This is a genomic window from Kitasatospora sp. NPDC049285 (assembly GCF_040678815.1).
GTDB lineage: Bacteria > Actinomycetota > Actinomycetes > Streptomycetales > Streptomycetaceae > Kitasatospora.
In genome coordinates this window covers 55,311-109,572 of the sequence record NZ_JBFAQR010000014.1, presented here as the reverse complement: position 1 = coordinate 109,572, position 54,262 = coordinate 55,311, and the positions used below count along the sequence as shown (strand labels likewise).

General features: G+C 73.3%; 64 protein-coding genes (2 of these 64 only partly in view). 46 read left to right on the top strand and 18 right to left on the bottom strand.

The features are described from left to right. On the bottom strand, positions 1-259 hold the 5' end (the start) of the coding sequence (locus tag AB0K51_RS12665; RefSeq protein ID WP_363453607.1) for an MFS transporter. It extends 722 nt beyond the left edge of the window; the window shows 259 of its 981 coding nt (coding positions 1-259); it begins with the start codon at positions 257-259; its stop codon lies off the left edge, out of view. Positions 260-705: 446 nt separating this feature from the next. On the opposite strand from AB0K51_RS12665, the gene AB0K51_RS12660 reads away from it, so the two are divergent. Beyond that, positions 706-1,296, top strand: coding sequence for a MarR family transcriptional regulator (locus AB0K51_RS12660; RefSeq protein ID WP_363453574.1), 591 nt, complete (start codon positions 706-708; stop codon positions 1,294-1,296). Positions 1,297-1,388: 92 nt separating this feature from the next. On the opposite strand, the gene AB0K51_RS12655 is transcribed toward AB0K51_RS12660, so the two are convergent. Further along, positions 1,389-2,426 (bottom strand): LacI family DNA-binding transcriptional regulator, encoded by a 1,038-nt coding sequence (locus tag AB0K51_RS12655; RefSeq protein ID WP_363453572.1) that lies wholly within the window; start codon positions 2,424-2,426, stop codon positions 1,389-1,391. A gap of 380 nt (positions 2,427-2,806) precedes the next feature. Here AB0K51_RS12655 and AB0K51_RS12650 point away from each other — a divergent pair, with 380 nt between their 5' ends. The 4 genes from AB0K51_RS12650 to AB0K51_RS12635 all read left to right on the top strand — a co-directional run bounded on the left by AB0K51_RS12650 (position 2,807) and on the right by AB0K51_RS12635 (position 7,508). Beyond that, positions 2,807-3,958 carry a Gfo/Idh/MocA family oxidoreductase gene (locus AB0K51_RS12650; protein WP_363453570.1) on the top strand — a complete coding sequence of 384 codons (1,152 nt, stop codon included), beginning with the start codon at positions 2,807-2,809 and terminating at the stop codon, positions 3,956-3,958. 149 nt (positions 3,959-4,107) lie between these two features. Next, positions 4,108-5,256: a dihydrodipicolinate synthase family protein gene (locus AB0K51_RS12645; protein ID WP_363453568.1), complete on the top strand. Its 1,149-nt coding sequence runs from the start codon at positions 4,108-4,110 to the stop codon at positions 5,254-5,256. Then, positions 5,253-6,110, top strand: coding sequence for a sugar phosphate isomerase/epimerase family protein (locus AB0K51_RS12640; protein WP_363453566.1), 858 nt, complete (start codon positions 5,253-5,255; stop codon positions 6,108-6,110). Before AB0K51_RS12645 ends, AB0K51_RS12640 begins: the two co-directional genes overlap by 4 nt. Before the next feature lie 273 nt (positions 6,111-6,383). Next, entirely contained in the window at positions 6,384-7,508 is a 1,125-nt protein-coding gene (locus AB0K51_RS12635) for a glycerate kinase (protein ID WP_363453564.1), read from the top strand. Positions 7,509-7,591: 83 nt separating this feature from the next. Here AB0K51_RS12635 and AB0K51_RS12630 read toward each other — a convergent pair whose 3' ends face one another. Together AB0K51_RS12630 and mptB are read right to left on the bottom strand one after the other, a co-directional pair. Continuing rightward, positions 7,592-8,851: a glycosyltransferase 87 family protein gene (locus AB0K51_RS12630; RefSeq protein WP_363453562.1), complete on the bottom strand. Its 1,260-nt coding sequence runs from the start codon at positions 8,849-8,851 to the stop codon at positions 7,592-7,594. Beyond that, the gene (gene mptB / locus AB0K51_RS12625; protein WP_363453560.1) at positions 8,845-10,263 is read right to left on the bottom strand and encodes a polyprenol phosphomannose-dependent alpha 1,6 mannosyltransferase MptB; all 1,419 of its coding nucleotides are present in this window, start codon (positions 10,261-10,263) and stop codon (positions 8,845-8,847) included. The genes AB0K51_RS12630 and mptB overlap by 7 nt, the downstream gene beginning before the upstream one ends. A gap of 332 nt (positions 10,264-10,595) precedes the next feature. On the opposite strand from mptB, the gene AB0K51_RS12620 reads away from it, so the two are divergent. From AB0K51_RS12620 to AB0K51_RS12610, 3 genes are all read left to right on the top strand, one after another. Continuing rightward, positions 10,596-11,465 (top strand): GNAT family N-acyltransferase, encoded by an 870-nt coding sequence (locus AB0K51_RS12620; RefSeq protein ID WP_363453558.1) that lies wholly within the window; start codon positions 10,596-10,598, stop codon positions 11,463-11,465. After that, positions 11,462-12,361: a lysophospholipid acyltransferase family protein gene (locus tag AB0K51_RS12615; RefSeq protein ID WP_363453556.1), complete on the top strand. Its 900-nt coding sequence runs from the start codon at positions 11,462-11,464 to the stop codon at positions 12,359-12,361. Before AB0K51_RS12620 ends, AB0K51_RS12615 begins: the two co-directional genes overlap by 4 nt. Positions 12,362-12,606: 245 nt before the next feature. Continuing rightward, the gene (locus AB0K51_RS12610; protein WP_363453554.1) at positions 12,607-12,870 is read left to right on the top strand and encodes a metal-sensitive transcriptional regulator; all 264 of its coding nucleotides are present in this window, start codon (positions 12,607-12,609) and stop codon (positions 12,868-12,870) included. Between the two features lie 156 nt (positions 12,871-13,026). On the opposite strand, the gene AB0K51_RS12605 is transcribed toward AB0K51_RS12610, so the two are convergent. Together AB0K51_RS12605 and AB0K51_RS12600 are read right to left on the bottom strand one after the other, a co-directional pair. Continuing rightward, positions 13,027-13,293: a metal-sensitive transcriptional regulator gene (locus AB0K51_RS12605; protein ID WP_363453552.1), complete on the bottom strand. Its 267-nt coding sequence runs from the start codon at positions 13,291-13,293 to the stop codon at positions 13,027-13,029. A gap of 226 nt (positions 13,294-13,519) precedes the next feature. Further along, complete coding sequence (locus AB0K51_RS12600) at positions 13,520-14,890, bottom strand: rhodanese-like domain-containing protein (protein WP_363453550.1); 1,371 nt, start codon at positions 14,888-14,890, stop codon at positions 13,520-13,522. Positions 14,891-15,250: 360 nt separating this feature from the next. Here AB0K51_RS12600 and AB0K51_RS12595 point away from each other — a divergent pair, with 360 nt between their 5' ends. From AB0K51_RS12595 to AB0K51_RS12585, 3 genes are all read left to right on the top strand, one after another. Continuing rightward, on the top strand, positions 15,251-15,613 hold the full coding sequence (locus tag AB0K51_RS12595; RefSeq protein WP_363453548.1) for a rhodanese-like domain-containing protein: 363 nt from the start codon (positions 15,251-15,253) through the stop codon (positions 15,611-15,613). Next, a complete protein-coding gene (locus AB0K51_RS12590) occupies positions 15,610-16,617 on the top strand; it encodes a sulfite exporter TauE/SafE family protein (RefSeq protein WP_363453546.1) in 1,008 nt (335 codons plus the stop codon). The genes AB0K51_RS12595 and AB0K51_RS12590 overlap by 4 nt, the downstream gene beginning before the upstream one ends. A 192-nt stretch (positions 16,618-16,809) precedes the next feature. After that, positions 16,810-17,382, top strand: coding sequence for a rhodanese-like domain-containing protein (locus tag AB0K51_RS12585; protein WP_363453544.1), 573 nt, complete (start codon positions 16,810-16,812; stop codon positions 17,380-17,382). An 85-nt stretch (positions 17,383-17,467) separates the two neighbouring features. On the opposite strand, the gene AB0K51_RS12580 is transcribed toward AB0K51_RS12585, so the two are convergent. Continuing rightward, entirely contained in the window at positions 17,468-17,746 is a 279-nt protein-coding gene (locus AB0K51_RS12580) for a hypothetical protein (protein WP_363453542.1), read from the bottom strand. A gap of 179 nt (positions 17,747-17,925) precedes the next feature. On the opposite strand from AB0K51_RS12580, the gene AB0K51_RS12575 reads away from it, so the two are divergent. Next, the gene (locus tag AB0K51_RS12575) at positions 17,926-18,624 is read left to right on the top strand and encodes a hypothetical protein (RefSeq protein WP_363453540.1); all 699 of its coding nucleotides are present in this window, start codon (positions 17,926-17,928) and stop codon (positions 18,622-18,624) included. Positions 18,625-18,772: 148 nt separating this feature from the next. On the opposite strand, the gene AB0K51_RS12570 is transcribed toward AB0K51_RS12575, so the two are convergent. Next, the gene (locus AB0K51_RS12570; protein ID WP_363453538.1) at positions 18,773-19,603 is read right to left on the bottom strand and encodes a pentapeptide repeat-containing protein; all 831 of its coding nucleotides are present in this window, start codon (positions 19,601-19,603) and stop codon (positions 18,773-18,775) included. Between the two features lie 341 nt (positions 19,604-19,944). Between AB0K51_RS12570 and AB0K51_RS12565 the strand changes: the two genes are divergently transcribed. Further along, positions 19,945-20,367, top strand: coding sequence for an avidin/streptavidin family protein (locus tag AB0K51_RS12565; RefSeq protein WP_363453536.1), 423 nt, complete (start codon positions 19,945-19,947; stop codon positions 20,365-20,367). Between the two features lie 331 nt (positions 20,368-20,698). Then, positions 20,699-22,354 carry a SpoIIE family protein phosphatase gene (locus tag AB0K51_RS12560; protein ID WP_363453534.1) on the top strand — a complete coding sequence of 552 codons (1,656 nt, stop codon included), beginning with the start codon at positions 20,699-20,701 and terminating at the stop codon, positions 22,352-22,354. Between the two features lie 49 nt (positions 22,355-22,403). Here AB0K51_RS12560 and AB0K51_RS12555 read toward each other — a convergent pair whose 3' ends face one another. The 3 genes from AB0K51_RS12555 to AB0K51_RS12545 all read right to left on the bottom strand — a co-directional run bounded on the left by AB0K51_RS12555 (position 22,404) and on the right by AB0K51_RS12545 (position 27,182). Further along, the gene (locus AB0K51_RS12555; protein ID WP_363453532.1) at positions 22,404-23,144 is read right to left on the bottom strand and encodes a nucleotidyltransferase domain-containing protein; all 741 of its coding nucleotides are present in this window, start codon (positions 23,142-23,144) and stop codon (positions 22,404-22,406) included. Between the two features lie 99 nt (positions 23,145-23,243). After that, the gene (locus AB0K51_RS12550) at positions 23,244-24,251 is read right to left on the bottom strand and encodes a hypothetical protein (RefSeq protein ID WP_363453530.1); all 1,008 of its coding nucleotides are present in this window, start codon (positions 24,249-24,251) and stop codon (positions 23,244-23,246) included. Between the two features lie 120 nt (positions 24,252-24,371). Further along, positions 24,372-27,182 carry a TIM-barrel domain-containing protein gene (locus tag AB0K51_RS12545; protein ID WP_363453528.1) on the bottom strand — a complete coding sequence of 937 codons (2,811 nt, stop codon included), beginning with the start codon at positions 27,180-27,182 and terminating at the stop codon, positions 24,372-24,374. Positions 27,183-27,528: 346 nt separating this feature from the next. On the opposite strand from AB0K51_RS12545, the gene AB0K51_RS12540 reads away from it, so the two are divergent. The 3 genes from AB0K51_RS12540 (at position 27,529) to AB0K51_RS12530 (ending at position 31,158) form a co-directional block, all read left to right on the top strand. Further along, entirely contained in the window at positions 27,529-28,932 is a 1,404-nt protein-coding gene (locus tag AB0K51_RS12540) for a glycosyltransferase (RefSeq protein WP_363453526.1), read from the top strand. Continuing rightward, positions 28,929-30,185, top strand: coding sequence for a glycosyltransferase (locus tag AB0K51_RS12535; RefSeq protein WP_363453524.1), 1,257 nt, complete (start codon positions 28,929-28,931; stop codon positions 30,183-30,185). Before AB0K51_RS12540 ends, AB0K51_RS12535 begins: the two co-directional genes overlap by 4 nt. A 100-nt stretch (positions 30,186-30,285) precedes the next feature. Beyond that, positions 30,286-31,158 carry an SGNH/GDSL hydrolase family protein gene (locus tag AB0K51_RS12530; protein WP_363453522.1) on the top strand — a complete coding sequence of 291 codons (873 nt, stop codon included), beginning with the start codon at positions 30,286-30,288 and terminating at the stop codon, positions 31,156-31,158. A gap of 167 nt (positions 31,159-31,325) precedes the next feature. Here the strand turns inward: AB0K51_RS12530 and AB0K51_RS12525 are convergent, their stop codons facing one another. Beyond that, positions 31,326-31,856: a GNAT family N-acetyltransferase gene (locus AB0K51_RS12525; RefSeq protein WP_363453520.1), complete on the bottom strand. Its 531-nt coding sequence runs from the start codon at positions 31,854-31,856 to the stop codon at positions 31,326-31,328. A gap of 40 nt (positions 31,857-31,896) precedes the next feature. On the opposite strand from AB0K51_RS12525, the gene AB0K51_RS12520 reads away from it, so the two are divergent. Both AB0K51_RS12520 and AB0K51_RS12515 read left to right on the top strand, forming a co-directional pair. Then, positions 31,897-33,342, top strand: a complete 1,446-nt coding sequence (locus tag AB0K51_RS12520; protein WP_363453605.1) for an NAD(P)-dependent oxidoreductase — start codon at positions 31,897-31,899, stop codon at positions 33,340-33,342. Further along, on the top strand, positions 33,339-33,737 hold the full coding sequence (locus AB0K51_RS12515) for a DUF3592 domain-containing protein (protein WP_363453518.1): 399 nt from the start codon (positions 33,339-33,341) through the stop codon (positions 33,735-33,737). The genes AB0K51_RS12520 and AB0K51_RS12515 overlap by 4 nt, the downstream gene beginning before the upstream one ends. Before the next feature lie 33 nt (positions 33,738-33,770). On the opposite strand, the gene AB0K51_RS12510 is transcribed toward AB0K51_RS12515, so the two are convergent. Beyond that, complete coding sequence (locus AB0K51_RS12510) at positions 33,771-34,544, bottom strand: crotonase/enoyl-CoA hydratase family protein (RefSeq protein ID WP_363453516.1); 774 nt, start codon at positions 34,542-34,544, stop codon at positions 33,771-33,773. A 187-nt stretch (positions 34,545-34,731) separates the two neighbouring features. On the opposite strand from AB0K51_RS12510, the gene AB0K51_RS12505 reads away from it, so the two are divergent. The 3 genes from AB0K51_RS12505 to AB0K51_RS12495 all read left to right on the top strand — a co-directional run bounded on the left by AB0K51_RS12505 (position 34,732) and on the right by AB0K51_RS12495 (position 37,159). Next, positions 34,732-35,817, top strand: a complete 1,086-nt coding sequence (locus AB0K51_RS12505; protein WP_363453514.1) for an SPFH domain-containing protein — start codon at positions 34,732-34,734, stop codon at positions 35,815-35,817. Next, positions 35,814-36,713: a hypothetical protein gene (locus tag AB0K51_RS12500; protein ID WP_363453512.1), complete on the top strand. Its 900-nt coding sequence runs from the start codon at positions 35,814-35,816 to the stop codon at positions 36,711-36,713. The genes AB0K51_RS12505 and AB0K51_RS12500 overlap by 4 nt, the downstream gene beginning before the upstream one ends. Before the next feature lie 215 nt (positions 36,714-36,928). Then, complete coding sequence (locus AB0K51_RS12495; protein WP_363453510.1) at positions 36,929-37,159, top strand: DUF6296 family protein; 231 nt, start codon at positions 36,929-36,931, stop codon at positions 37,157-37,159. A gap of 116 nt (positions 37,160-37,275) precedes the next feature. On the opposite strand, the gene AB0K51_RS12490 is transcribed toward AB0K51_RS12495, so the two are convergent. Further along, entirely contained in the window at positions 37,276-38,259 is a 984-nt protein-coding gene (locus AB0K51_RS12490) for an aldo/keto reductase (protein WP_363453508.1), read from the bottom strand. A gap of 134 nt (positions 38,260-38,393) precedes the next feature. Then, complete coding sequence (locus AB0K51_RS12485; protein ID WP_363453506.1) at positions 38,394-38,969, bottom strand: TerD family protein; 576 nt, start codon at positions 38,967-38,969, stop codon at positions 38,394-38,396. A gap of 399 nt (positions 38,970-39,368) precedes the next feature. Between AB0K51_RS12485 and AB0K51_RS12480 the strand changes: the two genes are divergently transcribed. Beyond that, positions 39,369-39,728 carry a UBP-type zinc finger domain-containing protein gene (locus AB0K51_RS12480; RefSeq protein ID WP_363453504.1) on the top strand — a complete coding sequence of 120 codons (360 nt, stop codon included), beginning with the start codon at positions 39,369-39,371 and terminating at the stop codon, positions 39,726-39,728. A gap of 89 nt (positions 39,729-39,817) precedes the next feature. After that, complete coding sequence (locus tag AB0K51_RS12475; RefSeq protein ID WP_363453502.1) at positions 39,818-40,141, top strand: MazG-like family protein; 324 nt, start codon at positions 39,818-39,820, stop codon at positions 40,139-40,141. 30 nt (positions 40,142-40,171) lie between these two features. Here AB0K51_RS12475 and AB0K51_RS12470 read toward each other — a convergent pair whose 3' ends face one another. Together AB0K51_RS12470 and AB0K51_RS12465 are read right to left on the bottom strand one after the other, a co-directional pair. After that, entirely contained in the window at positions 40,172-40,306 is a 135-nt protein-coding gene (locus AB0K51_RS12470) for a DUF6126 family protein (protein WP_363453500.1), read from the bottom strand. An 89-nt stretch (positions 40,307-40,395) separates the two neighbouring features. After that, positions 40,396-40,653, bottom strand: coding sequence for a helix-turn-helix transcriptional regulator (locus tag AB0K51_RS12465; RefSeq protein ID WP_363453498.1), 258 nt, complete (start codon positions 40,651-40,653; stop codon positions 40,396-40,398). 284 nt (positions 40,654-40,937) lie between these two features. Between AB0K51_RS12465 and AB0K51_RS12460 the strand changes: the two genes are divergently transcribed. Then, positions 40,938-41,873, top strand: coding sequence for a bifunctional DNA primase/polymerase (locus AB0K51_RS12460; protein WP_363453496.1), 936 nt, complete (start codon positions 40,938-40,940; stop codon positions 41,871-41,873). After that, positions 41,870-43,432, top strand: a complete 1,563-nt coding sequence (locus AB0K51_RS12455; RefSeq protein WP_363453495.1) for a phage/plasmid primase, P4 family — start codon at positions 41,870-41,872, stop codon at positions 43,430-43,432. The genes AB0K51_RS12460 and AB0K51_RS12455 overlap by 4 nt, the downstream gene beginning before the upstream one ends. Before the next feature lie 660 nt (positions 43,433-44,092). Here the strand turns inward: AB0K51_RS12455 and AB0K51_RS12450 are convergent. Next, positions 44,093-44,326 (bottom strand): hypothetical protein, encoded by a 234-nt coding sequence (locus tag AB0K51_RS12450; protein ID WP_363453494.1) that lies wholly within the window; start codon positions 44,324-44,326, stop codon positions 44,093-44,095. A 305-nt stretch (positions 44,327-44,631) separates the two neighbouring features. Between AB0K51_RS12450 and AB0K51_RS12445 the strand changes: the two genes are divergently transcribed. The 20 genes from AB0K51_RS12445 to AB0K51_RS12350 form a co-directional block, all read left to right on the top strand. Continuing rightward, the gene (locus AB0K51_RS12445; RefSeq protein ID WP_363453492.1) at positions 44,632-45,228 is read left to right on the top strand and encodes a hypothetical protein; all 597 of its coding nucleotides are present in this window, start codon (positions 44,632-44,634) and stop codon (positions 45,226-45,228) included. After that, positions 45,225-45,911, top strand: a complete 687-nt coding sequence (locus tag AB0K51_RS12440; protein ID WP_363453490.1) for a hypothetical protein — start codon at positions 45,225-45,227, stop codon at positions 45,909-45,911. The genes AB0K51_RS12445 and AB0K51_RS12440 overlap by 4 nt, the downstream gene beginning before the upstream one ends. A gap of 12 nt (positions 45,912-45,923) precedes the next feature. Continuing rightward, entirely contained in the window at positions 45,924-46,184 is a 261-nt protein-coding gene (locus tag AB0K51_RS12435; RefSeq protein ID WP_363453488.1) for a hypothetical protein, read from the top strand. A gap of 33 nt (positions 46,185-46,217) precedes the next feature. Beyond that, entirely contained in the window at positions 46,218-46,517 is a 300-nt protein-coding gene (locus tag AB0K51_RS12430; RefSeq protein WP_363453486.1) for a hypothetical protein, read from the top strand. After that, a complete protein-coding gene (locus AB0K51_RS12425; protein WP_363453484.1) occupies positions 46,517-47,050 on the top strand; it encodes a hypothetical protein in 534 nt (177 codons plus the stop codon). Before AB0K51_RS12430 ends, AB0K51_RS12425 begins: the two co-directional genes overlap by 1 nt. 323 nt (positions 47,051-47,373) lie before the next feature. Further along, a complete protein-coding gene (locus AB0K51_RS12420; RefSeq protein WP_363453482.1) occupies positions 47,374-48,561 on the top strand; it encodes a hypothetical protein in 1,188 nt (395 codons plus the stop codon). Between the two features lies 1 nt (position 48,562). Continuing rightward, positions 48,563-48,826, top strand: a complete 264-nt coding sequence (locus AB0K51_RS12415; RefSeq protein ID WP_363453480.1) for a hypothetical protein — start codon at positions 48,563-48,565, stop codon at positions 48,824-48,826. After that, positions 48,819-49,319 carry a hypothetical protein gene (locus AB0K51_RS12410; RefSeq protein WP_363453478.1) on the top strand — a complete coding sequence of 167 codons (501 nt, stop codon included), beginning with the start codon at positions 48,819-48,821 and terminating at the stop codon, positions 49,317-49,319. The genes AB0K51_RS12415 and AB0K51_RS12410 overlap by 8 nt, the downstream gene beginning before the upstream one ends. An 88-nt stretch (positions 49,320-49,407) precedes the next feature. Further along, positions 49,408-49,677 (top strand): hypothetical protein, encoded by a 270-nt coding sequence (locus tag AB0K51_RS12405; protein ID WP_363453476.1) that lies wholly within the window; start codon positions 49,408-49,410, stop codon positions 49,675-49,677. A gap of 9 nt (positions 49,678-49,686) precedes the next feature. Beyond that, positions 49,687-49,836: a hypothetical protein gene (locus tag AB0K51_RS12400; protein WP_363453474.1), complete on the top strand. Its 150-nt coding sequence runs from the start codon at positions 49,687-49,689 to the stop codon at positions 49,834-49,836. Next, on the top strand, positions 49,836-50,183 hold the full coding sequence (locus AB0K51_RS12395; RefSeq protein ID WP_363453472.1) for a hypothetical protein: 348 nt from the start codon (positions 49,836-49,838) through the stop codon (positions 50,181-50,183). Before AB0K51_RS12400 ends, AB0K51_RS12395 begins: the two co-directional genes overlap by 1 nt. Continuing rightward, on the top strand, positions 50,183-50,818 hold the full coding sequence (locus tag AB0K51_RS12390; RefSeq protein ID WP_363453470.1) for a LysM domain-containing protein: 636 nt from the start codon (positions 50,183-50,185) through the stop codon (positions 50,816-50,818). Before AB0K51_RS12395 ends, AB0K51_RS12390 begins: the two co-directional genes overlap by 1 nt. Continuing rightward, entirely contained in the window at positions 50,815-51,534 is a 720-nt protein-coding gene (locus tag AB0K51_RS12385; RefSeq protein WP_363453468.1) for a C40 family peptidase, read from the top strand. The genes AB0K51_RS12390 and AB0K51_RS12385 overlap by 4 nt, the downstream gene beginning before the upstream one ends. 9 nt (positions 51,535-51,543) lie before the next feature. After that, on the top strand, positions 51,544-52,005 hold the full coding sequence (locus AB0K51_RS12380; protein ID WP_363453466.1) for a hypothetical protein: 462 nt from the start codon (positions 51,544-51,546) through the stop codon (positions 52,003-52,005). Beyond that, entirely contained in the window at positions 52,005-52,265 is a 261-nt protein-coding gene (locus AB0K51_RS12375) for a hypothetical protein (RefSeq protein ID WP_363453464.1), read from the top strand. The genes AB0K51_RS12380 and AB0K51_RS12375 overlap by 1 nt, the downstream gene beginning before the upstream one ends. Next, a complete protein-coding gene (locus tag AB0K51_RS12370) occupies positions 52,262-52,459 on the top strand; it encodes a hypothetical protein (RefSeq protein WP_363453462.1) in 198 nt (65 codons plus the stop codon). The genes AB0K51_RS12375 and AB0K51_RS12370 overlap by 4 nt, the downstream gene beginning before the upstream one ends. Positions 52,460-52,473: 14 nt before the next feature. Beyond that, positions 52,474-52,608, top strand: a complete 135-nt coding sequence (locus tag AB0K51_RS12365) for a hypothetical protein (protein WP_363453460.1) — start codon at positions 52,474-52,476, stop codon at positions 52,606-52,608. Position 52,609: 1 nt separating this feature from the next. Beyond that, positions 52,610-53,029, top strand: a complete 420-nt coding sequence (locus tag AB0K51_RS12360) for a hypothetical protein (protein ID WP_363453459.1) — start codon at positions 52,610-52,612, stop codon at positions 53,027-53,029. A gap of 2 nt (positions 53,030-53,031) precedes the next feature. Beyond that, positions 53,032-53,895 carry a hypothetical protein gene (locus AB0K51_RS12355; RefSeq protein ID WP_363453457.1) on the top strand — a complete coding sequence of 288 codons (864 nt, stop codon included), beginning with the start codon at positions 53,032-53,034 and terminating at the stop codon, positions 53,893-53,895. A gap of 10 nt (positions 53,896-53,905) precedes the next feature. Beyond that, positions 53,906-54,262: the beginning of a peptidoglycan-binding domain-containing protein gene (locus AB0K51_RS12350; RefSeq protein ID WP_363453455.1), read on the top strand. 459 nt of this gene lie beyond the right edge of the window; 357 of the gene's 816 nt are visible here — the first part of the coding sequence; the start codon lies at positions 53,906-53,908; its stop codon lies off the right edge, out of view.

The window sequence follows — 54,262 nt, the reverse complement described above, 5'->3', positions numbered from 1 at the left end:
AGCGCGCCCCGAGGAACTTCTGGAAGCCGAGGTAGGTCGCGATCATCCTGGGCAGCGCGGTCGGCGAACGCTTCAGGTTCTGCCAGGACAGCGCCGCCTTCCACCCCTGCGTGAACAACCGCCGCGCGGCAGGGGCGGACACCCACACCACGTAGCGGTACACCACCCCGAAGGTCAGGAAGATGCTGGCCACCGCGTACGGCACCAGCGCCGAGTCGAAGTCCCGCAGGCCCCGACTCCCCAACACGATCGCCACCATGAGCAGCACACTCGCGGCAGCGGCCACCACCGATGCCCGCCACTCCGGCGGTCTGCCCTCGCGGGGCGGCGGCGTCCCGGCCACGCGCATTCTCCTGCCGCTCGATTGCCCAGCAACCCGAGGGTGCCCGGTGCCCCGAGGGCCCGGAGCCGCGGACGCGGCCGACCTGACACCTCCTCAGCCCGGAACGTAACGATCACCGCCGCGCCGCGCCCGCCGGATGAGCCGTCAGCGGCGCGTCGCTGCAGCGAACGGGTGAACGGGTGAACGCCGGGGCGCCTCGCTCTCCCTCGCACTCCCTCGCGCCCCCTCGTTCTCCCTCGTTCTCCCTCGTTCTCTCTCGCTCTCGAAGCACCGATCGGTATGCAGGGAACGCCACCTGACGATCAATCGGACCGGTCCGAATCCCTGGCGCCGAGCACGCACCACAATTAGAGTAGGACTTCATGATGAAGGACGTACATAACTCAGCCCTGGCCGAGGACCACGCCGGCCTGCTCTACGACTCCGGCGTGCGCGCCTCGATGACCGCGTTCGCCCTCGACGACAACACCCTCGCTCTGGAAGCGGCCGCCGCGGTCCGCTCCGCCTCCCAGGCCATCGACAAGCTGCGCACCCACGGCGCCGGCGGGCGCGGCCTCAGTGCCGGAGCGCTCGACGTGCTCGCCCGGCTCGGCAACGCCGACCAGGACGGCCTGAGCATCGGCGACCTCGCCCGCGGCGCCGGCGTCAGCTCCCGCAACGTCACCGGCCTGGTCGACACCCTGGAACGCGACGGCCTGGTGCAGCGCGCCCAGGACCCGCAGGACCGCCGCTCCGTCCGCGCCCGGATCACCCCCGCCGGCCGCGACTGGCTCGACTCCTTCCGCGAACCCACCCGGCGCGCCATGGACGCCGTCTTCCGCGGCTTCACGCCCGAGGAACTCGCCCAGTTCCGGCACTTGTGCCTACGACTGGTCGACAACCAGCAACGGCTGGAGCAGTACCTGAACGGGAGCACGCAGAGCCGACGGAGCTCCGGCGCGGACGACGCCTGACGCCCCCTCAGCCCACGGTCCCCGGCGGGCGGTCCCCGGCCACGGCCCTCGCGCTCCCGCCGGCCCCCGCTCGTGCGCGATCGGGCGGACCGTCAGTCCTCCGCCGGCGCCGCGGTGCTGGCGCGCAGGACCACCTCGGCGAAGGCATGGACCCGATCCGGCTCCCGGGACGGGGCGGCGAGGGCCAGCCGGACCGCGTCGGCGCCCATCCTGCCGAGCGGGAGGCGGACGGTGCTCAGCGCGGGCGCCAGGTCGGTGGCCAGCGGGATGTCGTCGAACCCCGCCACCGAGATCTCACCGGGGACGGAGATCGACCGTTCGCGGAGCTCGGCCAGGACGCCCGCGGCACAGATGTCGGACAGTGCGATGACGGCGGTCGGGCGCGGAGCGCCACTCGCCCGGGTGACGTCCAGGATCCTGGCCATTGCGGCCCGGCCGCCCTCCCGGGTGAACTCGGTGCGCTGCAACGACGTTTCAGGCAGCGTCAGGTCGAAGTCGGCGAGCCCGTCGAGCACTCCGGCCAGCCGGTCCTCGGCGACCCGCATCCGCTCCGGACCGGTGATCACCGCGAACCGGCGGTGGCCGAGCCTCGCCAGCTCCCGGGTCAGCGAGGCCGCACCCCCGCGGTTCTCGACGTCCACCGTGTCGTACCAGGGGCCGTGGTCGGAGATCGCGGTCACCCGGCCGCCCTGCTCCTGGTACGCCGACAGCGCGTCGTCCAACTGCCGCACCACCGACGCCTCGTTGTACGCCGAGCCGGCCAGGATGATGGCCCGCACCCGCTGGGCGTGCAGCATCCGGATCGCCTGCAGCTCGCGCTGCGGATCACCGTCGGTGCTGGTCACCATCGACAGCAGCCCCTCCCGGGCCGCCGCGTCGCCGACGCCCCGGGCGATCGCACCGAAGTACGGGTCCGCCACGTCGTGCAGCAGCACCCCGACCGTCGCACCGGTCGAGCGCGCCAGCGCCTGCGCCGGGGCGTTCGGCAGGTAGCCCAGCACATCGGCGCTGGCCCGGACCTTCGCGGAGAGCTCCTCCGTCACCGACCGCGCGGAACCGTTCAGGGCCCGCGAGGCGGTGGCGAGCGAGACGCCCGCGTGCCGCGCCACATCGCCGAGAGTGACAGCCACCGAATCTCCTCGTTCCGTCGCACTGCTCGCGGATGATCGAGGGAACAGGTTACCGCTCGGCCGTCCGCCCTTGACCGGCGCGATCCGGGGGCCTAGCCTCGGCGCATGGAAAGCGCTTTCCGCAGGCTCGCCGCCAAGTAAGTAGAAAGCGTTTTCCGTCAGTCGCCACTTGGCTTCGCCACACCACCTCGAGCCGCACTACCGCGACGGCGGCAAGCGCTTTCCCAAGGCCTCCCCGGGTCCGTGCGGCAAGCGCTTTCCCGCCCCCCGCGGGGACCGCACCTCGTGCATCCAGTCTCCAGTCTCCAAGTCCGACCTCCCACCTCCCACCTCCCACCTCCCACCTCCCACCTCCCCCGACCAGAAAGAAGGACCCACCCATGTCCCGCAGGGTCATCGGCATCGTCATGAACGGCGTCACCGGCCGGATGGGCTACCGCCAGCACCTGGTGCGCTCGATCCTGGCCATCCGCGAGCAGGGCGGCCTGCCGCTCGGCGACGGCGAGGTGCTGTGGCCCGAGCCGATCCTGGTCGGCCGTAGTGCCGCCAAGCTCCAGGAGCTGGCGGACCGTCACGGGCTCACCCACTGGACCACCTCGCTCGACGAGGCGCTGGCCCACCCGCTCGCCGAGATCTACTTCGACGCGCAGGTCACCCAGGCCCGGGAGGGCGCCATCAAGGCGGCGATCGCCGCCGGGAAGCACATCTACACCGAGAAGCCGACCGCCGAGTCCCTCGACGCGGCCCTGGAGCTGGCGCGACTGGCCCGGGAGGCCGGGGTGTGCAACGGCGCGGTGCAGGACAAGCTGTTCCTGCCCGGCCTGTTGAAGCTGAAGCGGCTGGTCGACAGCGGCTTCTTCGGCCGGATCCTCTCCGTGCGCGGCGAGTTCGGCTACTGGGTGTTCGAGGGCGACTGGCAGAGCGCCCAGCGCCCGTCCTGGAACTACCGGGCCGAGGACGGCGGCGGGATGATCCTCGACATGTTCCCGCACTGGCGTTACGTGCTGGACGGGATCATCGCGCCGGTCCGCTCGGTGTACGCGCAGGCGGTCACCCACATTCCGCAGCGGGTGGACGAGCAGGGCCGCCCGTACCCGGCGACCGCGGACGACGCGGCGTACGGCGTGTTCGAGCTGGAGGGCGGGATCGTCGCCCAGGTCAACTCGTCGTGGGCGGTGCGGGTGGACCGTGACGAGCTGGTGGAGTTCCAGGTCGACGGCACCGAGGGCAGCGCGGTCGCCGGCCTGCGCAACTGCCGGATCCAGCACCGGGCCACCACCCCCAAGCCGGTCTGGAACCCCGACCTGCCGGCCACCGAGCGGTTCCGTGAGCAGTGGCAGCAGGTCCCGGACAACGGGGAGTTCGACAACGGGTTCAAGGTGCAGTGGGAGCTGTTCCTGCGTCACGTGGTGAGCGGCGCTCCGTACGAGTGGGACCTGCTGGAGGGCGCGAAGGGCGTTCAGCTCGCCGAGCTGGGTCTGCGCTCCGCCCGCGAGGGCCGCCGCCTGGCCGTGCCCGACCTCAGCCTCTGAGCCTCTGAGCCCCCGGGGTCCCGCCTCGCGCCTCGCGGCACCCGGTGCCCGATGCCAAGCGGCAGCCACCGGCGATGGCCCCGGCTCGGTCGTCGCCCACTCCCCCGCTCCCACCCCTCCCCACCTCCTCGACTGCAAGGTCTGACACCATGACGCATCTCGATCTGCCCGGCATCGGCCGGTACCAGCTGCGCGATCCCGAGCCGGTCACGGTCTCGGCAGGGCGCTCCACCTCGCGGGTGGTGTACGCCGCCGCCCACGTGGTGGCCGATCCGCTCGGCGGCAACGCGCCGGGGGCGCCGGCCGCCGTGGACTGGGACGCCACGCTCGCCTTTCGCCACCGGCTGTGGTCGCTGGGTCTCGGGGTGGCGGACGCGATGGACACCGCGCAGCGCGGGATGGGCCTGGACTGGGCGGCCACGCGGGAGCTGATCACCCGTTCCGGTGCCGAGGCGCAAGCCGTCGGCGGACGCCTGGCCTGCGGCGTCGGGACCGACCAACTCGCTTCCTCGGACGTCTCGTTGGCGCAGGTGATCGCCGCGTACGAGGAGCAGCTCGCGGTGGTGGAGGCGGCGGGTGCGCAGCCGATCCTGATGGCGAGTCGGGCGCTGGCGGCCTCGGCGAGCGGTCCGGAGGAGTATCTGGCGGCGTACGGGAAGCTGGTCGGGCAGTCCGGACGGCCGGTGATTCTGCACTGGTTGGGCGAGATGTTCGATCCGGCGCTGGCGGGTTACTGGGGTTCGGGTGATCTGGACGCGGCGACTGAGACGGTGCTGGAGCTGATCCGCAGCCACCCGGGGCGGATCGACGGGATCAAGGTGTCGCTGCTGGACGCGGACCGCGAGGTCGCGCTGCGGCGCCGGCTGCCGGAGGGGGTACGGCTGTACACGGGTGACGACTTCCACTACCCGGAGCTGATCCGGGGTGACGAACTCGGCTACAGCGACGCCCTGTTGGGTGTCTTCGATCCGATCGCGGGCGTGGCGGCGGCAGCCTTGCGGGCGCTCGACGAGGGTGATCTGGCGCGCTACGACGCGCTGTTCGCGCCGACGGTGCCGCTGGCCCGGCACCTGTTCGCGGCGCCGACCTTCCACTACAAGACCGGGATCGTCTTCCTGGCGTGGCTGTGCGGGTTCCAGGAGCACTTCACGATGGTGGCGGGCGCGCAGAGCGGGCGGTCGGTGAGCCACCTGGTGGAGTTGTTCCGACTGGCGGACGCGGCCGGGGTGTTGACCGATCCGGAGCTGGCCGCGGGCCGGATGCGGAGCTTCCTGGCGGTGGCGGGGGTGCGGGCGTGAGTGGGCTCGTGAAGGTCGCCGAGGGGTGTGAGCGCCTGTCGTTGAACCAGATCACCACCAAGGGGTGGAGTCTGGAGGAGGCGGTGCGCGGCTGTGTGGAGGCCGGGATTCCGGCGATCGGGCTGTGGCGGGACAAGGTCGCCGAGGCGGGTCTGGCCCGGGCGGCCAGGTTGTGCCGGGATGCGGGGTTGGCGGTCAGCAGCCTGTGCCGGGGCGGGTTCCTGACCGCGGGGGATGCCGCGAGCCGTCAGGCGGCGTTGGCGGACAACCTCTCGGCGATCGAGGAGGCTGCCGAACTGGGCACCGACACGCTGGTGTTGGTGGTGGGCGGCCTGCCGATGGGCAGCCGGGACCTGATCGGCGCGCGCCGGCAGGTGGCCGACATGATCGCCGAACTCGCGCCGCATGCCGGCGACTTCGGGGTCAGGTTGGCGATCGAGCCGCTGCACCCGATGTTCTGCGCGGACCGGGCGGTGGTCTCCACCCTCGGCCAGGCGCTGGATCTCGCCGAACCGCACCCGTCCGCGCAGGTGGGTGTGGTGGTGGACAGCTACCACGTGTGGTGGGACCCGCAGTTGGCGCAGCAGGTGGCACGTGCGGGCGCCGGTGGGCGGATCGCGGCGTACCAGGTCTGCGACTGGACGTTGCCCCTGCCTGCCGATGCGTTGCTGGGTCGCGGTCACGTCGGCGACGGGCACATCGACTTCGGCTGGCTCACCGACCGGGTGGCGGAGGCGGGCTACCGCGGCTGGATCGAGGTCGAGCTGTTCAACGAGCCGGTGTGGAACACGCCGGGCGAGCAGACGCTGGCCACGTTGAAGGAACGGCACCGGGCGCACATCGTCCGGAGGTAGCGCCCCAGGGCCGCAGCCGGGGCGGGAAGGCCGGGCGGGGCGGGACGGGACAGGCTCTCCGCGGACACTCCAAGGTCCTGCGCCCTCGCCGGCTGCGGCCGGGTCCCGCGGGTGATCGTCAGGACGTCCAGGACGGGCTGGATCAGGCCAGGCCAGGCCAGGCCGGGCCGGTAGACGGGCCGGTGGACGGGCCGGTGGGCGGGCCGGTGGCGGGTGGGTGTCGACAATGGTGGGCGGGCTCCGGTTCGGGGCGAGAGAGGCGAAGGTGGGCAGATGCGGGTCGTCGTGGCGCCGGATTCGTTCAAGGGCACGATCGACGCGGCCGATGCGGCGGCTGCGTTGGCCGACGGTTGGCGTTCGGTGCGGCCGGACGACCAGGTGGTGTGCCGGCCGATGGCCGACGGTGGCGAGGGGACGCTGGCGGCGATCGTCTCCGCTCACCCGGAGGCGGTGACGGTCGAGGTGCCCGCGGTCACCGGACCGGACGGGAGTCCGGTGCCGGGGCGGTTCGCCCTGCTGCCGGACGGGACGGCGGTGGTGGAGCTTTCGGTGGCGAGCGGATTGCCGTTGCTGGGTGGTGAGTTGCTGCCGCTGGCCGCGACCACCCGGGGCACCGGGGAGACCATCGCCGCGGCGTTGGACGCCGGTGCGACCCGGCTGGTGATCGGGCTGGGCGGCTCGGCGTCCACGGATGGCGGGTACGGCATCCTCGCCGCGCTCGGCGCCCGGCTGCTGGACGCCGGCGGGATGACCTTGGCTGACGAACCCTCAGAGTTGGACCAGGCCCTGTCTGTTGCACGGGTCTTCGACACCGACGGACTGCGGGCCACCCCGTCGGGCGGGGTGGTGCTGCTCACCGATGTCACGAATCCGCTGCTCGGTCCGCGCGGTGCGGCGGCGGTGTACGGTCCGCAGAAGGGGGCGGGTGAGCGTGAACTACCGCTCCTGGAGCAGCGGTTGACGCGGCTGGCGGAGCTGCTGGGGGGTGACCCGGAGACGCCGGGTGCGGGCGCGGCCGGGGGGACGGGTTACGGGCTGCTGGCCGCGTGGGGTGCGGTGGTGGAGCCCGGGGCGGCTGCCGTCGCCGGGCTGCTCGACCTGCCGGCGGCCTTGGCCGCGGCCGACCTGCTGATCACCGGCGAGGGCCGGTTCGATGCGACCAGCCTGCAGGGCAAGGCCGTGGGCGAGGTGCTGGGCATGGCCGAGGCGGCCGGGGTGCGGACGGCCGTGGTGGCGGGCGAGTCCGACGTCGCCGGGGTACTCACCCTGACGGCGCTCGCCGGTTCGTCCGCCGAGGCCCGCAGCGACCCGGCCCGCTGGCTGCACCGCGCGGGCGCGCAGCTCGCCGAGGCCGCACCCTCGAGCCGGTACGGAAACCCGGCCCGGACCCCGTCCTGACCGAACCGCCCCACGGGGTGATCACACTCCCGGCCGACAGCCCCCGCAGCGTCCTACTGCCCTGCCCGCCCTGCCCCGCTCCGTCAGCCGACGGTGGCGGGGCTTTCGCTGGTGCGGACGGGGCGGTGGTCGGCGGCGGATCGGGGGACGATCAGGCGGCTGCGGAGGATGCCGGTGTCCTCGGAGACGGGCGGTTCCTCGGTGCGGCGGCGGATCGGCATGCCGACCAGCAGGCCGATCGTGACCAGGACGTAGGCGCTGCCGCCGAAGAACGCGCCGGGGCCGCTGCTGTCGGCTCGCCAGAGCCACACCAGGCCGCTGCAGATGACGAGTTGGAGCAGCCAGGCGGTGGCCAGCAGGCCGCGGTGGTGGCGGCGCAGGGCGGCGTCGGCGAGGACGACGAAGGCGGGCAGCGCCCAGACCAGGTGGTGTACCCAGGTGATGGGGCTGACCAGGCAGCAGGCGAGGCCGGTGAGGCTGTAGGCGGCGACGGTGTCGCCGGCCCGGGTGGCGCGGTGCAGGCGGTACGCCCAGATGGCGAGGACCAGCAGCGAGGTGGCCACCCACAGGATGCGGCCGGGGAGTTCGGGGCCGAGGCGGGCGATCACGCCTTGCAGGGACTGGTTGGAGATGTAGGCGAAGGCGCCGACCCGGTCGGTGTCCCAGAGGGTGATGCTCCAGAACTGCCGGGAGGCTTCGGGGGCGGCGAGGTGGCCGAGCCCGGTGGCGCCGACGGCGACCGCGGTGGCGGTGGCGGCGGCGCGCCACTGCCGGGTGATCACCAGGTGGACGATGAACAGCGCGGGTGTGAGCTTGAACGCGGCGGCCAGTCCGGTGCCGACGCCGGTGAGGTACGCCCAGCGGCTGGTGGCGAGTTGGCGGTCGGCGAAGACCAGGGCGACCAGCAGCAGGTTGACCTGTCCGAAGCTGAAGGTGTCGCGGACCGGGTTGGTGAGGGCGCACAGGCACGCGGCCAGGCCGAAGGCGTACCAGCGGCACCAGCCCTGGCGGCGGGCGATCGGGTCGACCAGCCAGTAGAGCAGCAGGCCGGTGGCGACGGAGCCGAGGACGACGCTGACGGCGATCGCCGGGTGCCAGCCGAGGAGTTGCATGGGCACCATGCAGAAGGCGGCGAACGGCGGGTAGGTGAAGCCGTAGGCGGTGCCGGGGCGGACGTAGTCGTAGATGGCGCCGGTGTCCATCCAGTGGTGGACGGTGCCGTAGTAGACGCCGACGTCGAACCAGCCGCGGTGGCCGGGGATGGCGGCGAGGATGACGGTGGTGGTGACTACCGCGAGGGTGAGGACCGCGATCCGGGCGGCGGTGCTGCCGTGCCTCAGCACGCCAGTTGCCGTTCCTCGACGGTGATCTGACGCTCCGCCAGCACGATGAACGAGTAGCCGGCCGCGACGCCGCCGATGGCGAGCACCAACTCGGGGGCGTCAGGGGTGAATCCGTCCGGCATGACGGTGAACGCCAGCGCGGCGCAGACGAATCCTGCGATGCGGCGGACGGCGGGAATGCGGACGGCGGCGGCGATCAGGGCGATGCTCCACAGTGCGTACCAGGGGCGGAAGGCGGGTCCGAGGGCGACCAGCGCAGCGAGGGCGAGGGCGAGGGCTGCGACCGGTTCGAGGCCGCGGCGGGCCACCAGCCAGCAGGCCAGGGCGGTGATCGCGACGGCGGCCGCCAGGCCGAGCAGGCGCATGGCGGCGACCAGCGGGTCGGGGGCGGTGCCGGAGAGCGCGGAAAGGGTCCGGCCGAGGCTGGTGGTCAGCGACCAGCTGCTGGTGGTGGCCGGGGTGGTGAGTGCGGCGAGCCAGCCGTAGCCGGTGCCGGCCGCGGCGGTGGCGGCGATCGTGGTCGCGGCGGCGGCGAGGGCCACCGGGCCTGCGGTGCGCAGCAGTTGGGCGGCCCGCGGGCGGTGGCCGGTCGGGGTGCCGGCACCGAGCCACCAGACCACCGGGAGGGCGAGGGCCGCGGGCGCCTTGACCAGGGCGGCGAGGGTGACCAGGGCGGCGGCGATCAGCGTCCGGCGGTGGACGGCGGCGAGCAGGCCGCCGGCCAGCAGGGCGAGCAGCAGGGCGTCGTTGTGGGCGCCGGCGATCAGGTGCAGCAGCACCAGCGGGTTGAGCGCGCCGAGGCGCAGCGCGGAGGCCGGGTCGGTGCCGAAGTGCCGGGCGAGGGCGACGAGCAGCCCGGCGAGGGCGGCGACGGCGAGCACGGCGGCGAGGCGCAGCAGCAGGGTTCCGGCGTACGGGTGGGCGGCGACCGGGGCGGCGGCCCGGGCGAGCAGCAGGAAGACGGGCCCGTACGGGGTGGGGGTGTGTTGCCAGACGCCGGGTATCTGGACGGCGGTGGCGCCGCCGAGGACGGCGGGGCCGTCGGTGTAGACGTCGAGTCCGCCGGCCAGCATGGCGCCTTGGGCGAGGTAGCTGTAGACGTCGCGGCTGAACAGCGGCGGGATGGCGAGCAGCGGGGCGGCCCACCAGGCCAGGGTGACGAGCATCCAGCGGGTGCCGGGCGGGAGTTGGCCGTCGGCGGGTCGGCCGAGGCGGAGCCAGGCGACGGTGAGGACGGCGAGTCCGGCGAAGGCGAGGGTGGTGCCCGCGCCGCCGGAGGCGCGCAGGGTGGGGCCGGTGACGGCGGCTGGGAGCGCACCGGCGGTGAGGCCGCCGCAAGCGAGGGCGAAAGAGCCCGTGAGTCCGAGCCACCGGTACCGGCTCGGGTAGGCGTTCGCGCCCGTGTTCGGCATGCGGGGAACGCTGACAGAAGCGTGTGGCCCGGAGAAGAAGAACCCGCATCCGGCGGGTGACCGGCGGGCGACCGGATCGGTCGGCAGGTCTGCTGCCTGGGCGGTCTGCTGGGCCAACTCCGGTGGCCGTACCTGTCATTCAGCATGTGCACATCTCGGCTCCGTCGTCCGTCCACCTGGGGGCCAGGCGCACAGGGGAGACATACGGATGCCGTAAGCACTCGGTGCCTCCCGACCGGTGGACCGGTGCGTTCCGGCTCGTGTCGTTGCGTGTCGTCCCGTGCCGTCTGACGCCTCAACCCCTTCGCGCCCCAAGATCCGGAGTGTCCGCCATGACCACCGCCCCCGCCCGCCGGAAGCTGCCCGCCCAGCCGTCCGCGGCCCACGACCGCGCCGACCGACAGCCGGGCTACCGGGTCTCGTTCGCGCAGAGCGAGCAGGACGTCCGGGACGCGCAGCGGCTGCGCTACCAGGTGTTCGCCAACGAGATGGGCGCGGTGCTGGACTCGCCTCTGGCGGGGCTGGACGCCGACCCGTTCGACGAGTTCTGCGACCACCTGCTGGTGCGTGAGCAGGACGGCGGCGAGGTGGTCGGCACGTACCGGCTGCTGCGTCCGGAGCAGGCGCGCCGCGCGGGCCGGCTGTACTCGGACACCGAGTTCGACCTGACCCGGCTGGCCGGGCTGCGGGACGGCCTGGTGGAGGTAGGCCGGTCGTGCATCGCCGAGGCGCACCGCGGCAACGGCGCGGTGATCAACCTGATGTGGGGCGGTATCGCCCGCTACATGACGGCGACCGGGAACGCCTGGCTGGCGGGCTGCTGCTCGGTGCCGCTGGCGGACGGCGGCGCGACGGCCGCCGCGGTGTGGGACGCGGTGTCCGCCAAGCACCTCGCGCCGCAGGAGTACCGGGTGGCGCCGCTGAACCGCTGGGCGGCGGAGGACGTGGCCCGCCAGGGCCGTACGCCGCTGCCGGCGCTGCTGCGCGGCTACCTGCGCCTGGGTGCCTGGGTGTGCGGCGAGCCGGCGTACGACCCGGACTTCAACGTGGCCGACATGTACGTGCTGCTCTCGCTGGAGCGCACCGACCCGCGTTACCTGCGGCACTTCCTGGCCGCGGCGGCGGAGGTCCCGCTGGCCTCGATCATCGGCAACTCGGCGGTGGACGGCGGCACTTCGGGCGGGACGGCGACGGCGGCATGAGCGTCTGGCTGCCGACCGCGCCGTGCACGCCCGGCGACTGTGTGACGGTGAGCGGCCCGCAGGTGGCGGTGCCGCGGCGGGTGCTGCGGCTGGCCGGGTGCGTCTCGGTGCTGTTCGCCGGCGTGGTGGCCGTTCCGCTGGTGAAGGCGCTGGCCTGGCTGCCGGCGGAGCGGCTGGTGCGGGTGTGGTCGCGGCTGCTGCTGTCCTCGCTCGGGGTAAGCGTCCGGCCGATCGCCGTGCCGGGCAAGCAGGTCGGCGGTTCGCTGCTGGTCTCCAACCACATCTCGTGGCTGGACATTCTGCTGGTCGCCGCAGTGCGGCCGGGCCGGATGCTGGCGAAGACCGAGGTCGGCCGGTGGCCGGTGCTCGGCCCGCTGACCTCCTGGGGCGGCACCATCTTCATCGACCGGGACCGGCTGCGGGCGCTGCCGGAGACGGTCGAGGAGATCGCGGTGGCGCTGCGCCGCGGCGAGCGGGTGGTGGTCTTCCCGGAGGGCAGCACCTGGTGCGGCCGCGGCGGCGGCCGGTTCCGGCCGGCGCTGTTCGAGGCGGCGGTCCGCGCGGACGTGCCCGTGCAGCCGCTGACCCTGCGGTACCGCACCGCGGACGGCGCGAGCACCGCGCCGGCCTTCGTCGGCGAGGACGGCCTGCTGGCCTCGCTGTGGCGGGTGGTGTCGGTGCGCGGCCTGGCCGCGGAGGTCGAGTTCCTGCCCTCGCTGCCGCCGGCGCTCTTCCCGGGGCGCCGTCAGCTCGCGGCTGCCGCGCAGCGGGTGGTGGACCGTCAGCGGTACACCGACGACGTGCCCGGCTTCCCGGACTGCGCGACCTGCGGCGGCGGCGCCGCCCTGGCCGCCCACCCGTCGGAGAGCCCGGTGCGCACCCCCGTCGGTCAGTGACCGGGCCGGCGGCGTAGCGCGCCCACGCGCCGTACGCCCCGGCCCGGCCCGGATCGGCTTCTCGTTGCCCGGGATCGGCTCGGATCGGCTCGGCTCCTCGCAGTCCGGCTCCTCGCAGTCCGGCTCGGCTCGCCGCGTGGCCCGTCGGCGGACTGGCCAACTCGCCTGAAGCCACCGGTCAGCGCGGGTGCCGTGGTCCGACTCCCGTATGATCGGGCGAGTTCACATTGGCGAGGAGGTGCCCGATGCAGGTGGACGAGGAGGCCGTCGGCGCGGTGCTCAACCGGCTGCGCCGCGCGCAGGGCCAGCTGACCGGCGTGATCGCGATGATCGAGGCCGGCCGCGACTGCAAGGACGTGGTCACGCAACTCGCCGCCGTGTCACGCGCGTTGGACCGCGCCGGGTTCAAGATCCTGGCCAGCGGGATGCGCCAGTGCGCGGCGTCCGGCGACCAGGACGCGCCGATGACCGAGGCCGAACTCGAGAAGATGTTCCTCACCCTGGCCTAGCAGCGCAGTTCGGGGCTCGACACGGGGCGCACTCCGCGCCATTGCGCAGGAACGCGAGCATGCCCAGCACCCGGACGTTCACCTGGCACCGCTCGACGCCCACCGCGAGGCCCCGGGGTGGAACCGCAATCAGGAGTGGCCGCTCGGCCGGGGTCGTCAGGCGAGTGCGAGGAACAGCTTCTCCAGCTCGGCCTCGCTCATCGGTGCGCCGCCCTCCTCCGCCTCGGCCATGCACTGCCGCATCCCGCTGGCGACGATCTTGAACCCGGCGCGGTCGAGCGCCCGCGACACGGCCGCGAGCTGGGTGACGACGTCCTTGCAGTCACGTCCGGCCTCGATCATCGCGATCACGCCGGCCAGCTGGCCCTGCGCACGGCGCAGCCGGTTCAGCACCGCGCCGACGGCCTCCTCGCCCACCTGCATGGGTCTCCTCCTCGCATTCGGCGACGGCTTCCGGGCCGACCGCTCCGTGTTCTCCGCCATCGGTGCCGCACGGCGCCGGGTGACGCGGGTGCCACGCCGGGACGGGGTGCAACGCTCCAGTCATACCCCCGCCCGTATGAACCGGCGCGGCGGACGGCACATTCCCGACCGCTGCGCCGGGTTCCCGTCTTCCCCGTCCTTCCCCGGCCGGGGGCCGTTCCGCCACTCAGGCGGCGGTCTGCCAGGCGCCGTAGCCGCCGAGCAGGTCGGAGGTCCGCTCGAAGCCGTGGTGGCGCAGCAGGCTGGCCGCGATAGACGAGCGGTGGCCGCCGGCGCAGTGCACCACGACCTCGCGGTCGGTCGGTATCTCGCCGAGCCGGTGCGGGAGTTCGGCCAGCGGGAGGTGCACCGAGCCCGGGATCATGCCCTCGCCGCGTTCCGCCTCGCCGCGCACGTCGACCACCAACGGCGGCTCGGCGCCCGCGAGTTCCTCGCGCAGGTCGGCGACGGTGCGGCGCGGGGCCTGCCGCATCTGCTCCGGCACGGTGCGGAACTCGCTTTCCGGGTCGGCGAGATAGCCCGCGACCCGGTCGAACCCGATCCGGGCCAGCCGGATCACCGTCTCCGCCTCACGGCCTTCCGGGGCGACCACCAGCAGCGACCACGCCGGGTCGAGCACGGTGCCGGACTGCTCGGCGAACCGGCCGTCCGCAGGCACGTTGATCGCACCGGCCAGGTGCCCGGCGGCGAACTCCTGCGGGTCACGGGCGTCGACCACCACCGCCCCCTCGGCGCGCCGGGCCAGGAAGGCCGCGCCGTCCAGCGGGACGGTCAGCGCGGCGGCGTCGAACAGGTCGCGTTCGCGCCGGTTGAGGTCGGCGTCGTAGCCGAAGTAGCCGGGGGCGGCCGGTTGTCCGGCGGTGACGATCGCCACGAACGCGTCCTCGCTCATCGGCGCGCAGGCGTAGTTGGTGACGCGCTGCTGCCCGATGGTGGACTGCCGCTCGGTCGACAGGTTCTTCCCGCAGGCGGAGCCGGCGCCGTGCGCGGGGTAGACCCGCACCTCGTCGGGCAGTGCCATCAGCTTGCGCTGCACGCTGTCGTACAGCATCCGCCCGAGCTCGTCGGCGGTGACACCGACGGAGGCGAGCAGGTCGGGGCGGCCGACGTCGCCGATGAACAGCGCGTCCCCGGTGAGCACCCCGTACGGGACGGCGTCCCCGGCGCGCTCGCGGACCAGCACGCTGATCGACTCGGGCGTGTGGCCCGGGGTCTCGACGATCTCCAGCTCCACCTCCCCCAGGCTGATCCGCTCACCCTCGGCGAGCTTGCGGATCGGGTACTCGGTCTCGGCGCGCCGCCCGTACCCGATCCACGCGCCGGTCCGGGCGGCGAGTTCGAGGTGGCCGGAGAGGAAGTCGGCGTGGAAGTGGGTGTTGATCACGCCCTCGACGGTGAACCCGCGGGCCTGCGCCTCGGCGAGGTACTCGTCCACGTCCCGGCGCGGGTCCACCACCACGGCGCGGCCGGTGGTCTCGTCGGCGATCAGGTACGAGGCCTGGGAGAGGCAGTCGAGGTAGTACTGGGCGAAGAACACGGGTGTCCCCATCTCTGCGTCGGGTGACGTCTCCGAGTCGGATGACGTCTCTGTGCCGGATGACGCCGCCGCGTCGGATGGCGTCCCTGCGTTCGGATCACGTCTCTGCGTCGGGCGGCGAGTCGGTTTCGGCGAGCCGGATACCGGTCGCTCCCCTCGGTGAGCGATACCCCCACGGGTATTATTCCAGGCACTTCTCGCCCGGCGGACCTCCGGACACATACCGGTGGGGGTATATGCTCGACACCGACGATATACCCCCGCCGGTATCTCCGAGCGGCCCGCAGCGGCCCCGGGCAACGGCGGAACCCCGGAACCGCCTGCGGGAACCGCCCCGCATCCGCACACCAGGAGGACACCGTGGCCTGGTCCCACCAGCCGTCCGCACCAGCCCAGCTCGACCCCGCCGAGGCCCACCGCCTGGCCGCCACCGGCGCGGCCGTCCTGCTCGACGTCCGCGAGCCCGAGGAGTACGCCGAGGTGCACGCTCCCGGCGCCGTCCCGGTCGCGCTGGACACCCTGACCGACGGTGGTGTGCCCGCCGTGATCGGTTCGCGCGTGGTGCTGGCGGTCTGCCGCTCGGGCAACCGCTCGCAGGCGGCCACCGACCTACTGGTCTCGCTCGGCGTCCCGGCGGTGAACGTGGCCGGCGGCATGCGGGCCTGGGTACGGGCGGGTCTGCCGGTCCACCAGGGCGAGTGTTGCTGCGGCAGCGCGATATGACCGCGGTCGTCCTCGCGCTGGCGGCCGGCGCGGTGGTCGGGCTGGCCCTCGGCGGGCTGGGCGGCGGCGGCAGCATGCTGGCCGTCCCCGCGCTGATCTACCTGATCGGGCTCACCCCCGGCACCGCCACCACCGCGAGCCTGCTGATCGTCGCCGCGACCTCGGCCACCGGCCTGGTCGCCCACGCCCGCGCCGGCCGCGTCCGCTGGCGCAGCGGCCTCCTGTTCGCCACCGCCGGCCTCCCCACCGCCGCCCTCGGCGGCGCACTCTCCAGCCACCTCCCCGGCCCGGCCCTCACCACCGCCTTCGCCGCCCTGGCAGCCCTGGCCGCATGGCGCATGCTCACCACCGCCGCGCCCCGCCCCGCGACTGACGACACGTCGGTCCCGCAGACCGCCGACGGCACGTCAACCCGGCATGCAGCAAACGCTTTCCCGCCGCTCGCCCAAGCGGACGGCTGCCCGGCCACGCTCGTTGCGGCAGCCCCGCACGCCCCCGGCCCGGCCGCTGAGAGCGCGTCGCCCCCGCAGGCCACCGACGGCGCGTCAACCCGGCGTACAGCAAACGCTTTCCGGTCGGCCTCCCCGGCCGGTGGCCGCCCGGCCACGCTCCTCGCGGCAGTGCCCGCTCCGCGGGCTGCGTCGGCGCGGCGGTCGGCGGCCGCTGGTGCCGGGCTCGGGGCGGCTACGGGGTTGCTCGGGGTCGGTGGTGGATTCCTCGCGGTGCCCGCGCTGGTCTCGGTGCTGGCGTTCCCGATGGCAGAGGCGGTAGGGACCAGCCTGCTGGTGATCACCCTCAACTCGCTTGCCGCGCTGCTCCCCCGGCTCGGCGGCGCGGCGGAGATCCCGTGGGCGGTGGTGGGCCCGTTCGCCGCCGCCGCGATCCTCGGCGCCTGGGACGGCAAGCGTCTCGCCGCCAAGCTGTCCGGCCGCACGCTGCAACGCCTGTTCGCCGGCGCTCTGCTCACCGTCGCCGCCCTGATGCTGCTCGACGCCGCGCTCTGACGCCCACGCCCACGCCCACGGCCGCGCCCACGCCCGCGCCCACGCCCGCCGCGATACCGCACCGCGCAGTCCCGCGCTCAGGCCCTCTCGCCCCCGGTGCCCCACCACCGTCCAGTCCACCCCCGCCCGGAACCGGCCCCCGCCGCCCGGACGGGTCACCCCATCCCCCCATCCCCCGAAAGGCCATCCCCCATGACCACGCCCCTGACCGTCGACCAGCTCCAGCCCCGGCTCCAGCAGCTGACCGTCATCGACGTCCGGTCTCCCGGCGAGTTCGCCGGCGGCCACATCCCGGGCGCGCACAACGTGCCGCTCGACCGGCTCGCGCAGGCGCTGCCCGCGTTGCGCGCGGCCGCCGCCCGCGGCGAACTCGCGGTCGTGTGCGCGTCCGGCGCCCGCGCCCTGAACGCCTGCGAGCAGCTCGCCGCGGCCGGTATCACCGCCCTGCTGGTCGAGGGCGGCACCTCGGCCTGGACGGCGAACGGCGGCGAACTGAACCTCGTCCCGGGTGTGAAGCCGCGCTGGGCGATGGACCGTCAGGTCCGGCTGGTCGCGGGTTCGCTGGTGCTGGCCGGTGTACTGATCGACGTCGCGGTGCCCGGCGTCCGCTGGGTGTCCGCGGCGGTCGGCGCCGGGCTGCTGTACTCCGCCGTGAGCAACACCTGCGCGATGGGCAATCTGCTCGGCCGGCTGCCCTACAACCGCCCGCGCGACGCCGGCCGGGCCCTGGAGGCGACCCTCGCCACCCTGCACGGCCGGCCCTGACGCACCGCCACCACGCCCGCACTCACGCCCGCGGCCGTTCCTGACGGCCCGCCGCCGTGCCGCGGCCGGCCGATCGACGGGATCGTCATCGACCGGCCGCGGCCCCCTGCGCGCTCGACCCGTTGCCCAGGGCACTGCTCGGGGCACTGCTCGGGGCATTGCTCGAGGCGCTGTTCGGTGTGCAGGACGATGCGGGTGCGGTGGTGTCGTGGTGGCCGGCCAGCCAGAAGCCGATCAGCAGGCCGGCGGCGCCAAGTGCCTTGTGCCGGTTGCGCTTCCACCAGGACGGCGTGCCCGCCGCCATGAACCGGAGCTGGGTGAAGTCCGGATGCTCACTCGGCGGCGCGTCCTTGAACATTCCCATAGCGGGTGAACCTCCTCTCGCCGTCGGGGAGTTCATGACCATACGCCCGGATCATCTTGATCGCTGGTAATTAATCCCGTTTCCGGGGGTGGCGCGCGCCCCCGCGCGCCCCCTGGAACCGCGGGCAGCACGCCCCCGTCCAACCGCCGACGATGCGTCAGCCGACGGAAGGGAACACCGTGAACCGCCTCCGCGCCACGACCGCGCTCCGCGCACCTGCCACCCTCGCCACCGCCGCCCTCGCCACCGCTCTCGCCTGCGCTCTCACCGCCTGCGGACCGACCTCGAACGGCACCGCCTCGATCGCCCGCGCCACCTCCCCCACCCTCCTCTCCGAGACAACGCCGACGGCACCGACACCCCCACCTGCCTCCCCGACATCCCCGCCCGCCTCCGCCACGCCCGCCGTGCCCGCGCAGCTGGACGTGGCGGCCGAGGCGCTCGCCGAACAGGGCCGGGGCGCGTTCTCCGACGTCTGGGGCGCGCTCGCGGTGGACGGTGACGGCGGGCGTGTCGTGCTGTACGCGACGGACCTTCGGCGCGGGCAGGAGCTGGTGGACGCGGCCCGCCAGGCGCACCCGGAGACCACCGCCACGCCGGTCGAGGTTCGTCGCTGCGCCTACACCGCGAAGGCGGAGCAGCAGGCGACCCAGCGCATCCTCGACCGGCAGCGGACGGGCGGGTTGCCCTTCCCGGTGTTCGCGGTGGGGCCGATGGCGGACGGCAGCGGGGTGCAGGTGCATGCGTCGGAACAGGCGCTCGGCGACGCCGCGTTCACCCGCCTGGTGCGCCAGGCCGCCGGGGAGGTGCCGGTCAGCTTCCAGGTCAGCCGACCGGTGATACCCGCCGACGCCGTCGCGGCGCAGCCGCCCCGGTGACACGCGCCCAGGGCAGCGTCACCAGAACAGCGCCACCGGAAGAGCACACCGGGGCACCACCCACCGGAACAGCGCCCTCAGAACAACGAACGATCAACGGTCCGTCAGGACTCCGGCCGACGGACCGTCAGCGCCGAGTCCCGCCGGGTCACCAGTGGGCGGGCTTGGCCAGGCCGGCGGGCAGGCGGGTGGTGGAGTCGCCCTGGGCGGCGTTGAGTTGGGACTGGGTGACGAAGAGCGCGTCGGTGAGGTCGGCGCCGTGCAGCTTGGCGTCGCGCAGGTCGGCGCCGATCAGGTCGGCGCTGCGCAGGTCCGCGCCGGTGAGGTCGGCGGCGATCAGGTAGGCGCCGCGGAGGTTGGCTCCGCGCAGGTCGGCACCCTTCAGCCTGGCGCCGATCAGGTCGGCGCCGCGCTGGTTGCGCTTCTTGCCGGGCACGGCGGCGCGGGTCGACTCGCTGGCGCGGAGCAGTAGTTCGCTGACCTCGGCGCGAAGGGCGGGGACGTCGGCGGCGATCAGGGTGGCGGCGTCCTGCCGGGTGAGTTCCTCGACGGCGTCGAGTGCGCGGCGCAGTTCGGCGTGCACGGGGCGGGCCCGGGGCAGTTCCAGTGCCTCGGACAGGTACCAGAGGAGTTCGTGGAGTTGGCGCATGACCGGGAAGGCGGCGAACATCTGCCGGGCGGTGTCGCGGTCTTCGCGCCAGCTGGTGCCGCCGAAGGTTTGCTGGGAGATCTTCTGTCCGGCGCCGAGGCAGTCGAAGACGGTGCAGCCCTGGTAGCCGCTGCCGCGGAGCTTGGCGTGGATGCCGCATCGGTAGTCGGTCTGCAGGTTGCGGCAGGGGGTGCCGGCGTCCTTGGTGGCGGCGAAGTCCGCGGACTTGGCGAAGGGCAGGGCGACGCAGCACAGGCCGAAGCAGTTGGAGCAGTCGGCGAGCAGGTCGAGCCTGCGGCCGGTCGGGGCGTCGTGGTGCTGGTCGGTCACGGTACGGGGTCTCCTGCGGCGCGCGGCGGGGGCTGGCGTGCACGGAGCGTCCGGCACCGGGGTCGGGGCTCCGTACAGGTCCCATTCTCCCTGTTCCCGCAGCCCGCCCCACCCACCGGGTCACCGGCCCCCGCAGCCCGCCCCACCCACCGGGTCACCAGACCCCGAGGACCGCCCGGCCCACCGGGTCACCGGCCCCGCCACGCCGCCGCACCCACCGGGTCACCCGGCGGGTGTTCCCGCGCGTCGTCGCCGTCTGCGCGGCCGGGCGCGGCACAGTGGTGGCAGGACGTCTCGGACCGGCGGAGCGGCCGTCGGCGATCGGGCTTCGGAGGAGCAGCGTGGGCATCACCGGTGACTGGTACAGCGAGTTGGGCTCGCACATGCGGCTGGTGGCCGGTCCGGACGGGGCTCTGACCGGGACGTACCTCTCGGCGACGGGCCGGGCGAGTGGCACGTACCCGCTGGTGGGGCGGATCGATCCGCCGCGGGAGAGCGGTCACGGGACGGCCGTGGGCTGGGCGGTGGCCTGGCAGAACGAGAACAGTGACGCGGGTTCGGTGACGGCGTGGAGCGGCCAGTACCAGGAGAGCGAGGTGGAGCGGATCTCCGCGACGTGGCTGCTGACCAGGTCGGCGGAGGCCCCGGACGCCTGGGAGTCCACCGTCGTCGGGCACGACCTGTTCACCCGCCGTGCGCCGGATCCGGCCCGGCTGGAGGAGCTGCGGCGCACCGCCCGCCCGCTGCCGCACCCGGTGTCCTGAGCCCGAGTCGCAGGGCCTGGGCCCTGATCACGAGCCGTCGGACCTGCGCCCGAGCCGTCGGACCTGAGCTCGAGCCGTCGGACCTGAGGGGGCGTCACCCGCTCGCGCCACGACGAGGGTTCGGCCCGAACAGAAGATCACAGAACCGCAAAAACCCGCTTACCACTCTGCACAGCAGGGGCCTCCCGTTCCAGGCCGGACGGGTACGCCGAGTAGGGTGCGGACCCCGGGTTCGGATCACCCGGGCGATGCGGCACCGAACTGTGCGGGATGACGACACGCTGTGCGCGATGACGGCTCGGCAGGGGATTTCTCGAGGGAGGACTCAGGGGTGCAGCCCGATCCTGCGGGCCACCGCTCGGCGGACTCCCTGTTCAGGGCTGCCGCGGAGGCGCTCGCGGTCGGCCCGGATGCGCTGGCCGGCGCGCTGCTGGGCCAACTTCCCGTCGGCGTGGCGGTGTTGGACGAGTCACTGCGCTGGCGGTACCTGAACCCGACGTTCGCCCAGGTCACCGGCGTGTCGCCGGCCGACGTGCTGGGGCGACCCGCCCGCGACTCCGCGGCGGTGCGCCGGGTGCTGGCCGACGGCCGCCCCCGGACCGGGACCTTCGGCGGGCGCGCCGCGGACTTCCGACGGCTGGAGCTGTCCGGCCGTGCGGCGGGCGTCCTGGTGGTGCTGCCCCGCGGCGCGGACGTGCACCGGGCCGAGCTGGAGCGGGCCCGGAGCCGGTTCGCGGTGCTGGACGCCGCCGCGGAGCAGATCGGCACCACCCTGGACCCGGACGCCACCTGCGCCGAGCTGGCCGCCTTCGCGGTCGCCGACGTGGCCGACCTGGCCGTCGTGGACGTGCTGCCGCTCGACGCGCCCGAGCACAGCACGGCGGCCCGTCCCCGGCTGCGCCGCGCCGCGGTGGACTGCGCCGAGCCGTTGCGGGCCCTGCTGCCCGCCGACCTGACGGGCGGACGGGTGCGCTTCCGGGCCGGCTCGGTGGCGTACCGGGCGCTCACCTCCGAGCAGCCGGTCACGGCGGCGCCGAGTTCCGCCGAGGAGCTGTCGGCCGCCGCTCCGGACGAGGCGTTGCACGCCGTGTTGCGGACGGTGCGTGCGGACTCGCTGGTGGCGTTGCCGCTGCGGGCCCGCGGCCGGCTGATCGGCGTCCTCACCCTGGCCCGGGCGCACGGGAGTGCGCTCGGCTTCACCGACGCCGACACCGAGCTGTTGGCCGAACTCGCCGGGCGCGCCGCGCTCGCCCTCGACCACGCCAGGCGCTACGCCCGCTCGCAGAACATCGCCCTGGAGCTGCAGCGCGCCCTGCTCGCCGAACCGGGCAGCCCGCACCCCAACCTCGAACTCTCCTCCCGCTACCTGCCGTCCGGCACCACCTCGGTGGTCGGCGGCGACTGGTACGAGACGGTGCGGCTCCCGTTCGGCCGGACGCTGCTGGCGATGGGCGACGTGATGGGCCACGGCGTGGAGGCCGCGGTCGACATGAGCAACTACCGCTCGATACTGCGCTACGTCGCCGCGATGGACCTGCCGCCGCACCGCATCCTGCGCCAGCTCGACACGCTGATCGCCGACGAGGCCGACGCCCGCCCGGCGACCTGCGTGCTGGCGCTCGCCGACCCGGCCCGGGCCCGCTGGACCCTCGCCAGCGCCGGGCACCTGCCGCCTGCGCTGCTCACCGCGGAGGCCTCCGAGCTGCTCGACGTGCCCACCGGCCCGCCGCTCGGCACCGGCGTCGGCGGCTACGAGCAGACCGTGGTGGAGCTGCGCGCCGACCACGTCCTGCTGCTGTACACGGACGGCCTGGTGGAGCGCCGCGGCGAGGACATCGACGTCTCGCTGGCCCGGCTCGCCGCACTCCGACTGCCCGTCACCAGCCCGCTCGACGCCCTGCTGGACGCCACCCTCACCGCACTCACCCCGCACGCCGCCGAGGACGACATCGCCCTGCTCGCAGCCCGCGTACGACACCGCGACTGACGGACCGTCGGCCCGTCCGGCGCGGGCACCGCCACCCTCCCGAGCACGGTCATCCCCCGGGCACGGTCACCTTCCGGGCCGGGGGCCATCCCCGACGGTATCCGGCCGACAGCGGACCACCCGTCAGGTCGAGGACGGCGCCGGCCGCGGCGAGCAGCGGCGCCGGGTCGCCGTCGGTGCAGAGCGTGCGGTGGGCGGCCAGCAGCTCCGCGCCGAGGACGGGGTCGGCGGCCAACAGGCGGCGCGGGAACCACTTTCCGGTGCCCGTCCAAGCCCGGCGGTGGTCGGAGAGCAGGTCGCCCGCGGCCTCGACGACCGCGGCTCCCACGGCCAGCGCCTCCAGCGGGTCGGGCGTGTCACGCAGGTCGTCCAGCAGGTCGGTCAGCGCGTACCGCCGGTTCTCCGTCTGCTCGCCGTCGAGCGGCGCCGGCCCGGCGGCGAGTTCGGCGGCGGTCTCCCGCTTGAGTCGCGCGGCGTGGCCGTGCCGGTCGACGAGGATCAGGCCGGTCGCGTACAGCTGCTGGACGACGGCGCGTCGGGAGGCCGCGTCGACGGCGCGCAGTTCGGCGAGCCCGGTCCGGGTGTGGGCGAAGACCTCGACCACCCGGCCCTCGTGCCGGAGCGTCTCGCGGTAGGTCTCGGCGTCGTCCGGCAGGAGGACGGCCAGGTCCAGGTCGCTGCCGCTCCTGGCCCGTCCGGCCGCGATGGACCCGGCCAGCACCACGGCCGAAGCGTCGGGGAACAGCTCGGCCGCGAGGCGTTCTGCCTGGGCGATCATCTCGTCGTGCATGCGGGCAGCCTTTCACGCCGCGCGTGTGCCCCGCGTCCGTGACCCCGTTCCGGCGGTAGCGCCTCCGTGGCCCGGTTCCGGCAGTGGCGCGCTCGTGTCTCAGCTCCGGCGGTAGCGGGCCCGGCGGGCGCGGTCGGCGGCGTACGCGGCGCCGATCGCGAGTGCGGCGACCGCGCCGGCTGCCAGCCTGCTGCCGGCGAAGTCGAGCCCCCAGGCCAGCACCACCAGGAAGGCGACCACCGGCAGCAGCACCGCGACCATCGTCTGACCGAGCACCGCGACCGTCCCGCCCCGGACGTACGACCGCTGCTCGGGAGCCGTCTCGGAGTCCGCGGCGGTCGGCCAGTAGAACGCGGTGGCCCGCCGGGCGAGCGCCGAGGTCGCCTTGACGTTGGCCCGGCCCATCACGGGGATCCACACCACGGGGACGAAGAACCCGACCACCAGGAACAGCGCGATGCCCACCCATCCGGCCACCCGGCGCAGCCGCCCGCGCGGTGCCTCGTCGAGCGCCACCAGGCCCAGCAGGTACGCCATCCGCCGCAGCAGGTCGAGCCGCACCGCCAGCGCCGACGACTTCCCCCGCACCTCCCGCACCTCCCGCACCTCCCGTCCACCCTCCCCGGACTCCCCGGACTCCCCGGACTCCCCCGACTCTCGCGGCTCGGTCTCGGCCCGCTCCGTCGGCGGGTTCGCCAACGCGGCCCGGGCGTCCTCGGTGGTGGCGTAGACGCCCTGGAGCACCAGCAGTTCCGCGGCCCGCTGGGTGTCGTCGCCCACCGTGCCGGCGAGTTCGGCGAGCTCCAGGACCATCCGGGCCTGGGCCAGCATGCCGGCGCAGAACGCGACGGGCACCAGGAGGATCAGCGGGCCGCCCACCACGCAGCCCTCCACCATGGTCAGCCTGATGCCCTTGGTGATGACGGCGGACCGCTGCTCCCCGACGGTCCCGTTGAGGCCGCCCAGGGTGTCCTCCGCGCGGTGCCGTTCCTGACGGACCGCCAGCTCGGCGAGGTGCTCCGGCAGCCGCGCGGGGTCGTGCCGCACCGCCCGCCACAGCTCCACGGCCGCACCGCCGTGCTCAGCCCGCCCACCCAGCTCTTCCACCGCTCCAGGCTATCCGGGAATATCGGAGGAATCGCACTATTCCTGGCATCATGCCGACGGGGTGCGGGGGACGGCTCGCCCCCCGCACCCTGCCTGGCCCTGCCGGGCCCTGTCTGGCTGCTACGGCGCGGCGGCGCCGGTGGCGGTGATCTCGGCGGCGCTGGTCCACGGTCCGCGGTTGCCCGCCTCGGTGAGGGCGCGCAGTCGCAGGTAGCGGCCGGGCTTCGCGGTGAACGTCACCGATTTCTGGGTGGCGGTGTCGGCGAAGGTCCCGGTGGCGACCGGGGTGCCCCAGGAGGTGGTGCTGTCGGAGACGTAGACCTCGTAGGAGCCGATCCGGCCGTTGACGCCGCCGTCCTGCCGGGGCAGGTAGCCGAGGCCGTCGACGGCGTAGCGGGCGCCGAGGTCGATCTGGATGTCGTGCGGGAGCTGGGCGGTGGTCTGGTACCACTGGGTGTGCCAGAGGGTGGCGGGGTTGCCGTCGATGGCGTTGGCGGCGGCGCCGTTCTCGCCGACGGTCTCCTGGCTGTCCGCCGAGACGACCTTCCAGCCGGCCTGCGGGATGGGGCCGCTCGAGGTGACGGAGGTGCCGGTGGGCAGGGTCAGGCCGACGGCGGTGACGCTGAACGCCGTGCCGGTGGCGTAGTTGCCCGCCTTGACCCACAGGACGCCCGAGCGGTCGGCCGGGTCGAAGTACCAGCCGGTGCTCGCCGCGGTGTACGCGGCCTTGCTGCCCAGCTGCGGCAGGACGGTGGACCCGACCTTGACGCTGCTCGGCGCGGCGGCCGCGTGCAGGGTGAACTCGTAGTCGCGGTTGGCGAGTTGCCCGGTGTAGCTGCCGGTGGCCGCGCCCACCGCGAGGGTGACGTCGCCGGTGCCGGCGGCGGGGGCGGTGACGTTGACCTGCTGGCGGGCGTAGGCGCCGTTCTGGTAGGCGCGGGTGGTGCCGTCGTCCTCGTACAGGTTGAACGAGGAGTTCCCGCGCGGGTAGACGTCGTAGGTGAGCGTGCTGGCGGGCTTCTCGCCGGTGTAGTTCATCTGCGGCCACATCGGCACGACGGCACCGGACTTGACGAGCAGCGGGAGGGTGTCGAGGGGTGCGTTGTAGCCGTTGAGCCAGCCCGGGCCGGTGTAGGTCTTGCCGGTCCAGTAGTCGGTCCAGGTGCCGGCGGGCAGGTAGATGCCGTCCCGGGTGGCGGTGTCGGTGACGACGGGTGCGACCAGGAAGGAGTCGCCGGCCATGAACTGACCGCTCGTCAGGTTGCCTCGGGCGACGGGGTCGTTGGGGTACTCCAGCACCATCGCGCGGGTGGAGGGGACGCCGGTGTCGGTGGCGACCCGGCTCATGGTGTACAGGTACGGCATCAGCCGCATCTTCAGCTGCAGGTACTTGCGGTTGATGGACAGGTACGGGTCGGCGTACCGCCACGGCTGCTTGTCGTTGTACCCCGTCTGCGGGTTGGTCGCGCCCCAGCCGGACATGGTCATGAAGGCGGGGGTGAAGGCCTTCCACTGCAGGTCGCGGACGTACGTCTTGGGGCTGCCGTCGTAGATGCCGTCGATGTCCCCGGACGCGTAGTTGAGGCCGCTGAGGCCCGCGCCGGCGATGGCCGGGACGTGCCAGCGCATGGCGTCCCAGGTGCCGTGGGTGTCGCCGGTCCAGACGACGGCGTTGCGCTGGGTGCCGGACCAGCCGTCGACGGTCCAGACGAAGCGGCGGGCGTCGGAGTTGTTCTCGATGCCGGCCACGGCCTGGTTGACGCCGGTGAAGGCGGTCTTGTAGCCGCCGCCGATCCACGCCACGTCGGTCTTGACGGCGCGTGAACCCGCCGTCCCCACTTCCCAGTTGATGTTGTTGAGGCCGGTGGAGGTCCACAGGCCGGTGTTGAAGCCCTTGGCCTTCAGGTCACTGACCGCGGTGGGCAGGTCGGTGTAGCCGCAGCCGTAGCCGTCGTTGGGCAGGAACCAGCCGGAGGGCATGTCGGCGGCGCGGGCGTCGGTGGCGTAGCCGACCACGTCCGGGGTGGTCTGGTGGCGGGCCCGGGTGTGGTCGCCGGTGTAGCTGGGGTTGGAGGCGTTGAAGCAGTCGGCGTTGCCGAGTTCGAGGCCCCACTCGGGTGCCAGGAACGGCTTGCCGGTCACGTCGGTGTAGCCGTTCAGCACGTCCTTGAGCGAGTTGCCGGCGAAGTACCAGGCGTCGAACCGGCTCTCGTTGTGGGTGAGTTGGGTGGGCGCGCCGAAGTTGTAGGAGCCCGCCGCCCAGGTGTTGCGCATCACGCCGTAGCCGTTGGTGGACATGTAGAACGGCGCGGGGCTGGCGTTGGTGCCCTCGGTCCACTGGTTGGAGACGGCGACCGGCACGGTCTTGTCGCGCAGCGCCCATTCGCCGAGGTGCAGTCCGGTGCCGTAGAACTGCTCGTCGGCGCCGCGGCTGAGGTACTGGGTGGTCTGCGAGGTGGTCCAACTGGTGGGCTGGGACTCGGCCCAGACCAGGGTGGCGTTGTCGGCGCGGTACAGCGCGAAGCTCAGCGGGGTCTTGTTGATCCGCAGGCTGATCGCCGAGGTGCCGATCCGCCAGTAGCTCCCGGCGTCGGTCAGGGTGCCGCCGACGGTGCCGAAGTCGGTCTTGATCGCGAGGTCGGTGCCGGCCGGGTCGTTGGTGAAGGCGCCGTTGGGCGAGAGCCAGATCCGGAAGATGTCGGCGCGGGCCAGGACGACCCGGGCGGCGGCGCCGCCGGAGGTGGCGACGGTGAAGGTGTCACCGCTGCGGGTGACACCCGTGGCGTTGCCCGCCGTTGAGGGTTGGGCGGCCCGGGCGGGGCCGAGGACGCAGAACAGCGCGGCGACCAGCAGCACGGCGAGGGTGAGTGCCGTGCGGCGCTGGCCGCCGCTGCCGGGCCGGGGCAGCAGGGAGGGTGAGGCGGAACGCATCTGAGGGATGCCTCCTGGACGAGGGTCGGGTGGTCGTGGGACCGCGGGCACCGGCTCGACCCGAGTGGGGGTTCCCAATTCACCGGTGGGGCAGTGCGGTTGGGCGGACCGTGCCGAGCCGGCGAGTTGAGCGGGACACATCGCACCAGGTAGCTCGACTTGGCGTCAAGTGTTCGTTCCACTCGGGTTATGCGCATCTTTGCGCACAGTGCGCAGTCCGTTTGCGCGAAACACCAGGCCCACCGGACCACCTGTCCACACAGGTGTGCGGAAATGGCGACAGACGTTCGCCTGTAAGAAAGATCCCTTTGGCTGGGCGCACGCCAAACCCGGCAACAACGTTGGCATGCGAGTCGCCATCGTCACCGAATCCTTCCCGCCCGAGGTCAACGGCGTGGCCCACAGCGTGCTGCGGGCCGCCGAACACCTCGTCCGGCGGGGTCACCAGCCGCTGGTGATCACCCCCGCTCCGGCCCGGGGCGCGCACTGCCCGCCGCAGTCCTTCGGCCCGGCCCAGGAACCGCTGCCGGTGGTGCGCATTCCGTCCGTTCCGCTGCCCCGCTACCCGCAGGTGCGGATCGCGCTGCCCAGCCGCAAGCTGACCGCCGCCCTGACCGCCCATCAGCCCGACGTGGTGCACCTGGCCAGTCCGTTCATCCTCGGCGCACGCGCCGCCCGGGTCACCGAGCGGCTCGGCCTGCCGACCGTCGCCGTCTACCAGACCGACCTGGCCGGGTACGCACAGGCGTACCGGATGGGCCGCGGCATCGGCTCCGCGATCGCCTGGTCCCGGATCCGCTCCGTGCACCGCGCCGCCGCCCGCACCCTCGCCCCGTCCACCCCGGCCGCCCAGGACCTGACCGCACACGGCGTGCGGCACGTCCGGATCTGGGCCCGCGGCGTCGACTCGGTGCGCTTCCACCCGGCCCACCGCGACGAGGCGCTGCACCGCTCGCTGGCGCCCGGCGGCGAGGTCCTGATCGGCTACGTCGGCCGCCTCGCCCCGGAGAAGCGGGTCGACCTGCTCGCCGAGGCCTCCCGGCTGCCCGGCGTGCGGGTGGTGGTGATCGGCGACGGGCCGAGCGCGCCCGCACTGAAGGCCGCCATGCCCGGCGCGGTCTTCCTCGGCCGCCGCACCGGCGAGGAACTGGCGCGCTGCTTCGCCTCCTTGGACGTGTTCGTGCACACCGGCCCGCTGGAGACCTTCTGCCAGACCATCCAGGAGGCGATGGCCAGCGGCGTCCCGGTGATCGCCCCCGCGGTCGGCGGCCCGCTCGACCTGGTCGGCCACCAGCGCACCGGTCTGCTGGTCGCCCCGCGCGACCCCGCGGCGGTGGCCCGCGCCGTCGCCGCCCTCGCCGCCTCCCCCGAACTGCGCGCCCAGTACGGCGCGGCCGGCCGCGCGGACGTCACCGACCGCACCTGGGAGGCCGTCGGCGACCAGCTGATCCAGCACTACGAGGACGTGCTCGCCGAGCACCGCGGCGAGACGCCCGTCGCCACCGTGCTGGACCTCGCCGAGGCCGCCCGCAAGACCCCGCCCGCCACCGCCGTCCCGACCCTCCCGACGCCCCGTCAGCCGGTCGCGGCGGCCGGTTCGGACACCGACCGGCGCGGCGAGCCGCAGGCCCCCGCCGACGAGGCGGTCGCGCCCGTCCAGCCCGCCGCGATGACCGCACCCGCGGGCCCGTCCGGACGTCCCGCCGCGGTGCGGGCCGCCGTCGAGCTGGTCAAGGAGCAGCCGGCGTGAACGAGGAGCTGAACATCGTCCGGGTGGCGAACTTCGTCACCCCGACCTCCGGTGGCCTGCGCACGGCGCTGCGCCACCTCGGCGCGGGCTACCAGGCGGCCGGTCACCGGGCTGCCCTGGTCATCCCCGGGCCGGCCCGCAGCGACGAGTGGACCGACCAGGGCCGGGTGATCACCCTGCCCGGCCCGCTGATGCCCGGCACCGGCGGCTACCGGCTGCTCACCGGCCGCCGCGACGTGGCGGCCGTGCTGGAGGAGTTGGCACCGGACCGGCTGGAGGTGTCGGACCGCACCACGTTGCGCTGGACCGGCGAGTGGGCCCGCGCCCACGGGGTGCGCTCGATGATGGTCTCGCACGAGAGCGCCACCGGCGTGCTCGGCACCTGGGGCGTGCCCGGCGCCGTCGCCCGCGCGGCCGCCGACCGGCTCAACTCCCGTACCGCGCAGAGCTACGACACGGTGCTGTGCACCACCGCGTGGGCCGCCGAGGAGTTCGAGCGGATCGGCACCACCAACCTCACCCAGGCGCCGCTCGGCGTCGACCTGGAACTGATGCACCCCGGCGCGCGGGACCCGCAGGTACGCGCGCGCCTCGCCGAGCCCGACCAGGTGCTGCTGGTGATGTGCTCGCGGCTGTCCGGCGAGAAGCGCCCCGAGCGGGCGCTGGAGGCGCTCGCGGAGCTGCGCCGCCGGCACCGCGTCCCGGCGGTGCTGGCCGTCGCCGGAACGGGCCCCCTGCGCGCCCGACTCGAGCGCCGGGCCGCCGAACTCCGGCTCCCGGTCCGCTTCCTGGGCCACCTGGCCGGGCGCTCCGAGGTCGCCGCGCTGCTGGCCAGCGCGGACGCGGTGATCGCCCCCGGGCCGGTGGAGACCTTCGGGCTGGCCGCGTTGGAGACCCTGGCCTGCGGAACCCCGGTCGCCGTCAGCCGCTCCTCCGCGCTCCCGCAGGTGATCGGCGACGCCGGTCTCGCCGCGCCCGACACCGGCGAGGGCTTCGCGTTGGCCCTGCGCGAACTCCTGGAGCGCCCCGAGGCGGAGCGCCGCGCCGCGGCGCGGGCCCGCGCCGAGGTGTTCTCCTGGGAGGCCGCCACCGCCGCCTTCCTGGCCGCCCACCGGGCCGGCCGGCCCGCCGACACGCCGCGTCCGGTCGCCCACGCCACCGGCAGCACTACCGCCGCCGCCGAACCTGGACAGGTCGTCATTTCCTCGCCGGCCGCCGGGTCCGTCTCCGTGACCGCCGAGGGCGCCAGGTGACCGCCAGACCGGGCCAGGGCGCCGACAACTCCGGTGCCCCGCAAAGAGATCCCCGCACCCCCCTGCACCTGACCGGAGGGACGTGATGACGGTTCGGTTCGTGGCACTCGGTGACTCCCTCACCGAGGGCGTCGGCGACCCGGTCCCCGGCGGCTGGCGAGGCTGGGCGGCGCTGCTCGCGCCCAGCCTCTCCCCGGAGCCGGTGGACTTCCGCAACCTCGCCAACAGCGGCGCGCTCAGCCGCGACCTGCTGGTCTCCCAACTGCCCACCGCCCTGGCCGTGCGCCCGCAGTACGCCGGGGTGGTGGTCGGCGGCAACGACACCCTGCGGGCCTCCTTCGACATCGAGCTGACGGCCCGTCACTACGCCGCCGTCCTCTCCTCGCTGACGGCGGCCGGCACCGTCCCGCTCACCGCCTGCCTTCCCGACCCGGGCACGCTGCTGGGTCTGCCGGCCCCGCTGGCCCGCCCGCTGGCCCGCCGGATGCGCTCGGTCAACGCCGTGGTGCACGCGCTCTCCGACCACTACCACGCGCGGCACGTGCACCTGGCGGACCTGCCTTGGACGCAGAAACGTTCCCTCCTGAGCGTGGACCGCCTGCACCCCAGCGCCTCCGGCCACCAACTGATCGCCTGCGCCTTCCACAGCCTGCTCGCCGAAGCCGGCCACCCGGTCGGCGACCCGCCCGCCGAACTGCCCGCCAGCGAGCCCGGACGCGCCGCGAACTTGTGGTGGATGGCCACCCAGGGCACCCGCTGGGTCGCCGCCCGCTCCACCGACCTGCTCCCCGGCCTGTTCGCGCTGGCCTTCCTGGAGGCCCGGCACCTGCTCCGCGGCACCACCCGCAGGCTCGACCGCACCGACGCCCACACCACCGCCGCCATCATCGCCCGCCTCACCGCCCCGGGCCCCGACCACCACCTGCCCGCCCACCCGACGGACTCCCCCACCGGCACCCCGACCGCGCACTAACCGGCGCGGCGCGTCCCTTCGAGCTCATGGCCGGCGGTCACCACGACCACCGACCATGGGCTCGCCCCGTTCACACCACCACCGACCACGGGCCCGCCCCCGGTCACACAACCACCGACCACGGGCCTGCCCCGGTCACACGACCACCGACCCTGGGCCTGCCCCGGTCACCAGACCTCGCCCTCGCGCCAGTCACAGCTCAACTCACCGTCGAAGTCCAGCCCGTCCGCGCCGAACAGGTAGATCCAGCCGTCCTCCTCGGCGGTCCGGACCGGGCCCTGCGGGCCGAGCGCCCAGGTCGGACCGGTCCACGGACGCCAGCCGCGCGCCAGGTAGAACGGCTTGCCCTCGTCGCTGGAGCCGAGCGCGCCGATCTCGTACGCGGCCCGCACGATCCGCTCCGCCTCGGCCATCAACTCCCCGCCGACACCCCGACGTTGGCGATCCCGCCGGACGGCCACCCCCTCCACGTAGCCGGTCCTCAGCACCCTGCCACCGTGCATCAGCCCCCGCTGCACCACCGCGGCATGCCCGATCAGCTCGCCGCCCTCCCACGCCAGGACGTGCAACCCGCCCAGGCAGTGCTCCCAGTCCTCGTCGGTCATCTCGTCACCGAACACCTCGTCCAGCAACCCCCGCGCCAACCGCCGCGCCACCGGGTCCAGATCCGCCGTGTGTACCGTCCGCACCGAAGCCATGCCCGCATCCTGACAGCCCACCCCCACCCCCACCACGCCAATTCGCCACCACCCACCCGCACCCTCCCGCCGCGCCTCCCCCGCGTCTGACGCAGCATCCGCCCCGGGCAAAGCCACCGCCTTCCCCTTCCCCCACCACACCGCCCCAGCCCTCGGCGCAGCATCCGGCCAGGGCAAATCCCCCTTCCCCCTCCCCACCACACCGCCACCCCACCGCATCGCCAACCCCTACCCCGCGCCTGGCGCAGCATCCGTCCCGGGCAGAATCCGCCCCCTTCCCCTCGTCCGCCACCCCGCCCCAGCCCGCGACGCAGCATCCGCCCAGGGCAAGCCACCCCCTTCCCCCTCCCCCGCCACACCGCCACCCCACCGCATCGCCAACCCCTCCCCCGCGCCTGGCACAGCATCCGCCCCGGGCAAAGCCACCGCCTTCCCCTTCCCCCACCACACCGCCCCAGCCCGCTGCGCAGCATCCGGCCAGGGCAAGCCACCCCCTTCCCCCTCCCCCGCCACACCGCCACCCCACCGCATCACCAACCCCTCCCCCTCGCCGCGTAGCATCCGACCGAGGCAGCATCCGCAGGCATGGGAGGCAGTGGGCATGGACGTCGGTTTCGTCGGACTGGGCTCGATGGGCCGCGCGATGGCCGGGCGGTTGCTCGCCGCCGGGCACGGCGTCCGGGTGTGGAACCGTTCGCCGGAGCCCGTGGCGGCGCTGGTCGCTGACGGTGCGTCGGCTGCCGGGTCGCTCGCCGAGGCGTTCGCCGCGGAGGCGGTGGTCTCCATGCTGGCGGACGATCAGGTGGTCGAGGACCTGCTGCTGGACGAGGAGTTGCTGTCCGGCGCCCGGGCGGCGGTGCACGTCAACATGGCCACCGTCTCGCCCGCGCTCGCGCGTCGCGCCGCCGAACTGCACGCCCGCCACGGGCTGGGCTACGTCGCCGCGCCGGTGCTCGGCCGTGCGGACGTCGCCGCGGCGGGCAACCTGAACATCCTGGCGGCCGGCCCGTCGACCGAACTCGCCTGGGTCGCACCGCTGTTCGAGGCGATGGGCCGCCGCACCTGGCCGCTCGGCGAGGACCCGGCGGCCGCGAACGTCGCCAAGATCAGCGCCAACTTCCTGCTGGTGTCCGCGATCGAGGCGTTCTCCGAGGCCGCCGCCCTCGCCGAGGCGAGCGGGCTGGACCCGGCGGCCCTGCTGGAGGTGCTCAGCAACTCCATCCTCCCCGGCCCGGTCTACTCCGGCTACGGAGCGATGATCACCCGGCAGACCTACGAACCGGCGGGCTTCCGTCTCGCCCTCGGGCTCAAGGACGTCAACCTCGCCCTGGAAGCCGGCGCCGAAGCCCAGGTCCCGCTCCCCCTGGCCGGGTTGCTCCGCGACTCGCTCCTCCAAGCGGTCGCCCACGGCCACGCCGACGAGGACCTCGCCGCCCTCGCCACCACCTCCCGCACCCGCGCCGGGCTCGGACGGGCTCCTCGATGAGCGCAGTGCAGGCGGCGTCGGTGCTCGGCGCCCTGGCTGTGCTCAGCCTGGGGTGGACCGTCCGCAGCTACCTCGTGCTGCGGGCGCTGCTCGCGCGCGGGCTTGAGGTCAAGGGCGTGTGCACCCGGCAGCACCTGGAGGACGAGCACTACGTCTCGGAGGTCACCTACACCTTCGAGGGGCGGGAGTTCACCCACACCGACCACACCCCGGTCAGCGGGTCACCGATGACGGTCGGTCACCGCTACGCCCTCCGGTGCGACCCGCGCCATCCGCGGCGCGCCTTCCTGGTCGACCGGGGCCGGTGGACCAGCACGCTCGCCGGACCGCTGTGCACGGCTCTCACGAGCGGTTTCGCCGTGCTTCTGCTGGCGGGCCCCGCCCCGACCGGGTGACCCGCCCGGCCGATCGGCCTCACTGACGCTCCGTCACTCCCGCTGCGGCTGTTCGAAGGCGCCGTGCCGCCCCGCACCCGCCGCGAAGCGCGCGGCTCCGGCGACCGTGTCCGCGCGCAGGCCGTGACCGCCGTGCCGCCACTCGTTGGCGAGCGCCGCCGGCTCGTCGAGGCCGGCCTGCTCGCGCGCGGAGAGTCGGTCGTGCCGGAGACAGGTCTGCGGGAAGGCGGCCAGTTCGCGGGCGAGTTGCTCGGCCGCCGCGCGTTCCTCGCCGACGCCGACCAGGCGGTTGGCCAGGCCGATGCGGTGGGCCTCCTCGGCGTCGACGGGGCGGCCGGTGAGGATCAGGTCCATGGCGCGGCTCTCGCCGATCAGGCGCGGCAGCCGCACCGTCCCGCCGTCGATCAGGGGCACGCCCCAGCGGCGGCAGAAGACCCCGAAGACCGCGTCGGCGGCCGCGACCCGCAGGTCGCACCAGAGCGCCAACTCCAGCCCGCCCGCGACGGCATGGCCGGCCACGGCCGCGATCACGGGTTTGCCGAGCGTCATCCGGGTCGGGCCCATCGGGCCGGGCCCGTCCGCCGCCAGCCGGTTGCCGCGCTCGGTGCCCACCGCCTTCAGGTCCGCACCGGCACAGAACGTCCCGCCCGCGCCCCACAGCACCGCGACGGCGGCCTCCTCGTCGGCGCCGAACTCCTCGAAGGCCTCGACGAGTTGCTCCGCCGTCGGACCGTCCACCGCGTTCCGCGCGGCCGGCCGGTCCAGGACGACCGTCCACACCGCCCCGTCCCGCTCCACCCTGACCATCAACCACCACTCCCGTTCGCCACCGCCGCAACCGCAACCACGGTCGCCACCGCCGCCGCTAGCTCCGCCGACTCCGCAGCATCCCGCATCGCCGGGCACCCCCACCACACCCCCTTTTCGTCGTATTGACGACAAAGCCCCGCGCGCGTTATCGTCATTGCGACGAAAAGAGAGGACACCGATCCCGATGGCCGACATCACCCGCCGCTTCGGCTTCCGCCACCTGCGCGCCGCCCCGACCAGCCACGTCCGCCACCTACAGGGCGGCAAGCTCGCGCACGAGGGCACGGGGCTGGCCTTCTGGTTCCGGCCGCTGGCCGCGGCGATCTCCGAAGTACCGGCGGACGACCGCGAGTTGGCGATGATGTTCCACGCCAGGACGGCGGACTTCCAGGACCTCGCGGTGCAGGCCACGGTCACCTACCGGATCACCGACCCGGCGACCGCGGCCACCCGGGTGGACTTCGGGATCGACCCGGACACCGGCGCCTGGCGCAGCGAGCCGCTGGACCAGCTGGGCACCGTGCTGACCGAGACCGCGCAGCAGCACGCGTTGCAGCTGATCGCCGCGACTCCGCTGGCGGACACCCTGGTCGACGGGGTGACGGCGGTCCGCGAGCGGATCGCGGAGGGGTTGGCCGCGGAGCCGCGGCTGGCGGAGATCGGGCTCGCGGTGATCGCGGTACGGGTCACGGCGGTGCGCCCGGAGGCCGAGATGGAGCGGGCGCTGCGCACCCCGGCCCGTGAGCGGGTGCAGCAGGAGGCCGACCGGGCGACGTACGAGCGACGCGCGGTGGCGGTGGAGCGGGAGCGGGCGATCGCCGAGAACGAGCTCGCCAGTCGGATCGAACTGGCGCGCCGCGAGGAGCAGTTGGTGGCCCAGCAGGGCGAGAACGCGCGCCGTGAGGCGGAGCAGAAGGCGGCGGCCGACGCGGTGCGCACGGATGCCGAGGCGGCGCGCCGGACCAGGCTGGCGGTGGCCGAGGCGGAGGCGGCCGGTCTGCTGGCGGTCCAGCAGGCCGAGGCGGCCCGGGCGTTGGGCGAGGCGAAGGCGGCGGCGGAGGCGGCCTGGCTGGCCGCGCACCAGCAGGTGGGTCCGCAGGTCCTGCAGGCGCTGGCGCTGATCCGGCTCGCCGAGCACCTGCCGCGGATCGACAACATCACCCTCACCCCGGACGTGCTGACCGGCCTGCTCACCCGGCTGTCGGCCCCGGCGGCCGGCACCCGGACCGACATCGACGCCGGGGCCGGCCACCCGGGAGCGCGGCCATGAGCCTCGCGCCGCGGGTGGTGCTGGTGCACCGCCGTACCGAGTTCGAGGAGTTGATCGCCCATCACGGCACCCGCGGCCAGGCGGAGTTCTTCCTGGCCCGGCGCGGCCGCTCGCTGGAGGAGGCCGAGCAGCGCCACCAGCTGAGCCGCACGGCGCTGGCCGAGGTGGCGGCGGCGGTGCCGCTGGACTGGCGGCAGACCCGGGTGGAGCGGACGGACCTGGACCGGTTCCTGTTCGGGCCGGAGGACGTCGTGGTGGTGGTCGGCCAGGACGGTCTGGTGGCGAACACCGCGAAGTACCTGACCGGGCAGCCGGTGATCGGGGTGGACGCGGAGCCGGGCCGCAATCCGGGCGTACTGGTGCGGCACCGTGCGGGGCAGGCGGGACGGCTGCTGCGGGCGGCGGTGGAGCCGGGCGTGGAGCGGCGGTTGGAGCGGCGCACCATGGTCGAGGCGGTCGCGGACGACACCCAGCGGTTGCTGGCGCTGAACGAGATCTACCTCGGCCAGCCCGGCCACCAGACCGCCCGCTACCGCTTGGACGCACCGGGCGGCGCGGCGGAGTCGCAGGCGTCCTCGGGGGTGCTGGTGGGCACCGGGACGGGTGCGACTGGCTGGTGCCGCTCGACGTGGCTGGAGCGCGGCAGCCGGCTCACGCTGCCGGAGCCGACCGCGCGGCAGCTGTCCTGGTTCGTCCGGGAGGCCTGGCCGTCACCGGTCACCGGCACCTCCCGCGTCCAGGGCCTGCTGTCGGAGCGGGACCGGCTCAGCCTGACCGTCGAGTCGGAGCGCCTGGTGGCGTTCGGCGACGGCATCGAGTCGGACGCCCTGCTGCTCACCTGGGGCCAGACCGTCCGGGTCGGCCCGTCCGAGCAGCACCTGCACCTGCTGGTCTGACCGCGCGAGCCCTGCCGGCGGCCGACACCCACCGCCCCCGACCCGACCCCGCCAGCGGCCGACACTCACCGCCCCGGCCCTGCCGGCGGCCGGAGCGTGCCGTGTCGTTCCGGTACCTCGACCACCGGCGGGGCGCGACCGCGCGTGCGCCGCGACCGCCGTCGGCCCCCCGCCTACGATGAGACGGGGGGCCGACCCGCGATGGAGGCACCGAGATGGCCCGACGATTCGCTTTGACCTTCCCCGGCGAGATCGGCGGCCACGCCGCGCAGGACGTGGTGGTGGTCGAGGCGACCGGCGCGAAGGGGCCGGGCGGGTATCCGGTGTACGCCGACGCGTCCGGCATCGTGCAGGCGGAGATCAGCGACCAGGGCGAGGTGCGGATGCTCGCCAGCGGCGGCCACCAGTCGCCGGCCACCCCGCTGCACGCCGAGCCGCTGCCGTAGCTGCCCGGATCGGCACCCGGCAACCGCTTTCCGCACCCCTGCGGAAGGCGGTTTCCACGGGCAGCACGACCGGACGTACCAGCCTCGCCGGCGCCGCCCGCCCCGCCCGGCCGCGGCTACCAGCGCGGGTGGACCTGGGCGCGCAGCCGCCGGTCGTAGATGTCCTCGATCGCGGTGAGGGTCTGCGCGCTCAGCGGCGACAGCGCGGTGGCCTCGGCGTTGTCCCGGGCCTGCCGGGGGTTGCGGGCGCCGGGGATGACGGTGGTGACGCCGGGCTGCTGGATGATCCAGCGCAGCGCCGTCTGCGCGGGGGTGGCCCCGGGCGGGGCGAGTGCGGAGAACTCCGCGGCGGCCTCCACGCCGGTGGCGAAGTCGATGCCGGAGAAGGTCTCGCCCTGGTCGAACGCGGAGCCGTCCCGGTTGTAAGTGCGGTGGTCGTCCGCGGGGAACAGGGTGTCCTTGGTGTACTTGCCGGACAGCAGCCCGGAGGCGAGCGGGACGCGGGCAATGATGCCCACGCCTGCCTTCTCGGCGGCGGGCAGCACCCGGTCCAGCGGCTTGCGGCGGAACGGGTTGAAGATGATCTGCACGCTGGCCACGCCGGGCCGGGCGATCGCGCTGAGCGCCTCGTCGCAGGTCTCCACGCTGACCCCGTACGCGGCGGTGCGGCCCTCCTCGACCAGCGTGTCGAGCGCGTCGTAGACCTGCTGGTCGGAGTAGACCGAGCTGGGCGGGCAGTGCAGTTGGACCAGGTCGAGTCGGTCCACGCCCAGGTTGCGCCGCGAACGGTCGGTCCATTCGCGGAAGTTGGCGAGGGTGTAGTTCCCCGGCAGCTGCGGCAGCCGGCGGCCGAGCTTGGTGGCGACCATGACCTGCGCGTCCGGCCGGTCCTTCAGGAATCGGCCGATCAACTGCTCGCTGCGGCCGTCGCCGTAGACGTCCGCGGTGTCGAAGAGGGTCACTCCGGCGTCGACGGCCGCGTCGAGCACCGCGAGCGCGTCGCTCTCCAGGACCACGCCCCAGTCCGCGCCGAGCTGCCACGTGCCCAGGCCCACCACCGACACCGGACGCCCGGTCCGGCCGAGTTCTCGCTGTTCCATGCCGCCGAGCCTGCCACAGCGCGCCGCGCGGCCCGACACCGACACTCCCCGAACGGCACCGGACGAACCGTCACCGAACGGCAGCCGACCGCCCCGCCGCAGGGACGGGACGGTCGGCGACCAGCGGGTACGGGTCAGACGTTGACGCCGTAGTCGAGCGCGATGCCGCGCAGCCCGGAGGCGTAACCCTGGCCGATGGCACGGAACTTCCACTCGGCGCCATAGCGGTAGAGCTCGCCGAAGACCATGGCGGTCTCGGTGGAGGCGTCCTCGGTGAGGTCGTAGCGGGCGACCTCACTGCCGTCGGCCTCGTTGACGATCCGGATGAAGGCGTTGCGGACCTGGCCGAAGCTCTGCCGGCGCTGTTCGGCGTCGTAGATGGAGACCGGGAAGACCACCTTGGCGACCTGCGGCGGCACGGTGGCGAGGTCGACCTTGATCTGCTCGTCGTCGCCGCCACCGCCGCCGGTCAGGTTGTCGCCGCTGTGCTCGACCGAACCGTCGGGGCTGCGCAGGTTGTTGTAGAAGACGAAGTGCTGGTCGCTGAGGACGCGGCCGGCCTCGCTGCACAGCAGCGCGCTGGCGTCGAGGTCGAAGTCGGCGCCGGTGGTGGCGCGCACGTCCCAGCCCAGGCCGACGATGACGGAGGTGAGCCCCGGGGCCTCCTTCGTCAGCGAGACGTTGCCGCCCTTCGCGAGCGAGACTCCCATGTTGTGCCTCCTGTGATCCTTTTTTCCCCGTACCCGACACGGCGGTTCGGCCCGGTGCCCCACGCCTGACGGCCTTTCGCCCCCGACCCCCTGGGTCTACCCCCGGAGTCGTGCCGTGAGCCGACCCCCGCCCGAATCTACAGCACTGTAGATCAGCACGGAATCCGCCTTCCCGCCCAGCCCGCGGCCGGATTCACCCCGCGCCCCGCACCCGCCTGACCCGCCGTCAGCGCACCGCGTGAACGGCGGCGGGTCCCCCCGCGACCGCTGGCGAGTCCGCCCGCGTGAACGGTGGCGAGTTCGCCGTACGCACGGCGCCGGGCCAGCGCGGGAGGCGCACCCGTGCGCCTGCCGCCGCCGCGGCGGCGGCGGGCATAGGCTGGCGACGGAGGTGCCGCGATGAGCGATGAGACGATCCCCGGGATCGACCCGAACGTGCCGCCGAGCGGGGACGGCTGCCTGGAGTGCCTGGCCGGCCAGGGCGCGGGCTGGTGGTTCCACCTGCGCCGGTGCGCCGCCTGCGGACACATCGGCTGCTGCGACTCCTCGCCTTCCCAACACGCGACCTCGCACGCCCGCGCGGCCGGCCATCCGTTCCTGACCAGCTTCGAGCCGGGCGAGGACTGGTTCTGGAACACCGAGACCGAGCAGTTCTACGAGGGCCCGACGCTGGCTGCCCCCACCGCGCATCCGGTCACCCAGCCCACCCCGGGTCCGGCCGGCCACGTCCCGATCGACTGGCAGCAGCGGCTGCACTGACCGCCCGCCCACCGCCGCCCGCACCCGGTACGGTCACCGTGGCGCGGGCGGCGTTCGGTCGTGCCGCGGCGGACGAGCGAGGGGACGGCGTGGACGAGCGGCAGTGGGAGACGGTGCGCGCCCTGGCGGCCTGGCTGGAGCGGGGCAGCACCCAACCGCCGGAGATGCAGCGGGTGTTGCAGTGCCTGAAGCTCAGCGAGGAGGCCGGCGAGGTCGCCGAGGCGGTGATCGGCGCGATGGGCCAGAACCCGCGCAAGGGCTTCTCGCACTCCTGGGACGACGTGGCGGGCGAGCTCTGCGACGTGGTGATCACCGCGCTGGTGGCGCTGATCCGGGTGCATCCGGACCCGCCGGCCGCGCTCGACGCCCACCTGGCGAAGGTCGCCGCCCGGGTCCTGCCCGCCGCGGACTGACCCGCCGTCAGCGGCAGCGCGCCCCGGTGGTCAGTGCCGCCCGCCGAGGGCGAACAGCAGGATGACGAACCCGGCGAACAGGTGGGTGCCCGCGATGTAGATCAGGGCGCGGATCATCATCTGCTTGCGGCGCGACTTCTCGTCGCGCACGGCGCCTGTGGACACGTCGCGTCCTCCCGTTGGTGCTCGCCCGGCCGCCTCCGAGGGTAGCCGGTGCGGCCGGGTGGCGGAGATCACGCACCGCTACCGGGCACCTACGGTGGCGTAGATCCCACCTCCTGATCGAGCCCGAGCCATGAGGCCGGACCCTTCGTGAGCTGGTCAAACGTCAGGCCGTAGTGCTTGCAAAGAGCACTCACGTCCTTCAGCGTCCACGCCAGTCGACCATTCAGCCGCTGCGCGATCGTGACCGCCGACAGCCCCAGCAGAGCCCCCAGATCGGCCTGGCTTTCGCGTCGCCAGGCTGAAAGCGCACGGACGCTACCCGTGATGCCTTCCTGCATCTCATCCATGGGATGACCGTACCGAGGCACAGGTTCTTGTGTCAACGCCCCTGAATCGGATACAACATGACGGGCCGGAAGGATCTCTTCCGGCAGCACACTCTCGTCGTGCCGGTCCAGGGGTCCAACCTGCCGACGACTCACGCGCTGGAGCTTCCATGCCTGAGTCGATCACGTCGACTGAACCGCCTTGCCCCGCCGCGACTCCTGGGGAGGAGACCCGGCCGGGGCAGGACGACACCGGGCTGTCCGTCGGACGGTCCGCTACTACGCCTTCCACCCCCGGCTCGGGCTTGGGCACTCTCGTCTACCAGCTAGCGGTCGCCCACACCTGGCGCCGACGCGGGCACCCCGTGATGCCCGGCAGCCAGGCCACCAAGCGCCCGCTGGTCCAGGGATTCGGCGCGGGCGAGGACCGCGCCAAGTTCTGCAGCCCGAGCCTGGTCGATGCCTGGTGGTCGACCCTGTTCCCGCGCGCCCACGTCTGCCTGCTCACCGACCACTACCTGGTGGTCGACTGCGACATGCCAAAGGGGCCGGCGGGGCTCACCGACCGCTGGTCCGGTTGCCAGGATGGGACCGACGTCTTCGCCGTACGCCTGGCGGAGCTCGGCCTCACCTGGCCGGAGACGTACACCGTGCTCACCCCGTCTGGGGGCGTCCACCTATACTTCGTGATGCCCGGGGACCCGATCGGATGCCGAACCGGCACCGGCCGGGCCAAGGATCCGAGCGGTGAGCCCGCGCCTGGGCATATCGGCCCGCTGGTCGACGTCCGTGGCGTCGGCGGGTACGTCATCGCGGCCGGCTCCTACTCGGCGAAGCACGGCCGACCCTACGAGCGGATCAGCCCGCCGGCGGTCCGGCCCGCGCCGCTGCCGGATGCCCTGGCCGAGCTCCTCCGGCGGCCGGCCGCGCCACCGCCGGCACCCACACCGCCGACTCCCGTGCAGTACGGACGGCGCGCCGACCGGTACGCGCAGTCCGCGCTCGCCGGCGCCGCCCAGGACGTCGCCGACGCCCCGGCCGGGGAGGGCAACCGGATGCTGTTCGCCCGCGCCCGGCACCTGGCCGAGCTCGCGCACACCGCACCGCGGGTGCTCACCCTGGAGGAGGTGCAGCGGCACCTGGTGCCGGCCTCCGTCGGTCGCGGCCGGACCGCCGAGGCCGAAGCGCGCCGCACGGTGGAATCCGGCTGGACCGCTGGCCAGCGGGGGGCTGCGGCGTGACGATCCCCCCGCAGCCGCCCAGCGACGACACCGTCGTCAACGCCCTGCCGTCGCCGAACCCGATCGACCTCGCCCGCGCGAGGGAGGCCCGTCGGGACGGCCAGTCGCCGGCGCGCCCGACCCCGGCACCGCGTCCGGTCGAGATGCACCGCGGTCAGCTCCGGTTCGCGGAGCGCTTCATCCACGAGCACGGCAGGGCGCTCCGGTACGTCCACGGCATCGGCTGGGACCTCTGGGACCAGCACCGGTGGAAGTCGGATGAGAAGCGAGTGGAAACCCGCGCCGTGCGGCAGACACTGAAGTCTGCACTGCGCGAACTCGATAGGTACGAGGGGAAAGAGCGGGACGAGCTGTACCAGGACATTCGCAGGTGCGAGTCGAAATCCGGAATGGCGGGAATCGCGGAAATCGCAGGCGCACTCTTTCCGGTCTCCACCGCCGCGAGCGAGATGGATTCCCACCCCCACCTGTTCAACACCCCAGGCGGAACGGTCGACCTTCAAGAGCGCAACATCCGGCCCGCTCGGCGCGAGGACCTGATCACCAAGCTGTCCCGCGGCAGCATCACTGGCGACATCAGCCAGGACTGGGAGAACTTCCTGGCCCGGGTCCTCCCTGATGAGGAGGTGCGCGCCTTCGTGCAGCGGCTGTTCGGCTACGCCATGCTCGGCCGAGTCACGGAACACGTGCTGCCGATCTTCACCGGCACCGGCGCGAACGGCAAGGGCACCCTGCGAGACGCCATCATGCACACCTTCGGCGACTACGCCGACGAGGCAGATCCGGCAATTCTGATGGAATCGAAGAATGAGCGGCACGGCGCTTTCAAGATGGCGCTCAAGGGTCAGCGCCTGGTGTTCTGCTCTGAGACGGACCGCGATAAGCGGTTCGCCGAGGCCACCATGAAGAGGCTCGTTGGTGGAGATCCGATCCAGGCGAACTGGATGCATTCCAACCCGATCACGTTCGACCCGAGCCACACGCTGGTGATGCTCACCAACTACCTGCCGAAGGTCTCCGCCGACGACCCGGCCGTGTGGCGCCGGCTCCTGGTGGTCCCGTTCGACGTCGTGATCCCGGAGGACGAGCGCGATCCGGAGCTGCCGGCCAAGCTCCGGGCAGCAGCGGACGCTGTCCTGTCCTGGGTGTATGAGGGGTGGCTGGCCTACCAGAAGCAGGGGCTCAACCCGCCCGATGCGGTGCGCGCCCGCACCCAGGCGTACCAGGAGGACAACAACGCTATCGGCCGGTTCCTGGAGGAGCGAACCATGGCGAACCCTCACAGCGCCGTCCGCGCCCGGGAGTTGTACACCGCCTGGTCCACGTGGTGCCGCTCAGTCGGCGAACAGGCCGGCTCGGAGAAGGCGTTCGCCAGCCTCATGGAGTCCGCCGGCTACTCGAAGAAGAGCACCAAGGTCGGCCGCCAGTACAGCGGCCTGATGCTGCTCGATGAGGAGGACCAGGAGGACGAGGAGAGCGGCTGGCCAACCGGTGCCCGCCGGTCCGCACCACAGCCGCCCGCCGAGCCCGTCCAAGGCGAAATTCCCGCCGCCCGATAACCGTGTGTAGTTACCTGCCCCCGAGCCTCCACCGTGAGGCCCGGGGGCATTTTCACGCCGCCGATTCCCCGGGTGAAGGGTTGGAAGTGCTCTGACCTGCGAAGGTGGAGGGATGAAGGAGTTATGGGCATTTCTCGCCACCCGGGCGCGCGCGGGGCATCTTTCACGAAACCATACGCAACCCTTCACCCTTCACCCTAGTTGCTGTTTACAACCTTTCGCAGCTACGCTGCGCTACCACCTCCGCCACGCGGGGGTGGGTGGCTTGGTGAGGTACGGCAGGGCAACCGCGGGCCGCGCCCGGCCCGGTCTGGGAGGCCGGCCGCGGCCGAGCAGGCCGGGGCGGTGAACGCGCGGGCCGCAGGGGCGGGTTGCCGGGGGTGTCGGTCGCGGACGCGACCGTCCGCTGCGTCCCGGTTCGGCAAAGGGCGCGCGATTTCCGGCCATTGGGGTGTGGGGTGCGTGATGGTGATCCGTGGAGGTATCGCCCGCTGGTACCCTCGCGTAGCAGTGCCCCGACCTGCGGTAGATGCGGCTTATGCCGTGTTCGCTGCGGGTGGCCTGGCCGTGAAGACGACCGGTCCGGAGGGGTCCGCGGGGCACAAGGCGGCCCCCAGCCACGGAACATGTGGCTGGGGGCCGCTGTGTGTCCTGCGGACGTTACCTCTGGTCGTGGGCGTCCGGCTGTGATTCGGAACAGATCCGGATGATCTGAGGCTGCCTCAGCCCGACCGCGCGGGCGACGGTGTAGCCGGAGAGCCCATCGTCCACGGCGTTGACGATCAGGTCGTTGCGGGCAGCGAGGGCGGCCTGGTAGCGCTCGCGGCAGTCGCGGACGTAGTCGGCGGAGGCGGCCAGTCGCTCGGGGTATCCGGTGGCGATAGCTGCGGGCATGGGTCCTCCCGAAATTGATACGTTCCGGTATCGGTGGACCCCACGTCAGAGTATCCCCATGCCACCGTCAGCCAGTCGTCGCCGAGGCGGATCAGTGCGCGTCCGCGGCACCTGCACGGCGGGCCACGTCACTGAGACCGTGTCAGCCCCGGGCAGAGTCACCTGGGACGGCCCCTGCGCGACCGAGGGCTGCTCGCTGCACGTGGTAGCGAAGCGGGTCCCGCGCGAGCAGCGCCCACCCACCGACGAGAAGGCCGTTGAGCCCGCGCCGGAGGCCGACGACGACGTACGAGAGGTGAGTTGGGATGTCCCCCAGCCCAAGCAGCGAGGTGCCGGCCGAGCAGGCCGAGCCGACGATCCCTCAGCAGCGCCCGAACAGCCCGCTGTTCCAGGAGCCGGCCACCCCGCCGAGCCCGGACCCGCTGTCGTCACCGTCCTCGAACCCGAACCCGAGCGACAGCCCGAGCAGCCCCAGCGGCGAGGACCCGACCTGGTCGACCCCCGCGCCGGACGACCTCCCCAGCGGACCCGGAGGGTCTGGCGGCACCCCCTCGGGTGGTGAACCGGTCCGGATCACCCGCGCCGCGATCCAGAAGGGCCTGTCTGGTGTCCTGGACACCGTGACCCGGCAGCTCGCCCGGATCGCGGCCGACCCGGTCGAGCAGCACTACGGCCTGTGGCGCCCGGAGGACGGCGAGATCGAGGCGATCGCCCGGCCCGCCGCCCGGATCGCGTTCCGCCGCCTCCCGGAGGGAGCGACCGGCAACAGCGACGCCCTGGACGTCGTGGACCTGGTCCTCGCCCTGGGCGGCTACGTCTGGCGGAACGTGTCGATGCGTCAGCAGCTCCGCGCCGCGCGGCAGCTCGGCGACGCGGGCGAGAGCGCCCCGGCGGCAGCGTGACCGCGGACTTCCCGTACCCGGTCATCGACCCGTCGGCGAACCAGATCATCGTCGCGGTCGGCCGGAAGGGCAGCGGCAAGAGCGCGGCGGCTCGGGAGCACTTCCGTGGCTGGCCGGCGACCGACCGGTACGTCATCGACATCAACGGGTCGGCCGACCCCGGCGACGACCAGGACGTCATCGTGCTCCGCGGGCAGCCGCCCCACGAACTCCCGCCCCGCCAGGACCCGGCCGTCCCCGTCACGGTCCGGTGGATCGCCGACCCGGCCGCCGACACCTTCGAGGACGACGTCGACCGCGCGCTCGCGGCGGCCTTGTACCCGAAGGACCGGCGGGTGCTGGTCTGGGTGGACGAGATGGGCGAGGTTTTCAAGGCCGGCCGGACCGGCCGCAACGGCAGGCTGCTGTTGCACCAGTCCCGCCACCACAAGACGAGCGCACTGCTCTGCGGCCCCCGGCCGAAGGGTGTTGACCCGCTCGTGATGGCGCAGGCCGACCGCGTCCTGATGTTCGACCTGCCCAACACCCTGGACGTCGCTCGCATCGCGGAGAACATCGGCATCGCACCGGGGAAGCTCGCCGCGGTGCTCAACGAGACCGCCCGCCGCGGCGCCCACTGGTCGACGCTGTACGTCGCCGAAGAGCACCGCCTGTACCGCGTCCCCCCGTTCCAACTCACCTGATCGGAGCACGACTTGAGCGGAGACGAGGGCCTCTACAGGGCCTTCCCCGAGATCGCCCGGCAGGAGCACGACGCCGAGCTGGTCGAGCGGTTCAGCTACCACCCGCCGCGGCCGGGTCAGCCTGAGCTCTACGAGCAGGTGCGCGCGGCCGGCCTCGACTTCGCGCGCCTGCTCAACTCCTACGTGCCCGGCTCCCCCGAGCTCACGCACGCCGTCGACAGCATCGACCAAGCGGTGATGTGGGCCAACGCCGGCATCGCGCGCCGATCCTGACCCACCCACCACCAGCACGGAACGGACCCCTCCATGCCCACCCTGTCCGAGATCCTCCACCGCCTGGCCGACGCCGTCCCGATGCCGTCCGGCACCGACCGCGAGCAGCTGCACGCCGACATCGACACCGCGGCCGGCACCCAGGCCCCGGCCGACCCGGCGCCGCTCGACATGCAGAAGACGCCCGAGCAGCCGCCGGCGACCACCGCATACGGCCCGGGCGCGCTGCCCGTGCAGAACATCGCGCCCGACCCGGCCACCGCCTACCAGCCGGCCATCGCGCTGACCCCGCCGCCGGCGCCCGTCCCGCCGTTCCCGGGCCAGGTCGGCTGATGGACACCTACGACAGGCAGCTGCTCGCGGCCTACCGCAAGCACCGCCTCGTGCCCGGCCCGCCGCCGGCCCGGGTGCGGTGCCCCTCGCGCTGCGCGTACGAGTTCGGCATCACCCCGGATGGATGGCAGGGGGTCTGGCGGCCAGACGGCAGCCAGGTCACCAACGCGTCGTTCACCGACGACGAGCTGGAGCAGGGCTGGGGGGACTGCTGGCGCGGCCTCACCCGGGTGATGGGGCTGTGGCTGGCCGAGCAGGGAGTGACGCTCCCGCACGCGGAGCAGGCGGACAGCCCGCTCCCCCAGGACATCGCGGACTACCTGGACCACACGCGCACGCACCGCGTGCACCTGCTCCAGCAGGCACTCGACCCGCACCGCATGGCGGACCCGGGTGCCGGCCCCCGCAGTCTCCACCAGCCCGAAGTCGACCGGATCGAGGAGCACTTCCCCCGCCTCTGGTCCGAGCACGGGCGGTACCGGATCAGGGTGCAGGTGCGGGTGGAGGTCACCGCCGAGCGCATCGAAAGTTAGCCCGGGAGATCATCTTCCGGCGTCCCGCAGGTATCCCCCAGCGTCGAGAGAACCACTCTCGACCTGGGGGTTTCCCATGCGCCTGAACGGCCTTCTCCTGACCGCCGTCGTCGCCCTGGCGGTCACGGTCGCCTACGACAAGTACGGCCGCGGCATGTCCTTCCGGCACGGCTCCTGATGGGGGCCGGCCGCGGGCTGGCGTTCTACGCCTCCGTCGCCCTGACCTCTGTCCTTTCGCTGGTCGCGCTCAACCTGGCCGCTGACCGGCTCCCCATCCCGGGTCTTCAGACCCTGCGCGACTACGCAGTGAGGCGGAACGGCTGATGACCGCAGCAGTCACCGGGACCACGGGTCCCGTCCGGTACATGCAGGGCATCGCCGTGCCGTCGGAGAGCGTCCGGCCGCCGGAGTTCTTCGCCCGCACCCGTCGCAAGACCTTCTCCGAGGGGTCGCAGGCGTGGGGAGGCTTCGGCACCCAGAACACGTGGGAGTTGAAGAAGTCCGACATCATCAGCTCGGCGATCATCCGGTTCACCGGCTCGCTGGTCGTCACCCCGGGCAGCGGCACCGTCGCGTCCACCAGCCGGTGGCCCTACGACATGCTCAAGGCGGTGCGCTTCACCGCGAACGGCGCGTCGAACGTCATCAACGCGTCGGGCCTGAAGCTCAAGGCCCGCGAGTTCATGAAGAAGTCCGACTTCACCGACCGCGGTGTCCCGCAGACCGTCACCGGCGCGTCGGTGCAGAACGGCACCTTCAGTTCGGCGTCCGAGTCGTGGGGTGTCGGCTCGAACACCTCCGCGCTGGCCAACGGCACCTACAACGTTGACCTGTACTGGATCGTCCCGATCGCCGAGGACGAGATCGACCTGGCCGGCGCCATCTTCGCCGCGACGTCGAGCACCGACCTGACCATCCAGGTCGACTCCGAGCTGGCGTCGAACCTGTTCACGCTGACCGGCAACGGCGCGGTCGCCCTCACCGGCACCATGCAGGTCACCACGGTCAAGTACTCGGTGCCGATCGGCTCGGACGGCCAGATCGTCGTCCCGGACCTGTCGCTCTTCCACTCGTTCATCCAGAGCCGGACCACCCAGCTCGGCAACGGCGAGATCGAGAGCCGGCTGATCGGCCAGGGTGCCGGCAAGACGATGCTCCGCACCCTGTTCCAGACCTGGAACGGTGCCGGTGTCGGCTCGCCGCTCCAGATGAACGCCACCAACTACGGCAAGATCGCGTGGCGGTACGGCTCGAACGAGACCCCGGACGAGTACCTGACCGGCTCGCACCTGCGGTTCGTCAACGAGCGCATGTACAACACCGACGTGGGCGGCGTCTGGGGCGTGGGCTGCATCGACTTCGCCAACGAGAACGCCTTCCGGGACGCCGTGGACATGGGCACCACGTCCGACCTGCGGCTGGTGACGACCTACCAGTCCGGTCTGACCCTGACCAACGCCGCGCTGGAGTACGTCCAGGAGACCATCTTCCAGGCCGGCGCGGGGAGCTGACATGGCGACCGCCTCCTGGATGAGCCCCAGCCCGACCGCCAAATACGGCATGGGCTTCGCCTCCCCGTCGGCGACACGCGACGACACCCCGCTGGCGCAGGTAGCCGGCCCGGCGCCGGCCGCGAAGGGCACCACGCAGCTGCTGCACCCCAACAACCCGATGTTCTGGGTGGGCGCGCTGCTGCTCGGCGCGTTCGGCCTGGCCGCGGTGTCCACCAGCGTGCGCGTCGGGCCGGTCAAGGTCTCCGGTTCCCTCGGTGGCTAAGCACCGCGGCCGACCTGCCGGCGAACTCCGGCTGGACCCGGGTGATCCGACCGACCGTCAGATCATCGGCCGGCAAGTCGCGGCGGCCCGGCAGTCCGGCCGGGAACGTCGGGACCGCGCCGGGTCGACGCGGGGCCGCGCCGACCTGGAGCAGGCCTACGACGAGGGTGCGGCCGAGCCGGACGAGGAGGAGCCGGCCGCGGCCGGACCCGGCCGGGCGGCGCGCGCCGGGGCCGCGGTCGGCAAGGGCGCCCAGGCGTCCGCCGACTACCTGTCCAAGGGCCGCTGGCGGCCCACCCTGACCCCGCCCACGCGGGCCCGGGACGCGGGGAGCCTTCTCACAGGCCTGCTGCTCTACACGGTGGCGATCACCTACATCCGGTACGGGGCAGCCGGGTGGCGGGGGTGGCTGTCCGCGAAGTTCCTCAACAAGCCCCTCCAGGGCCTCGCCCCGGAGGGGACCGGCGGACCGATCCAGCGGAGGACGGCATGAACAGCGGCGGAATCTTCCTGGTCGTGGCTGGGGTCTGGCTGATCACCCAGATCGTGGCGGGCGACATGCTCGGACGGCTCAACCTCCTATGAACTGGCGGGCCCTGTTCACCGGGATGCTCGGCCTCGCGCTGCTGGAGGCCGCGGTCAGCAGCAACGCCGCGGCCGAGCGCGCGGGAGGTCTGCTGACCAGCCTCGCCGCCGTCATCAACCACGTCCTGGACCCGACCGTCCCGGCCATCCCCGACCTGCGCAAGCACGGCGGGGCGGCGCCGCCGGCCTCCGCCCCTGCACCGTCCACCGGCGGCACCCTGCTGCCCGCCGAGTGGACCACGTCCGCTACCGCGCTCTACACGTGAGGTGACCCGATGAAGGGCTTCTTCAACCACTACCTGGCCGTGTCCGGCGGCCTGATCGCCCTCTACCTGGCGCTCAACTACGCGAGCGGCGGCGGCACACTGATCCGCGAGGGCGCGGCCGGCCTGAGCAGCGTCACCAAGACGTTCCAGGGCCGCTGATGTTCGCCAACCAGTACGTCGCGCCCGTCAGCGAGTTCGGGGAGGACCCGAACGGCCGGTCGACCGCGCGCGGGCTGCTGACGGAGATCTGGACCCGCGTGCAGGGCTTCCGCACGCACCCGTACGGGCCCGCGGACAAGGACCCGTCGATCACCTTCAACGGGTACGCCATCGCGCCGCAGGACTTTCGCGGGCTGGGCAACCAGCTCGGCCCCGGCACCGTGCCGTACCGCAACGGCGGCTACGCGACCATCGCGTCCGGTCTGGTCGAAGGGCCCCTCGGCGACCCGTCGCGCCGCATCTTCGCCCAGCGTCTGGCGCGCCGTCAGCCCTCCGGAGGTGCCTGATGCCCACCACCCCCGGGCCTGCGCCGGAGGCACCTGCCAGCGGCATGGGCGGCGGCCTGGCGGCGCGCGTGGGCGGCCAGCGCAACCTCGCGGTGCTCGCCGCCGGCGGCACCGTCGCCGTGGTCGCGCTGCTCGCTGGCCGCAAGCGCAAGGCCGCCGCCGGCGACGCCACCAACACCAGTGCGGTGCAGGCCGCCGGCAGCGGCTTCGACTCCGGGCCCTACGACATGTGGAACGCCTGGCAGCAGGAGTACGAGGGGCTCCAGAAGGAGATCTCCGACCTGCGGAACAAGCCGGGCACGACCGCCCCGCCCATCACGAGTGTCGTCACCAAGATCCCGACACCCGTGCCGGTGCCGATCCAGAGACCGCCCCGGCCGGCCCCGGCCCCCACCCCGGCACCGGTCCAGCAGCCGCCCCGGCCGCAGACGGTCTGGTACACCGCGCACTCGGGCGACACCTACTCCGGGCTCGCCGCGAAGTACGGCCACAACGCCAACGAGCTGTGGGACTACCAACTCCAGCCGGGCATCCGGCCTGCCGACACCCAGGCGACCCTCCGGACCCGCGGCATCGACCACGCGCTGTTCAACGGGTCGTCGGTGGCGATCCCCGGCGGCTGGAACCTCCAGTGACCGCGCTCACCGACCTGTTGGGCTGGGCCCGAGCCCAGCTCGGCAAGCCGTACGTGTGGGGCGGCACCGGCCCCGACGGCTACGACTGCTCCGGGTACACCCAGGGGGCGTTCCACTCGATCGGCGTCGACATCCCGCGCACCAGCCAGGAACAGCGCAACGCGGGTGTCGGCGTGAGCCTCGATCAGATTCAGCCCGGGGACCTGGTGACGTTCACCTACCCCGACAGCGGCGGCAACCCGGGCCCGGGCAACCACGTGGCGATCTACGCCGGTGGCGGCCAGGTACTGGAGGCCGCCCGCAGCGGCGTCCCGATCCGGATCGCCCCGCTCAATACTCGAGCTGTAGACCGGGTGCGCCGGGTGCTCGGCACCGCGGGCAGCGGCGGCGCTGACGCCCCGTCACCGGCCGCGGCGAACGTCGACGGCACCGTGTCGACGGCCGGCCTCCAGCAGGCCGGCTACGACGCCGCGCTGGACTTGACCCCTTGGGGCATCCCCCTGAACCCGTTCAAGCTCCCCGGGTGGCTGGCGGGGAAGCTCGGCGGGTCCGGCGGCCTGCTCGGCCACGGCATGACCGACGCGCTCGGCGCGGTCGCCCTGGCCGTGCTCGGCGTCGCCGTCGGCGGCGGCCTGGTCCTGCTCGGCGGCTACATCACCACCAAGCCCCTGAACGACGCTGCCAGCGAGAAGCTGGCCCAACTCCCCGTCCCGTAGGAGGACTCCATGGGCTCCCTGTCGCCGTGGCGTCAGCACGCCGGCCCCGCCGCCGCCCGACTCGACGTCACCGTGCCGGACCAGGACGACGACCAGGTCCCCGAGGTCGAGTACATCCGGTGGCTGTCCCAGCTCCAGGCCGACCTCGCGCAGTCCATCAACGGCGTCGCCCTGCGCGCCGCCCGGCCGGTGGCCATCGGTGTCGCACCGAACGGCTCCCAGCGCCCGCTGTCGAGCGCGGGACGGATCGTCGGCTGGTCGGTCCGGGAGACCACCGGCGCGGCCGCCGTGGTGCGGCTGTGGGACGGCCGGGAGGCCGGCGGCCAACTGCTCGGCGTCATCGCCTTCCCGGCCGGCGCCGCCGCGAACGTCATGCCCAGCGGCGGCGGCATCAACGTCTCCGACGCGCTGTTCGTGGAGGTCGTCACCGGCACCGTGGAGGGCGTGCTGTACCTGGGCGGGGTGGACTGATGCACCTCAACTTGACTCTGCTCGGCACAGCGGCCGGCACCGTCATCGCGGTCGGGACGATCGTCGGCTACGTCGCCCGCCGGATCGGCCGCACCGCCCTGTGGATCCTCGCCCTCTCCCAGCTCCCTGACGCCGTGTCCGGGCTCGCCGATCAGGTCGAGTCGCTGTCCGGCACCGTCGACGCTCTCGGCCGCACCGTGGCGAGCCTACAGAGCCCTCCACCCCCGGCCGCCGCCCAACTCACCCTGGAGACACCGTGAACGTCCGTGCCCTGATCCCTGCCGCCGGTCTGCTCGGCCTGGCCGCGCTCGCGCTCGTCGGCGACGTCGTCCTGGTCGCGCTCGGCCACCAGCCGTTGCCCGCCCTGGAGTCGGTGTTCCTGGCCGGCCTCACCGGCGGCGCCGCGCTCACCCCGCCCCCGCAGCGCACCGAGCCGCCGGCGGACCGGCAGTGAGCCGCCGCCGGCCAGTGATCCGCTCGCAGCGCGTCGCCCTGCTGCTCGGCTACAGCGGCATCCTGATCGGCGCCCTGGCGCTATGGGACGCGTACGAGGGCCGTGGCGCGCGCCGCCCGTTCATCGTCAAGCTCCTCCCCGGAGGCTGAGTTGTTCCTGCCTCAGCAGCAGTCGACGATCACCGGCGCGCGCGTGACCCTGGTCGACTACCCGCCCGCGCTGGAAAGCACCGCGACCGCCGACGCCTCCGGCACCGCGACGATCGTCTGGGACCCGCCCGACGTCGACTACTTCTACCGGATCGAGCGGGCCACGACTTTCGTCACCGGCAACAGCTCGACCAACGGCGCGGTGCTGCTCTACGAGGGGTACATCAACCCGATCCGGATCCGCGACGGCTCCAAGTCGCCGGCCTTCGACATCGCGGACGAGCGGAGCCCCATCACCATCCACCCCACCATGCCCGTGATCATGCAGTGGACCGGCCTCACCCCGGGCTCGAAGTGCAGCGCATCCCTCCAGTACACCCTCTGGCGGACCCTCACCACCTTGACCCCCGGGAGTGCCTGACCATGGCGTTCGACAACCCGATCACGACCCTGCCCGGCTCCGCCATCACCGGCCCCATCGACGGCGGACAGCTCATCGACGGCTCGGTCGTCGGCACCAAGTTGTCCGCGGACGCGATCGACGGCAAGGTCATCACCGGCGCGGTCATCCGCACCACCGCCGGCACCCCCCGCATCCAGCTCCAGTCCAGCGACAACACCTTGACCGCCGAGGACGGCACCACGTCCTTCGCCCAGCTCACCCCGGGCAAGTTGCTGTTCGGCGGGTACAACCCGAACACCGGGAACAAGTGGACCGGCGGCGCGGCCTACATCACCGCCGACCTGAACACCATGACGCTCGTCGGCGCCGGCGACACCACCTCCGGCAGCGCCGACTACGCGCCGCGGCTCATCTTCGACGCCGGCATCTTCGGCCTGCCGAAGAGCGAACTCCGGCTCGACAGCCTCCAAGCAGGCACCCCCGCCAACTTCAAGCTCACCGGGGCCGTCACCAAGACCGGCGCGACCTGGCAGACCCCCAGCTACGGCACCAACTGGGCCGCGGGCACGAGCTTCAACGGCAACGTCGGCTACCACTCGCTCCAGTACCGCCTGGACGCCGAGGACAACGTCCACATGGTCGGCGTGTTCGTCGCGGGGGCGACCGCACCGACCAACCCCGTGTTCACCCTGCCCGCCGGCTACCGCCCCGCCGGCTCACAACCGGTGTGGTGCCAGCGCAACAACGGCGGCGTCCTGACGTTCGGCCACCTGTACGTCGGCACGGGCGGCAACGTCAACGTGCCCACCGGCTCCGGACTCGGCATCGCCGCCGGCAACGAGTACATCGTCAGCGGCCACTTCCCGCTCAACACCATCCCGTAGGAGAACTCGCATGCGCGACGAGTACGTCAACCTGCTGCTGTCCCAGGACGGCGTCCACGAGGGCCAGAACGCGGACGGCACCTGGAACAACCACCAGCGCTACTCCGCCGAGACCCCCGGCCTGGAGTGGTCGCAGGACCAGCCCTGGTGCGCGACCTTCGAGGCGTGGGGCGCCCACCAGCTCGGCATGGACCAGCTCTGGCCCATGACCGCCTCGTGCCTCACCGCCGTCGACTGGTGGCAGCAGCACGGCCGCTGGACCCAGTACCCGGTCCTGGGCGGCCCGTTCTACCTCGGCGACGGGGGCGGCGCCCACACCGGCGTCGTGGTCGGCTACGACGCCGACAACATCTTCACCATCGAGGGC

Coding starts and splice junctions, on each gene's coding strand:
- AB0K51_RS12635 (WP_363453564.1), top strand. CDS start 6,384: ATGCGGGTCGTCGTGGCGCCGGATTCGTTCAAGGGCACGATCGACGCG.
- AB0K51_RS12545 (WP_363453528.1), bottom strand. CDS start 27,182: ATGCGTTCCGCCTCACCCTCCCTGCTGCCCCGGCCCGGCAGCGGCGGC.
- AB0K51_RS12390 (WP_363453470.1), top strand. CDS start 50,183: ATGCCCACCACCCCCGGGCCTGCGCCGGAGGCACCTGCCAGCGGCATG.
- AB0K51_RS12515 (WP_363453518.1), top strand. CDS start 33,339: ATGAGCGCAGTGCAGGCGGCGTCGGTGCTCGGCGCCCTGGCTGTGCTC.
- AB0K51_RS12650 (WP_363453570.1), top strand. CDS start 2,807: ATGTCCCGCAGGGTCATCGGCATCGTCATGAACGGCGTCACCGGCCGG.
- AB0K51_RS12445 (WP_363453492.1), top strand. CDS start 44,632: ATGTCCCCCAGCCCAAGCAGCGAGGTGCCGGCCGAGCAGGCCGAGCCG.
- AB0K51_RS12610 (WP_363453554.1), top strand. CDS start 12,607: ATGCAGGTGGACGAGGAGGCCGTCGGCGCGGTGCTCAACCGGCTGCGC.
- AB0K51_RS12500 (WP_363453512.1), top strand. CDS start 35,814: ATGAGCCTCGCGCCGCGGGTGGTGCTGGTGCACCGCCGTACCGAGTTC.
- AB0K51_RS12505 (WP_363453514.1), top strand. CDS start 34,732: ATGGCCGACATCACCCGCCGCTTCGGCTTCCGCCACCTGCGCGCCGCC.
- AB0K51_RS12620 (WP_363453558.1), top strand. CDS start 10,596: ATGACCACCGCCCCCGCCCGCCGGAAGCTGCCCGCCCAGCCGTCCGCG.
- AB0K51_RS12490 (WP_363453508.1), bottom strand. CDS start 38,259: ATGGAACAGCGAGAACTCGGCCGGACCGGGCGTCCGGTGTCGGTGGTG.
- AB0K51_RS12555 (WP_363453532.1), bottom strand. CDS start 23,144: ATGCACGACGAGATGATCGCCCAGGCAGAACGCCTCGCGGCCGAGCTG.
- AB0K51_RS12450 (WP_363453494.1), bottom strand. CDS start 44,326: ATGCCCGCAGCTATCGCCACCGGATACCCCGAGCGACTGGCCGCCTCC.
- AB0K51_RS12590 (WP_363453546.1), top strand. CDS start 15,610: ATGACCGCGGTCGTCCTCGCGCTGGCGGCCGGCGCGGTGGTCGGGCTG.
- AB0K51_RS12465 (WP_363453498.1), bottom strand. CDS start 40,653: ATGGATGAGATGCAGGAAGGCATCACGGGTAGCGTCCGTGCGCTTTCA.
- AB0K51_RS12425 (WP_363453484.1), top strand. CDS start 46,517: ATGGACACCTACGACAGGCAGCTGCTCGCGGCCTACCGCAAGCACCGC.
- AB0K51_RS12400 (WP_363453474.1), top strand. CDS start 49,687: ATGAAGGGCTTCTTCAACCACTACCTGGCCGTGTCCGGCGGCCTGATC.
- AB0K51_RS12430 (WP_363453486.1), top strand. CDS start 46,218: ATGCCCACCCTGTCCGAGATCCTCCACCGCCTGGCCGACGCCGTCCCG.
- AB0K51_RS12660 (WP_363453574.1), top strand. CDS start 706: ATGATGAAGGACGTACATAACTCAGCCCTGGCCGAGGACCACGCCGGC.
- AB0K51_RS12615 (WP_363453556.1), top strand. CDS start 11,462: ATGAGCGTCTGGCTGCCGACCGCGCCGTGCACGCCCGGCGACTGTGTG.
- AB0K51_RS12580 (WP_363453542.1), bottom strand. CDS start 17,746: ATGGGAATGTTCAAGGACGCGCCGCCGAGTGAGCATCCGGACTTCACC.
- mptB (WP_363453560.1), bottom strand. CDS start 10,263: ATGCCGAACACGGGCGCGAACGCCTACCCGAGCCGGTACCGGTGGCTC.
- AB0K51_RS12375 (WP_363453464.1), top strand. CDS start 52,005: ATGCACCTCAACTTGACTCTGCTCGGCACAGCGGCCGGCACCGTCATC.
- AB0K51_RS12510 (WP_363453516.1), bottom strand. CDS start 34,544: ATGGTCAGGGTGGAGCGGGACGGGGCGGTGTGGACGGTCGTCCTGGAC.
- AB0K51_RS12605 (WP_363453552.1), bottom strand. CDS start 13,293: ATGCAGGTGGGCGAGGAGGCCGTCGGCGCGGTGCTGAACCGGCTGCGC.
- AB0K51_RS12585 (WP_363453544.1), top strand. CDS start 16,810: ATGACCACGCCCCTGACCGTCGACCAGCTCCAGCCCCGGCTCCAGCAG.
- AB0K51_RS12540 (WP_363453526.1), top strand. CDS start 27,529: ATGCGAGTCGCCATCGTCACCGAATCCTTCCCGCCCGAGGTCAACGGC.
- AB0K51_RS12525 (WP_363453520.1), bottom strand. CDS start 31,856: ATGGCTTCGGTGCGGACGGTACACACGGCGGATCTGGACCCGGTGGCG.
- AB0K51_RS12395 (WP_363453472.1), top strand. CDS start 49,836: ATGTTCGCCAACCAGTACGTCGCGCCCGTCAGCGAGTTCGGGGAGGAC.
- AB0K51_RS12355 (WP_363453457.1), top strand. CDS start 53,032: ATGGCGTTCGACAACCCGATCACGACCCTGCCCGGCTCCGCCATCACC.
- AB0K51_RS12485 (WP_363453506.1), bottom strand. CDS start 38,969: ATGGGAGTCTCGCTCGCGAAGGGCGGCAACGTCTCGCTGACGAAGGAG.
- AB0K51_RS12480 (WP_363453504.1), top strand. CDS start 39,369: ATGAGCGATGAGACGATCCCCGGGATCGACCCGAACGTGCCGCCGAGC.
- AB0K51_RS12405 (WP_363453476.1), top strand. CDS start 49,408: ATGAACTGGCGGGCCCTGTTCACCGGGATGCTCGGCCTCGCGCTGCTG.
- AB0K51_RS12380 (WP_363453466.1), top strand. CDS start 51,544: ATGGGCTCCCTGTCGCCGTGGCGTCAGCACGCCGGCCCCGCCGCCGCC.
- AB0K51_RS12645 (WP_363453568.1), top strand. CDS start 4,108: ATGACGCATCTCGATCTGCCCGGCATCGGCCGGTACCAGCTGCGCGAT.
- AB0K51_RS12495 (WP_363453510.1), top strand. CDS start 36,929: ATGGCCCGACGATTCGCTTTGACCTTCCCCGGCGAGATCGGCGGCCAC.
- AB0K51_RS12415 (WP_363453480.1), top strand. CDS start 48,563: ATGGCGACCGCCTCCTGGATGAGCCCCAGCCCGACCGCCAAATACGGC.
- AB0K51_RS12420 (WP_363453482.1), top strand. CDS start 47,374: ATGACCGCAGCAGTCACCGGGACCACGGGTCCCGTCCGGTACATGCAG.